Here is a 57671-nt window from a genome sequence, read left to right as displayed (position 1 = left end):
CTTCATCGGCGACCGCATCGCGCACATAGGGCGCGATGCGCAGAGCCAGCGGCGCTGCCGACCACCGTGGAAGCGACGCGAGTATGCAGAGCAACCCCATGCCGAGTGTTCCGCCGCCGAGCACGGCGACAGCGATCGCGGACATCGGGTTCACCCGAACCACCGCCCCGGCTCGGGGAGCCGACCGATACGGATCATCAAGCGATAGGCGATCACCGACACGGCAGCTCCCGCGCAGATCACCAGCATCCCTTCACCGGTGCCGTAGGCGGCCGCGCCCTCAGGGCGCAGCACCAGCAGGCCGAGGATCACCCACGGCGCGACGGCACCGAGCACGGCAGCGCCTCGGATCCATGACTGTCTGGCTTCGACCTCGCCGCGCAGCACGGCGTCTGCGCGCACCGACGACGACAGCGCGCGGAGGACGCCTGTGAGCTCGGTGCCGCCGACCTGTCGCGCCATACGGAGCGTCTCGATGATCCGATCGGCGATGGGATCAGCCAACGCCGCCTTCAGCCGGTCGAGGCTCGTCTCGAAGCGGCCGGTGGCGCGCAGGTCTCTGGCGAACACGGCGAAGGCCGGCCGCATCATCGTCGGCGATGACTCAGCGAGACTCGCGACGGCGTCCGGCAGTGACAATCCGACACGGATGGATGCGATCAGCAGGTCACAGACGTCGGGCCAGAGCTGGCGACGAAGTCTGCGCAGCCGGAGCCGTCGGGAACGCACGAAGACGATCGGCACGACGGCCGCGGTCGCGCCTGCCAAGCCCGCGAGGACCGGGATGGCTGTGAAGAGCCAGGCAGAGGAAGCGGCGGCGAGCGCGACCGTCAGCATCACCAGCAGGAGCGTGCGCGGGCTGACAGACGCCATGCCGCCCTCTTCGAGAAGGCGAGTCAGACGGCCGCGGTGCCGGACCCTTCCTCCATCTTGAGGCGGAGGCCAGAGCCACGGCGATGCGCACAGCAGCAGACCTGCGGCGAGCATCGCACCGAGCAGGACCGTCACAGAGTGCCTCCGCGACGCCACGCCGTCTGTTCAGTGGACGCCTCGTCGCCGCGAATGTACACGGTTCGCGTGATGATCCGGCCGTCGACCACCGCGCCCGTCGGCGCGATGACCTCGTGCACCCGTCGCACTCCGGTGTCGTCACGCACGCAGTGCACCACGAGATCAACCGCGCCGGCGAGGGCCGGCGCGATGAACGATCGATCGATGTTCCGTCCCGCGAGGAGCGGCAGAAGCGTGAGCTTGTCGAGCGCCTCGGCCGCGGAGTTCGCGTGCACGGTCGCAGCACCCGGCACCCCCGTGTTGAGTGCGAGGACGAGATCGAGCGCCTCCGCATCTCTGACTTCGCCGACGACGAGGCGATCGGGTCGCATCCTCAGCGCCTCCTTCACGAGCCTGCGCAGCGTGATCTCCCCCGTTCCCTCCAGACTCGCCTGACGCCCCTGCAAGGACACGACATCCGGCCCCTGCACCGCGAGCTCGAAGGTCTCCTCGACGGTGATGATCCGCTGACGGTCGGCGCACGAGTCGAGCAGCGCACCGAGGAAGGTGGTCTTGCCTGCGTGGGTGGCACCGGACACGACGACGCTCCTGCCCGCGCGCATCGCGTCACGCAGCATCGCGGCCAGGTCCGGAGTCAGCGCCCCGTGGTCGACGAGCGCCTCGAGGCTTCGATACCGGGGCAGGAACTTGCGGATGTTGACGGACCACGATCCGCGGACGACATCCGCGATCGCGACATGCAGTCTCGACCCATCGGGAAGAGACGCATCCACGAACGGCTGACTGATGTCGACACGGCGCCCTGTCGACTGCAGCATCCGCTCGATGAGATTGCGCAACGACGATTCCGTGAGACGCATCTCGATCCGCTCGGCGACCCCTCCGCGTGCGACGTGGATGCTCTCGGGGCCGTTGAGCCAGATCTCCTCGATCTCAGGGTCGTCGAGGAGCGACTGCAACGGCCCGAAGCCGCTGACCGCCGCGAGCACGTCACGCACGCATGCTGCTTCGTCGTCGATCACCGCCGCGCCCCGCGCCAGCGCCAGATCGTTGAACTTGCGCACCTCGGCGAGCGTGACCGAGCGCGCTGCCGAGGAGTCGAACGTCGGGTCCGTTCCTTCGGCGCGGAGCCGCTGACGAACGCGCTCGGCGACGAGGACGGAGGGCTGGATCACCCGAGCATCCTCGCAAGGATCGGGTGACACGCGCCGGAGTTATCCACAGCGGCGGCGGTGCTCCTGCGGGCGGATCCCCAGCAACGCACGATCCCCCGATCAGTAGACTTATCCCAGCGCGCGGGAGTGGTGAAATTGGCAGACACGCAGGATTTAGGTTCCTGTGCCCTAGGGCGTGTGGGTTCAAGTCCCACCTTCCGCACCGATCTGTCGCACCCCCTGCGACCGACGACTTGACCGCCGCACAGCGCACGACGACGGGAAATCCATGCATCACGCCGCTCTCATCCCCTGGCTCGACCCCGCCACGATCATCGGCTCGGCCGGCCCCTGGGCGCTTCTCGTGGTGTGCTTCATCGTCTTCGCGGAGACAGGCCTTCTGGTCGGGTTCCTGCTTCCTGGCGACACGCTGCTCGTGATCTCAGGACTCCTGTCGCACCCGATCGCGGGCTCGGAGCACGGGGTGTTCGGCATCAACGTGTGGATCGTCGCGCTGCTCATCGGGCTCTCGGCGTTCGTCGGCGGTGAGGTCGGCTACCTCATCGGCCACAAGGGCGGACCCGCAGTCTTCGAACGCAAGGAATCGGGCCTGTTCAGCAAGAAGAACGTCGAGCGGACGAACGCCTTCTTCGAGCGTTTCGGCGGCATCACCGTCATCCTCGCCCGCTTCGTGCCGATCGTTCGCACCTTCGCCCCGGTCGCCGCCGGCGTGGGTCATATGCCGTGGCGCCGCTACACGCTGTACAACCTCATCGGTGCGATCCTCTGGGGCTTCGGTCTGACGATGTTCGGGTACGCCATCGGCTTCATCCCGCCGGTCGCGCACTTCGTCGAGAGCTACATCGACCTGATCCTGCTCGCTGCCGTCGGCGGCACGGCACTCATCACGCTCTGGCACTACCTGTCCGAGCGTCACAAGGCGAAGAAGGAAGCCGCGGCCGGCGAGGGTGAGACAGACGCCACCGAGGCCGAAGGGCTCGCCCTCGACCCCGAGGTCTTCGACCGTGCTCCGGACTTCGACGGAGACGGCAAGCACTGATCTCGGTGCAGAAGAAGGCGGGCTGTCTCAGCCCGCCTTCTTCTTGCTCGGGCTCTTCTTCGTGCTCGCCTTGTCGCCGGTCGACTCCGACCGAGCGGCCTTGGTGCGAGCCACACTGGCGCGCAGCGCCTCCATCAGGTCGATGACCTCACCGCTCTTGGCATCGCCCTCGGCCTCGCCGAAGGTGTCCGAGACATCGAACGTGTCGCCCGCCTCGATCTTCGCATCGATCAGAGTGCGCAACTCCTTCTGGTACTCGTCGACGAACGACTCAGGATCGAAGTCAGCCGAATAGCTGTCTACGAGGGATGCCGAGAGCTCGAGCTCCTTCTTCGAAATCCTCACATCCTCGTCGAGCACCGGGAACGCCGCCTCACGCACCTCGTCGGCCCACAGCAGCGTCTGCAGCACGAGCACCTTGCCACGCACACGGAGTGCGGCCAGTCGGGTCTTCTGTCGCAGCGTGAAGCGCACGATCGCCGTGCGGTCGGTCTGTTCGAGCGTCTTGCGCAGCAGCACGTACGCCTTCGGTGACTTGGAGTCCGGTTCGAGGTAGTACGGCTTGTCGAGGGTCAGCAGATCGACCTGGTCGGAGGGCACGAACTCGACGACGTCAATCTCGCGGCTCTTCTCCGCCGGCAGCGCCGCCAGATCGTCCTTCGTGAGCACGACCGTCTGCCCTTCCTCGACGTAGGCGCGATCGATGTCGGCGTAGGCGACGGTCTCGCCGCACACCTCACAGGTGCGCTGGTACCGGATCCGGCCGCCGTCCTTCTCGTGCACCTGGTGCAGCGGCACATCATGGTCCTCGGTGGCGGAATACACCTTGACGGGCACGTTCACGAGGCCGAAGGTGAGCGCACCTTTCCAGATCGTTCTCATGACCCCAGTGAACACCAGCCGCGCGGCTCACGGCCAGTACCTTGACTACGCTGGCGTCATGGTCGCAGAGGCGCAGAACGTGCAGATCGATGGCCGCCGGCTGCGCATCACCAACCTCGACAAGGTCGTCTACCCCGAGACCGGCACCACAAAGGGCGAGATCATCGCCTACTACACGGCGATCGCGCCGCACCTCCTCCCTCTGCTCGCGGGCCGCCCCGTGACCCGCAAGCGCTGGGTGGAAGGGGTGGGGACCGCGGATGCTCCCGCCGACGCGTTCTTCACGAAGCAGCTCGAGCCGGGAGCTCCGGAATGGATCCCCCGACAGCCGATCCGGCACTCGGACGGCCCCAAGGAGTATCCCCTCGTCCAGGACGTTCCCACGCTGGTCTGGCTCGCGCAGGTCGCCGCGATCGAGCTGCACGTGCCGCAGTGGCGCTTCGCCTCCGACGGCATGCCGGGAAAGCCGGATCGGCTCGTCCTGGATCTCGACCCGGGCCCGGGGGTCGGGCTCGCCCAGTGCGCCGAGGTCGCACGGATCGCACGCAGCCTGCTCAGCGACATCGGACTCGATCCGGTGCCCGTGACCAGCGGAAGCAAAGGGATCCACCTCTACGCCGCCCTCCCCGGGCAGCAGACGAGCGCAGAGATATCCGCGGTCGTGAAGGAGATCGCCCGTCTGATCGAGACCGAGCATCCGGATCTCGCCACGAGCACGATGGCCAAGGCCGCGCGCGGCGGCAAGGTCTTTCTCGACTGGAGCCAGAACAACGGCAAGAAGACGACGATCTCGCCGTACTCGATGCGTGGTCGCGCGCACCCCTGGGTGGCGGCTCCGCGCACCTGGGACGAACTCGACGACCCCGACCTCGCGCAGCTCGACTTCGCGACGGTGCTCGAGCGTGCGGGTTCCGGGCAGGACCCCATCGCTCCGCTTCTCGCCGCCCAGGAGGGCCCCCGGACACCACCTCTGCGCCGGGCCCCCGCGTCGACGCACACGGCGCGAACTCGCATGCGAGCCGCCACCGCCCGCGGACGACCGGTGCGGCACCGCTGGCCTCGTCGTCTCCCCCTCCGTCTCCCCCATGCTGGCCGAGAACGGCACGCCCGCGATCGCCCGCACTCTGAGCTCGCCGTCGTGGGTGGAGGTGAAGTGGGACGGCATCAGGGCCATCGGAACCTGGGCGGACGGACGGATGCTGCTGCATGCCCGCAGCGGCACCGACATCACGGCCCGCTACCCCGAGCTGACTGCCGACGGCGCGCCGTTCCTGCCCGTGTCCGATGCGATCATCGATGGCGAGATCGTCGCCTTCGATGCGCAGGCCAGGCCGAGCTTCTCGATGCTGCAGAACCGCATGCACCTGACCCGGCCCCGCGAGATCGAACGCGAGGTCGTGCGCACGCCCATCGTCTACATGGCTTTCGATCTGCTCCGACTGAACGGTCACGACCTCAGCACCATGGCGCTGTCGGAGCGACGGACCCTCCTCGAGGAGGTCGTCGCCGACCTCGATGCGCCGGTGCAGGTCCCACCCGTGTTCGACGATCTCGACGCCGCTCTCGCGGCGAGCGACGAGTTCGGCCTCGAGGGCGTCGTCGTCAAGGATCCGTCCTCGCGGTACCGTCCGGGCCAGCGCTCACCGGCCTGGCTGAAGATCAAGCACACCCGCATGCAGGAGGTCGTGATCGTCGGTATCCGCCCCGGCAAGGGCGACCGGGAGGGCACGTTCGGCTCCCTGCTGCTCGCGGTCCCCGAGTCCGGACGGCTGCGCTATGTCGGTCGCGTCGGCACGGGATTCACCGACCGGATGCTGCGCGACCTGCTGAGCCGGCTCGCTCCCCTGCGCACCGACTCCGCGCCCCTCGAGGACGTGCCCGCGCTCGATGCGTCGGATGCGCTCTGGGTCCGACCTGAGCTCGTCGGCGAGGTCGAGTTCGCGAACTGGACCCCGGACGGCGTTCTGCGTCACTCCCGTTGGCGGGGCCTCCGGCCGGATAAGACTCCCGACGAGGTGATCGTCGAGTCCTGACCGTCAGGCGTGGTGCGGTTGGCAGTCGGACTGCTCCGCGGGCTCGATCTGGAAGGTCGAGTGAGCGACGTCGAAGTGGTGCGACAGACACGACTGGAGGTCGCTCAGCAGCTTCGCCGAACGTCCATCGGCGAGGAGAGCCGGGTCGACGCTGACGTGCGCACTGAACACCGGAGCACCGCGAGTGAGCTGCCAGACGTGCACGTCATGCACGCCGACGACTCCGTCGTAGTCGAGGAGGTGCTGTCGGATCTCGCTGACCGCAGTGCCCTGGGGCGCTGATTCGGAGAGCACCGAGAACACCTCGCGGAGCAGCGCGATGGCTCGCGGGATGATGAGCACGGCGATCATGATCGACGCGAGCGCGTCGGCGGGCATCCATCCGATCGTGACGATCACGATCGCTGCGATGATCACCATCGCCGACCCGATCAGGTCGCCCATCACCTCGAGGTAGGCGCCGCGGACGTTCATGCTGGTGCGCTGCGCGCGGCTCAGCAGCCACATCGAGATGGCGTTCGCGACAAGACCCACGACGGCGACGATGAGCATCAGCCCGCCGACCACCTCGGTCTCCCCCGGGTTGATCAGACGACCGATGGCCTCCACCCCCACCCACCCGGCGAGGAGGATCAGGATGATCGCGTTGATGAGCGCCCCGAACACCTCGGCGCGCTGGTATCCGAACGTGCGGCGGTCGTCGGCAGGTCGGGCGGCGACGGCCGCCGCGATGAGCGCGATCACCAGAGCCGAGGCGTCTGTGAACATGTGAGCCGCATCCGCCAGCAGCGCGAGAGAACCGGTCAGCAGTGCACCCACGATCTGCACGACCATGATCGTCGCGGTCAGTGTCAGCGAGATCGCCAGAAGACGGCGATGGTTCGCGGAGCGGATGCCGCCCGCGGCGGGCGCATGATCGTGCATGTCTCCAGGCTAGACCGGCTCGCACACCCGCCGGCGGGTCCCAGCCCAGTCGGGAATGGTGATGATTCTCAGTAACCGCGGGGCCGTCAGCGCTGGCGAGAGTACTCGAGCACGACGCACCCGTTGTCGAACGAGCGCACCTGGTCGAGACGGAACTGGGTCGGGGCGAAGGGGTGGCTCGCCATCGGGATGCCGGACCCCGCGATCGTCGGGTACTTCTTGACGATGAGGCGATCGATCTCGTCGAGGAGCACCCCGGCGAGCCCGGCCCCACCCGCGAGGTAGATGCCGAGGCCGGGTTCCGCCTTGAGCGCGCGGACCCGCGCGACAGGATCGGTGCGCACGATCTCGACGTTGGCTTCGCCCGGATCGTCCAGCGAGCGACTGAACACGACGGTCCGCAACTGCGAGTACGGGTCTGTGATGCCGACCTGCAGTGCCGGTTCGTAGGTCCGACGCCCCATCACGACGGTGTCGAAGCGGGTGACCGCTGCGCTTGCGCCGCCCCGCGCCGCGCGCACATGCGCAGGCTGGATGTCGGGGAGTTCCGTGCCGAGAGCGTCGGCGAACGCAGCGGTCACGGGGAAGAAATCGACCTCGTCGTCCGGGCCGGCGATGAATCCGTCGAGCGTGACGCCGACGTAGTAGGTGAGTTCTCGCATGTCGTCAGAGTAACCACTACGCATGAAGTACGTCAACCGTAGTGAATACCGCCGACTCAGAGAGCGGCGAGCAACGGCAGCAGTTCCGCGAAGGCGCGCGCACGGTGCGACTGCGCCTGCTTCTCGCCGGCAGTGAAATCGCCGACCGTGCGCTCCGCCCCCTCGGGCTGTCCGTCCGGGACGAAGATGGGGTCGTAACCGAATCCGCCGCCTCCGGATGCTTCGCGCGCGAGACGTCCCGGCCAGTTCCCGACGACCACGTGCTCGGCTCCGTCCGGAGTCACGAGCGCGATCGTCGAGTTGAAGTGAGCAGCGCGGTGAGGATCCGCGATGTCGCGCAGCTGGTCGAGCAGCAGCTCGAGGTTCGCCGCGGCATCCTTCTTCTGCCCCGCCCAATAGGCCGAGAAGACACCGGGCGACCCGCCCAGCACGTCGACGCAGATGCCGGAGTCGTCGGCGAGCGCCGCGAGTCCCGTGTGCGCCGACGCGGCGCGAGCCTTGATCAGCGCGTTCTCCGCGAACGTGACGCCGTCCTCGACGGGCTCCGGTCCGTCATACGCGATGATCTCGAGATCAGGACGAGCGGATGCCACGATCTGTTGGAACTCCGCGACCTTGTGCGGATTGTGCGTGGCGAGGACGACCTTCATCAGCCCGCGAGCGCCTTCAGCTGGTGATCCTTCAGGTCGGCGCAGCCCGCGACGCCCAGGTCGAGCAGGGCGTCGAGCTCGCGCTTGTCGAACGGCGCTCCTTCAGCCGTGCCCTGCACCTCGACGAAGAGCCCGCGGCCCGTGACCACGATGTTCATGTCGGTCTCGGCGCGGACGTCCTCGACATATGCCAGGTCCAGCATGGGCTCGCCGTCGATGATCCCGACCGAGATCGCAGCCACGGAGTCGAGCAACGGCGTCGCGTTCTTGCCGATGAACTTCTTCTCGCGTCCCCACTCGATCGCATCTGCGAGGGCGACGTACGCTCCGGTGATCGCGGCGGTGCGGGTGCCTCCGTCGGCCTGCAGCACGTCGCAGTCGATCACGATCGTGTTCTCACCCAGCGCCTTGGTGTCGACCACTGCGCGCAGAGCACGGCCGATCAGCCGCGAGATCTCGTGCGTGCGCCCGCCGATGCGCCCCTTGACGCTCTCCCGGTCGTTGCGGCTGTTGGTCGCACGGGGCAGCATCGAGTACTCCGCCGTCACCCACCCCTTGCCCTTGCCGGTCAGCCAGCGAGGAACGCCATTCGTGAATGATGCCGTGCACAGCACCTTGGTTCCGCCGAAGCTGATCAGAGCCGAGCCCTCGGCGTGGCTGCTCCACCCGCGCTCGATCGTGATCTCGCGGAGCTGGTCGGTGGAACGGCCGTCGGCGCGGACGATGCTGGTCATGGGATTCCTTCGGTGGAGGCGGATGAAGCGGATGCTGCGGTCGGGCTACTGTCCGGGGACAGGCTCCGGAAGCGTGATGACACCGGTCTGCACGAGCTGCACGTCGCGCACCTCCCGGCCCATCAGGCGGTTGGCGAGGGCGGTGAACTCGGTCGTCGAGTCCCCCGTCGCCTCGTAGACGTACGTGGCCGTGGCGTCGGGAGACGCGAGAAGATCGCCTCGCACGAGCTGGCGATAGACATCCCCGGCGGTCTCGTCATCACTCGAGACGAGGGTCACCCCCTCCCCCATCACGTAGCTGATCGCGCCACGCAGGAAGGGGTAATGGGTGCAGCCGAGAACGAGTGTGTCGACATCCGCCTCGCGGAGCGGCGCGAGGTACTCCTCGGCGGTGGCGAGCACTTCAGGCGTGCCGGTGATGCCCCCCTCGACGAACTCGACGAAACGCGGGCACGCCGCGGTGAAGACCTCGAGCCGTTCGTTCACCTCGAGCATGTCCTGGTAGGCGCGGGAGCCGATCGTCCCCACGGTGCCGATGACCCCGACGCGGCCGTTGCGAGTCGTCGACACGGCTCGTCGCACCGCCGGGCCGATCACCTCGACGACCGGAATGTCGTAGCGCTCTCTGGCGTCGCGCAGCATGGCCGCCGATGCCGTGTTGCAGGCGATCACGAGCATCTTGACGCCCTGGTCGACCAGGGAATCGAGTACTTCGAGGCTGTAGCGCCGCACGTCCGCGATCGACTTGGGGCCATAGGGCGAGTGAGCCGTGTCGCCGATGTAGACGAACGATTCCCGGGGCAGCTGGGCTCGGATGGCCCGGGCCACCGTGAGTCCGCCGACACCGGAGTCGAAGATTCCGATCGGGGCGTCGTTCATGACTACCCAGCCTACCCGCGTGCGGCGCGCGTCACGCTCAGCGACCCGGACGGCTCCCCTCACTAAGCTGAGCGGATGACGACGTCCACGGCGCTTCTGACCGATCGTTACGAACTGACCATGCTCGCCGCCGCACTGCGCGACGGCACCGCATCACGGCCGAGCGTGTTCGAACTGTTCTCACGCAGGTTGTCGGGAGGACGACGTTTCGGAGTCGTCGCCGGTACCGGTCGGCTCCTCACGCTGCTGCGACAGTTCCGCTTCGAGGATGACGAACTGCGATTCCTGCGTGACAACCAGGTGGTGGATGCCGAGTCCCTGACGTACCTCGAGAACTACCGCTTCACCGGCTCCATCCGTGGCTACCGCGAGGGCGAGCTGTACTTCCCCGGCTCCCCCATCCTCACGGTCGAGGGCAGCTTCGCCGACGCTGTCGTGCTCGAGACCCTGGCTCTCAGCGTGCTCAACCACGACTCCGCCGTCGCCACCGCCGCCTCCCGCATGAGCATCGCGGCGGGCGAGCGTCCGCTGGCCGAGATGGGCTCTCGGCGTGCCGCAGAGCAGTCCGCCGTCGCAGCCGCGCGAGCGGCCTACATCGCCGGTTTCCGGGCCACGAGCAATCTCGAGGCCGGACGACGCTGGGGTATCCCCACCATGGGCACGGCCGCGCACTCCTGGACCCTGCTGCACGAGACCGAAGAGGAGGCGTTCCGCTCGCAGATCGACTCTCTGGGAACCGACACCACCCTGCTCGTCGACACCTACGACATCCGCGCCGGGGTCGAGACGGCCATCCGCGTCGCAGGTACGGGACTCGGCGGCGTGCGGATCGACTCGGGTGACCTGCCGATCGTCGCCGCCGAGGTGCGGGCGCAGCTCGACGAGCTTGGTGCGACCGGGACACGCATCACGGTCACGAGCGATCTCGACGAGTATGCGATCGCCGCGCTGGCCGCGTCGCCCGTCGACGCTTACGGCGTGGGCACGTCGGTGGTCACGGGATCCGGATACCCCACCGCGAGCATGGTCTACAAGCTCGTGGCGCGACAGGACTCGGACGGCGCATGGATCGGCGTCGCGAAGGCGTCGACCGACAAGGCATCTCACGGCGGGCGCAAAGCAGCGTTCCGCACCCTCGTCGACGGGGTGGCGGAGGCAGAGACCGTCGTCGTCTCCGACGGATTCGAGGAACTCGACACCCCGGCCGAGCATTCGGACGGGCGGGCGCTGCAGACGACCTTCGTCGAGAACGGCGAGATCGACGACTCGTTCGAAGGACCCGAAGGAACGGCCTCTGCCCGAGCGCACCATCTGCGGGTGCGGGAGGAGCTTCCGGTCAGAGCGCTCGCCCTGAGCAAGTCCGACCCGGCGATCCCCACCGTCTACGTCGACGCGAGCTGACGCGGCCGAGGCGGTTCAGTTCAGCCGACCATCGATTCGTAGATCTCCTTGCACGTGGGGCAGATCGGGAACTTCTCCGGATCACGGCCCGGCGTCCACTTCTTGCCGCACAGCGCACGCACCGGCTTACCGGTGATCGCCGATTCGAGGATCTTGTCCTTCTTGACGTAATGGGAGAAGCGCTCGTGGTCGCCCGGCTCGACATTCTCCTCGCGGAGGAGTTCTTCCAGTTCGCGATCAAGCGTTGCCACGCCGCCCTGATCGGGGCTGTCCAGCGGAGTACTCATGCCGAGAGTCTAGCCTCGGACGCACCCGGTTGGGCGGTCGTCACGCGGTCTCGACGAACTCCATCAGTCGCTCGCCCTCATGCTCGAAGATCCGCCCGCCGACGCCGACACCGATCGCGAAGAGCGCCACCCCTGTCGCGAGTCCGGCCCAGAACGTCGCGGGGGCGAACTGCGATCCCTCGAGCATCGTGAGCACGAGCAGCCAGATGGTCGGCACGCTCACGAGGATCGCTCCGAGGAACGCCGCAGCAGGACCGTACGCGCCACGCGACGTCGGCCGCTGAGGCTGCTGGAACGGGCTGTCTCCGGGACGCGACACGGCGTACGGTGCGATCACAGAGACGATGCTCGAGAAGCCGAGCGCCGACAGCAGCAGGCTGGCCCCGAGGCCGGTGAGGGGCAGAAGGAGACGCCAGTCATCGATCCAGAGCATCGTGAGAGGCACAGCGATCGCGAGCACGGGAACGGCCACGAGCATCACCGGGACGAGTCGGCCCAGACGATCGGGGATGCCGCGCACGCCGCTCGCCACGTGCGTCCACAGTGCGGTGGAGTCGTAGGCGACATCGTTGTGTGGCAGCCAGCCGAAGAACAGGGCCATCACCGGAACGGGCACGAGAGCGGCGATCTCGAGCGGCACGCCCGCGACGAGCAGTGGCAGGACGGACAGCACGCCGGCGATCGGGACCACGATGAGATTCATGATGTAGCGGCGGTCACGCAGCCAGTAGACGAGGCTGCGAGACGCGATCGCACCGAAGGCGTTCGACGGAAGCAGGCCGAACCAGCCGAGACCGGAGCGCTCGCGAGAGGCCACAGGACGCTCGGTCGTGGTGAGCAGTCTGCGAACCAGCCACGACCACACCGCCCAGAGCACCACCGCGGTGAGGAGTGCCACGATCCCGCTGATCCAGTTGCCGGCATCGTCATCCGTCGCGAACGAGAACAGGAACCTCGACGATGCGGCGAAAGGGGTGAACCCGATCGTCGCCGTCAGCGCCCCCACTGCGGCGGGGACCTGCCCGTCCCACTTGAGCGAGGCGAGGAACACGGCCACGGGGAATGCGATCACGATCACGGCCAGCGCGAAGAGGGCGGTGAGCTCGCGCGATCGACGCTCCGGCAGCAGCAGCGCGTTCACCGCCATGCCGATACGCGCCGCAAGCACCGTCGAGAACAGGCAGACGACGCTCATCAGCACCGCGATGAACCACGGCGCTCCGAGCCTGATCGCCACGATGCACACGCTGATGTTCACAGCGATGAGAGCCAGGCTGGGAACGCTGACCAGTGAGGCGAGCGCGAGGATCCATGGCATCTGCCGCTCGTCGACCCCGAACACGGCGAATCTGCGGGGATCGAGCTGATCCACGGCACCCACGAGGATGGGACCCACCAGGAATCCCAGGAGCAGTGCCGCGCTGCCGAGGACGATGACCGTGCGCGCGACAGCGACGGGTGCGTCGTCGAGGCTGAGGATCGCCGCGCAGACCACACCCGTGAGAATCGCCACGACGGCGAGCATGACGAGCGTCCGCACCCGACGTTCGCCGCGGAGCGATCCGATCAGGAGCGCGGCTCTCAGTCGGAGAACGTGTGCAGCCACTCGAGCCCCTCCACCTCGCCGATGCCACCGGACAGCTCGACGAACCGCGCTTCGAGCGTCTGGCCTGCGCGGACCTCGTCGATGGTGCCCTCGGCGAGCACTTCTCCCCCGACGATGATCGCGACGCGCGAGCAGACCCGCTCGACGAGATCCATCCCGTGGCTCGAGAGCACCACCGTTCCGCCGTGCGCGACATAGGCGCGCAGAATGTCGAGGATGACCGCGGAGGACACCGGATCGACGGCCTCGAACGGCTCATCGAGCACCAGGACCCTCGGCGAGTGGATCATGGCACCCGCGAGCATGATCTTCTTGGTCATACCGGCCGAATAGTCGGAGACGACGCGATTGAGCGCCTCTCCGAGATCGAACGCGCGCGCGAGATCGGCGACGCGCTTCTCGATGACCGCCGAGGCGAGCCCCCGCAGGAGCCCGTAGTAGTAGAGCAGCTGCCGCCCGGTGAGTCGATCGAACGTGCGGAGCCGGTCGGGCAGCACACCCATCATGCGTTTCGCGGCAAGAGGCTTCGCCGACTGATCGATGCCGCAGATCACGATGTCGCCTGCATCGGCGCGCAGCAGCCCGGCGACGATCGACAGGGTCGTCGTCTTGCCGGCGCCGTTGGGACCGACGATGCCGTAGAACGAACCTGCAGGCACCGTCAGGTCGATGCCGTTGACCGCAGTGTGATCCCCGAAGTTCTTGACGAGGCCTCGAATGCGGATGGCCTCCGCACCGGAGGCCGCCTCGACTCCGGTGACAGCCTCCTCGGTCGCGTCCGCATCGGACACCGGCTCGGAGATCTCGGATGTCGTGCTCTCGTCGGCGGATGCCGTTTCTGCAGACGCGGTGGCGTCGGCGACGTCCGCCGTCGCGTCGTCGACCGGCGTGGCGTCGTCGACCGGCGTCGCGTCGACAACCGGTGCGGCGTCGTTCATAGGGGTCTCCTCCGCCGGAGCGGGCAGATCTGTCTTCGCCCCCTCGGCTGCAGCCTCAGGCTCGTCTCCCTGAACGTGGGCAGGAGCCGGCATCTCGATCTCGATCGCCGCTTCGCTCTCGACCTGAGCGTCCGCCTCTGCCTCGGCCTCGGCCTTGGCCTTGGCCGCAGCAGCCTTCGCGGCAGCTGTCTTCGCCGCAGCGGCCTTCGCGGCCGCGGCCTTGGCCGCCGTGGTCTTCGCCGCGGAAGTGCGTGCTGCGGACTTCGCCGACGCGCTCTTCTCCACCGCAGCCTTGGCGGCGACCGTCTTCGCCGCGGCCGCCCTGGCGGCCGGAGTGGATCCCTGCGCGGCTGAGGTCTTCGCAGCAGCGGTCTTGGCCGCAGCCGTCTTCGCGGCTGTGGTCCTCGCAGCGGTGGTCTTGGCAGCAGCGGATCGCGCCGATGACGTCTTCGCCCCAGCCGCGCGGGCGGTCGTGTCGCGGGTCGCGTTCTTGGCGGCAGTCGTGCGAGCGGCGGTGGTCTTCTTCGATGCCGCCGATCGCGGAGCGCCGCTCTCGGTGGTCCGGTCGATCTTCAGCGCCGGTTCGGCGACCACCTCGACGGTGACCGCGGCCTTGTCCGCCGCAGCTTTGGAGGGAACGCGCGCTCCACCCGTCTTCTTGGCAGGCGTCGTGCGAGCGGAAGTCTTCTTCGGGGCGGCGGGCGTGGCGTCGACCGCCTGAGCAGCGGGATCGTCGGGGGAAGAAGCAGTCACCGTCCTACGGTATCAACGGGGGCAGGATTTCTTCGGGTCACCGCAACATTTCGCCGACCTGGTGAGCCCGTTGGACATTTCACTCCGGATCTGGACGAATCTGAGTGTTGGGTGTGTACTGGATCACGAATTGGCCACAGCGATGTCAACCCCCGCGGGTTCTCAGGCGGGATCGCTAGCATGGCTCTCGGCACGACGAAGTGTCCGGTCGGTGAACCGACCATGAACACATACTTCATTTAGGAGCACTCGTGACTCTTCAGACCGTCATCCTCGCAGCAGGCATGGGCTCACGCCTCGGCCGCGCGCTGCCGAAGCCGCTCACGGAGTTGAGCGACGGCCGCACGATCATGCGCCAGCAGCACGACAACATCCGCGCCGCCTTCGGATCGGACGCCCGCATCACCGCCGTCGTCGGGTACCGCGCAGAGACCATCATCGAGGCGTTCCCGAACGTCAATTACGTGCACAACGAGCGCTACGACGAGACCAACACGTCGAAGAGCCTGTTGCGCGCTCTCGGCGCCACCGGCAAGTCGGGCGTGCTCTGGATGAACGGCGACGTGGTGTTCGACCCGATGATCCTGGGCCGCGCTGCGGCGTACATCGAGCGCGACCAGTCCTTCGTCACGGTGAACACCTCCAAAGTCAGCGACGAGGAGGTGAAGTACACGGTCACGGCCGAGGGCTTCATCAACGAGCTGTCGAAGACCGTCAAGGGCGGTCTCGGTGAGGCTGTGGGCATCAACTACATCTCCTCCGCAGACAAGAAGGCGTTCATGCGCCAGCTGCAGCGCGTCGAAGACCAGGACTACTTCGAGCGCGGCCTCGAGCTCGCGATCGCCGAAGACGGCCTGCTCCTCGAGCCGATGGACGTCTCCGATCTCTACGCGGTCGAGGTCGACTTCGCCGAGGACCTCGAGCGGGCGAACCTGTTCGTCTGATCGCCTTCCACGAAAGCCCGGCCCCGTCAAGGGAGCCGGGCTTTCGGCTTTTTCGCGGCCTGGCTTCCTAGGATCGATCCATGGCCCCCAAGGTGCACAAGATCCACTCCCTCCCCGACGACGCCGCGTGGGACAGGGGGTGCCGCCCGTCGGCTCGGCCGAGCATCCGCTGATGGTCCGCGGGCTGGACCGCGTTCTCGCGATCCAGCGCCCGCTCGTGCTGGCGCACATCCGCAGCATCCGCCTGCGCAACCCGCACGCTTCGCCCGAGCAGATCATCCGCATCCTCGAGCGGCGCTATCTCGCGGCGGTGACCACGGGCGGCGCGGCGGTCGGAGCCACCGCCGTCGTGCCGGGGATCGGCACCGGCATCACGCTCGCCCTCTCCGGAGTCGAGACGGTGGGCTTCGTCGAATCGACGGCGCTCTTCGCGCAGTCCGTCGCAGAGGTCCATGGCATCGCGGTGTCGAACCCCGACCGGGCCCGCGCGCTGGTGATGACCCTCATGCTCGGCAAGGAGGGCGTGGCCCTCGTCGGACAGCTGGCGGGCGAGGCCACCGGCCGCGGCGGCTCGAGGTCGTCGTACTGGGGCGAGATGGTGACGAAGTCGTTGCCGCGCGCTGCCGTCGGCCCCCTCGTGGATCGACTGAAGAGCATGTTCGTGAAGCAGTTCGCGGCGAAGGGCGGTGCCTCGTTCATCGGGAAGGCACTGCCGTTCGGCGTCGGCGCGGCCGTCGGAGGCGCGGGCAACCACATTCTCGGACGCCGCGTGCTGACGACGTCGCACCACGCATTCGGAGCGGCACCTCTGGACATGCCGCTCGAGCTGGAGCCCGTCGCCGGCGCGGAGAAGATGGAGCTGCGAATGCTGCACGGTGCCCAGTTCGTCGGGGGCGCCGTGGCCGGAGCGGCCGGATCGGCGGTCCGCGGCGTCGGCTGGGCGGGACGGAAGATCGCGTCGGTCGGACGTGGCCGCAACAAGGACGTCGGCGAGATCGAGCAGGCCGGCACCCACGACCTGCCGGGCACGCTCGGTGCCGAACACCGCGAGTGACGGCCGCCCTCGGGACACGCGGGGTTCACGAGAGCCGCCAAAGGATCTGACGACCCGTTGTAGCGAGCATCCAACGGACGGGGCCACCGCGACGATAGGGTGGAATCCGTGACGGACAAGCCCGAACTCTCGACCACCGCCGGCAGAATCGCAGACCTCCGCGCTCGCTACAACGAAGCCGTTGTCGACGCCGAGAAGGTCGCGCAGGAGAAGCAGCACGCCAAGGGCAAGATGACCGCCCGCGAGCGCATCGAACTGCTCGTCGACCCCGGAAGCTTCGTCGAGTTCGACGAGTACGTGCGCCATCGCACCACCGCGTTCGGCATGGATCGCAACCGGCCCTACGGCGATTCCGTCGTGACGGGTGTGGGCACGATCCACGGCCGCACGGTCGCGGTGTACTCGCAGGACTTCACCACGTTCGGCGGATCTCTCGGCGAGGTCTCCGGCGACAAGATCATCAAGATCATGGAGTTTGCGCTGTCGGGCGGTATGCCGATCATCGGCATCCTCGACTCCGGCGGAGCCCGGATCCAGGAGGGCGTGCTCGCCCTCAGCAAGTACGGCGAGATCTTCCGCCTGAACACTCGGTCGTCGGGGGTCATCCCGCAGATCTCGATCATCATGGGCCCGGCCGCCGGTGGAGCCGTCTACGGCCCCGCTCTGACGGACTTCGTGATCATGGTCGACAAGACCAGCCAGATGTTCGTGACCGGCCCGGACGTCATCAAGACGGTCACCGGCGAGGACGTCGGCATGGAGGAGCTCGGAGGAGCCCTCACGCACAACACTCGCTCGGGTGTCGCCCACTATCTCGCCGAGGACGAGGACGACGCGATCGACTACGCCCGCACGCTCCTCGGCTTCCTCCCCGACAACAACATGGCGGAGATCCCCGGGTACGAGAGCGGCTTCGAGTGGGAGACCACGGATGCCGATCGCTCTCTGAACACGATCATCCCCGACTCCCCCAATCAGCCGTACGACATCCACACGGTCATCGAGCATGTCGTCGACGCGGGGGACTTCATCGAGGTCCAGCCGCTTTTCGCGCCGAACATCGTGATCGGCTTCGGCCGGGTCGAAGGGCGCTCGGTCGGGATCATCGCCAACCAGCCGTCCCAGATGGCCGGAACGCTCAACATCGAGGCGGGCGAGAAGGCCAGCCGATTCGTGCGGTTCTGCGACGCGTTCTCGATCCCTATCGTCACGCTCGTCGACGTGCCCGGGTATCTCCCCGGTACCGATCAGGAATGGACCGGCGTGATCCGCCGCGGCGCCAAGCTCATCTACGCCTACGCGGAAGCGACCGTGCCGCTGGTCACGGTCATCCTGCGCAAGGCCTACGGCGGCGCCTACATCGTGATGGGATCGAAGCAGCTGGGCGCCGATGTCAACCTCGCCTGGCCGACGGCGGAGATCGCCGTGATGGGCGGCCAGGGTGCGGTCAACATCCTCTACCGCGGCGAGATCAAGCGTGCCGAAGAGGCCGGCGAGGACGTCGCCGCCGTGCGCACGCGGCTCGCGAACGAGTACACCTACAGCGTGACCTCGCCGTTCCTCGCCGCCGAACGCGGCGAGATCGACGGCATCATCGAACCGGCGAACACCCGAGTCTCGATCGCCAAGGCGCTCCGAGCCCTCCGCGGGAAGCGCGCCGAGCTGCCCCCCAAGAAGCACGGGAACATCCCGCTGTGACCGAGCCCGCGACGTCGGACGAGCGCCAGCTCCCGACGATGGAGATCACCCGAGGCGCTGCGACCGAGGAGGAGCTCGCCGCTCTCATTGCCGTGGTGAGCGACGCCTACTCGCAGGAGGCGGCGGATGCCGTGGCCGAGGAGCCTCGCGTGTCGGCGTGGGCCCGCACCCAGCGACCGCTGCGACGCGCACTGCGACGAGACATCCCGTGGGGCCGCTTCGCACGCTGACGCCCTCGTATCGGAGAGTCTGCGAGACCCGGAGCCCCCCAGCTACCGGGCCACGCAGACGACCCTCCGATTGATGCGGGGCCGTCGCCCCTGGCACCTGTAAACCCCAGACGGCGCATCTCTTCGATAATACATCGACTGGAGTAATCACTGAGGGCGCTCCAACCGATATACCGGTATGCGAATTGATGGCGCCGTTCAATCCTCGAGGTAGAGGTCGGATGCTCGAGGCGTGAGCACCGCGTCGAGCACGACGCAGGCGGCCCCCACGGCACCGACATCCTCTCCCACCACCGCGCTGTCGACGCGCAAGGCCCGAACCGACCTCGTCGCACTGCGACGGTTCAGCTGCTCTGGGATCTCGCGCAGATAGACCTCGGACAGAGGGGCGCAGAACGGCCCGCCGAGCACCACACGATCGACATCGAGGATGTTCGTGAGCACCGAGATCAGCACTGCGAGATGTTCGGCAGAACGACGCAGAACGCCCAGCGCGCGGATCTCGCCCCCGGAAGCGAGCTCGCACAGGCGGGCGAACCGCTCCTCCACCCCGCGCGCACCTCGATCGTCCGGCTCATCGCGGAACACCCCGGCCGCCTCCGCCTGCTCGACGATCGCCTGCGGGGTGCATACCACTTCGACGCATCCTCGCGAGCCGCACGCGCAAGGCGGCCCGTCTGGGTCGACCATGATGTGGCCGATCTCGCCGAAGTTGTGGGTGCTGCCTGTGACCACGACCCCCTCACGCGCTGCGGCGGCTCCGAGCCCCGTGCCGAGGTAGACGAACAGGAACGAGTCCTCGGCTGTCGCGGAGCCGGTCCACAGCTCCCCCACTGCGGCGGCAGTGGTGTCCTTCTCCAGCGTGACCTCGAAGCCCGTCGCTTCTGCGAGAACGGAACGCAGCGGCACCCGATGCCATCCGTCGAGCTTCGGGGGGTCCACCACCGTGCCCTTCGCCGCGTCGAGCGGCCCGGGGGCAGCGACGCCGACCCCGGCGACGAGTGCGCGATCGATGCCGGCCTCGTCGACGAGGCCATCGATCGTCTGCGCCATCGTCTCGACGATGCGGTGCGGGTCCCGGTCCTGCGTGCGCACGACGCGTCGTGCGATCACCGCACCGGACATGTTCAGCAGCACGAAGGTGATCACCGACGGGTCGAGATGCACCCCCACCGAGAAACGACTCTCCGCGACCAGGCGCAGCGTGACTCGCGGCTTGCCGGGCCCGTTGATGGTCCGCCCTGCTTCGGTGATCAGCCCCTCGTCGAGAAGGCGACGGGTGATGTTCGTGATCGTCTGCGCCGAGAGGCCGGTCGCATCGACGAGCTCGATCCGGCTGAGTCCCTCTCCGGACCGGCGGATGGCCTCGAGGATGACGGACTGGTTGAAGTCACCCATGCGGGGGAGATTGGTTCCGCGACGCATTCCCATGCCTCATCATCTCGCACCGGCGTCGATTCCGTGTCCCCCAAAATACCTACAGACAACGACTTGACTAACCATGAGACTGAGTAAGACGCTTCGCGTTCGGCTGGTCTCTCTGTCCCAGGGTAGATAGACGCAGACCGGCCACCAGCGGACGGTTTTCGGGTAACTGGTCCGCATGGCGAGGGGCTGGCGGATTCGCCGCCCCTCGCCCACTCTGTCTGACCTCGACTCTGACCCCCTCCCCCGGCCAGAGCCGAGGACAGGGGCCTCACTGGCGTGGAGCGTCTCTCGGGATCTCGTGCCACACGTCGACGGCATCGTCATCGCTCTGCCCGCCGGCGCCGGCCCGGCCGACCACCGTCACGGCCGTGTGAGCATCCCTGGCCGCTCGGATGATCCACCGCTCCGCATCCGCATCGCGCAGCACCCGGGCGAGCTCGTCGCGGATCATCGCGCGTCGTCCCTCATCGACGTCGTCCAGGCCGCCCTCGTCGAAGACGGTGACGACGGCACCGCGGCGACGCGCGTCCTCGATCGCATCCCGCACCGCATCGTTGAGCAGATCGGCTCCCCGGAGCTCGTCGCGCAGGCGACCTTCCGCCAGACGCGCCTGCAGACGCTCCTCCTCGCTCAGCGCGCCACGCGATGCGACGGTGCGACTGAGCACCGGCCCCGCGACCGCCAGCGCGAACTGCGTGCGCAGACGACGTTCCTTCTGGCGCACCTGCTGGGTCGCGTGCCAGGCGGACACCGCCTGCTGGATGCCGGCGAGGCGCTCGGTGTCGCGGACGGCTCTGTCCCAGAAGATCACCAGGAGGTGAGCGATCGCGACCCACACGAGCGAGCCCACCAGGCCGAGGGACAGCGCCACGAAGACACCCAGATACACCGACGATGTGGCGACGAGGACGAGCACCACCAGCCAGCCGATCACGAAGCGGCGCCGGACGATGCACACCACGCCCATCAGACCGAGCGCACCGATGTACCAGGTGGCGAACGGCGCCGTGCGTGTCAGCGGATCGAGTGACAGCGTCACGAGAATAGGAATGAGGACGCTCGAGACCAGCGTCAGCAGCGCCGCCCAGAGCGGCATCCGCACCGAGATCGCCGAGTCCCAGAGGATCGCGACGTTGACGACGACGAGGTACAGCGCGATCGCCGCGACCATCAGCAACGGCGCGGAGGGCTGCTCGATCCACCACACCCCTCTCGCGGCGAAGTACATCGCGAAGCCCACCGCGAGTGACGTCGCGACACTGCGCACCGTGCGATTCATGGCCGCTCCCAGCCCAGCGTCACGGTGGTGCCGCACTCTCTCGAATCGATCTCGGCGGTGCCCGCCACCCCGGCCATCCGTGCGAAGATCGACGCTCTGATCCCGAGGCGGTCGGCGCCGATGGCCCCGATATCGAATCCTGGGCCGGTGTCCGAGATCGTCACCGTGATCCCCTCGTCACCGCGGCCCTCGACGAGGATGTGCAGCCCGCGCCCACCCGCATGGGTGACCGCGTTGCCGAGCGCCTGTCTGGCGGCGAGCACGAGTGCTCTCGCCGCGCGCCCGGGGATCAGTCCGATCCCTCCCCGTTCCTCGACGATCGCATCCGCCCCGAGCTCGGACAGCGCGCGACGGAGCTCGACGACGATCTGAGCGGCGCCCACCGGTTCGTCGCTGCCCTCCTGGGCCACCGCGGCCTCGGTGTTCGCCAGGCGGGTGAGAGCCTCCCGGGCCATCCCCACGGCGAGGTCCTGCGCCCGATCGCCTTCGGCCCGTTCCGCCGCGATCAGCGCTGCGAGGACGCTGTCGTGCATGAGCGCCGACATCGCCGCACGCTCCTCCTCGGCTGCGGCGGCTGCCGCGGCCCCCGCGTACGACGCGACGGCTCGGGCCCGGGCCTCATCGACACCCGCGGCGACCGAGCGGAACATCCATCCCAACGCGATGATGACGCATCCGAGGATCAGGGTGAACGACACGTCGAACGCCGTCGTCACCCAGAAGTCTCGCGAGAAATCGCCTTCGACGAGGCGGACATAGCCGTAGACGAACGGCAGGCACACCGCCCAGACGAACTGCAGCCACAGAGGGAAGGCGAGCATCGCAGCCACGACGCCCACGTTGACGAGGAAGAAGATCCACGGCTGGTCGGCGGCTCTGCCCACAGGGTCGACCAGACTCGGCCAGGCGGCGAGCGCGAGTGTGTACACGATGGCGAACGCGCCGGACGCGGTCCTGACGCCACGTCCGATGACGCACGCGACGAGCATGACGATCAGCGGCACGAAGACCACGAGCAGCATCGTGATGCGCGCGGCATCCGATCCCGTCGTCGTGACCCCCGCGATCAGTGCCTGTGCGCCGAGAACACCCGATCCGATCGCGACGACCGTGGCGAGGATGCGCTCCATGCGTTTGCCGGTGAAGCGCTCGAACTCGGTCTCCACGCTGCCGGGCGAAGGGATCTTGCTCCATGCCTCCCGGATGCTGAGCGGGTCAGCGGCCACTCGGCGCCCCGTCTGCGGCGACGATCCCATCCTCCATCGCTCGCCGCAGAAGGTCGACCTTCGTCGGGGCCGGTCGCCCGACCTCCACGTACTTGACCCGGATCCGGGTGATGTTCTCCTTGGCGGTCGAGTACGCGACGCCGAGGCGCTCGGCCACGGCCTTCAGCGGCAGGCCGGTCGCATACAGCCGGAGCACCTCCCGCTCGCGTGTCGACAGCTGGGCGTCCGCGAAGTCGCGATCCCCGTCGACAGCGCTCGCCCACTCGACGTTGTTGAGGGCTTCGCCCTGCGCGACAGTGCGGATGGCGTCGAGCACGTCGTCCAGCGCAGAGGATTTGCTCACGACGCCGGCTGCACCGGCAGCGAGCGCCTCGCGCACAGCCGCCGGTCGATCGGCGACGCTGTGGATCACGACGCTCGCGCCGTCGGCGACGAGAGACCGGACGTTCTCGGTCACCGTGGTGCCGTCTCCCAGGGTGAGGTCGAGCACCACCACGTCGGCAGGCTGCGACGACGTCGTCGACCTCCACTCGAGATAGGACACGACCGTGCTCCCGGAGAAGACGACGGTCTGCTCTCCGTCACGAGCGCACGCCGCCTCGAGACCGAGGCGGACGGATTCGTGATCGTCGATGAGTGCGACCCTGCTCATCCGCCCAGCCTACTGAGTACTCAGCCCCCGCAGATCACGATCACCGGGTGAGCAGCGCGACGACCTCGAAGTGATGCGAGTGCGGGAACAGGTCGAAGCCGCGCAGCGTCCCCACGTTCCACCCGTGGTCGCGGAAGGTTCCGAGGTCCCGCGCCAACGCCACAGGGTCGCACGCGACGTAGGCGATCGCCTCGGGGGCGAGAGAGTTCAGTGCATCGACCACCGCGCGTCCGGCACCGGCACGCGGCGGATCGAGTACGACCGCTCCTGCTCGCGTGTCGGAGGGGAGACCGGCGAGATAGCGGTCGACCCGTGCTGTGACGGCATTCACGGCGAGGGGCGCGAGGTTCTGCTGCGCGTGAGTCGTCGCCCGCCTGCTGGACTCGACGGTGACGATGTCGGTGCCACCGAGGTCTGCGAGCGATGCGGCGAAGAGCCCGACTCCTCCGTAGAGGTCGAAGTGCGTCGCCTCCGGATCGACGTGCCCGTCGAGGATGCCGTAGACGGCGCCGTCGAGCACCGATGCGGCTCGCGGGTGCACCTGCCAGAATCCACCGGCGTCGACCTGGAACCGGCGATCGCCCACCTGCTCGTAGACGACTTCGGGCGCCGGGCGGCGGTGCTGCCCCCTGGCCGGTCGCTCGTCGAGGCGATCTCGTCGGATGACCCGCACCTGGCCGTCGCCCGGTTCGACCAGGTCGACGCTGCCCGCCTCGCCACCCGCGAGACGGAGGGCCGCCTGTGCGACCGCCGGACGCGCGAGCGGGTGGGAGCTGACCGGGATCACCCGGTGGCTGCGAGCGGCGTAGGGTCCGACGCGCCCCTGGTCGTCGACGTGCAGGGTCACCCGGGAGCGCCAGCCGGTTCCGTCGGTCGAGTCCACGGCCTCGATCTCGGGAGCCTCGAGACCGGGTCCGGCGAAACGATCGAGCGCCTCGGTGAGCACCTGACGCTTGAGCACGCGCTGATGCGCGAGATCGATGTGCCCCAGGTCGGCGCCCCCCGGCCGGTTCTCGGGCGCGCGGGAGACGTCGGCCTCCGCCCAGATGTGCGGGCGACGATGCGGCGAGGCGTCCAGGACCTCGACAGTCTCGGCACGCCAGAAGCTCTTGGACTCACCCGTGGAGTCCTCGGTGAGCCGCGCGCGGACCCGCTCACCGGGGATGGCGTCGGAGACGAAGACGACCCGGCCTTCGTGTCGGGCGATGAACGTGCCGCCGTGCGCGATGCCGGTGATGTCCAGATCGAGCAGGACTGGGGAGGAAGTCATCCTTCGAGGATACGGTGGTGAACATGCGCGTCTGCCTGGCCTCCACCTCGCCCGCCCGCCTCATGCTGCTGCGTCAGGCGGGTATCGAGCCTCTGACCCAGTCGCCGGGAGTGGATGAGGATGCGGTCGCCGCCGCTGCCGCGGCCGAACGGGGCGCGGAGCTGACTCCGGCGGACCTCGTGCTCCTGCTCGCTCGGGCGAAGGCGGCGGACGTCGCGCAGCGCCTCTCTGCGGACGGCGAGTTCGACGGCATCGTGATCGGCGGAGACTCGATGTTCGAACTCGGCGGGCGCGTGTACGGCAAGCCCTACACGCCCGAGGAGGCGACCAGACGCTGGCAGGAGATGCGCGGGGCCACCGGCATCCTGCACTCGGGGCACTCGGTCTTCCGTGTCTCGCCGGGCACCGACCCGGTCGAGGCCACCGCCACGGCCGAGGCTTCGGTGACCTTCGCCGATGACGTCACGGATGCCGAGATCGCCGCCTACGTCGCCTCGGGTGAGCCCCTGCTCGTCGCCGGTGCGTTCACGGTCGACAGTCTGGGCGGCGCCTTCATCACCCGCGTCGACGGCGACCCGTCGACGGTGGTCGGGATGTCGCTGTCGACCGTGCGCCGCCTCGCCGCCGATCTCGGCGTCACGTGGACCGACCTCTGGTCGTAGAGTCTCGTCGACGTTTCCGCCTCTTTCTTGTGGAGAGTCGTCAAAGCGAACGGGAGCCTTCTCGCTAGGCTGGCAAGCATGCCTGATATCGCCAAGGTGCTCATCGCCAACCGCGGCGAGATCGCCGTCCGCATCATCCGTGCCGCTCGCGACTCGGGGATCGCCTCCGTCGCCGTGTACGCCGACCAGGACCGCGACGCTCTGCACACCCGCCTCGCCGACGAGGCCTATGCCCTCGGCGGCGCCACGAGCGCCGAGACCTACCTGCAGATCGAGAAGATCCTCTCGGTCGCCCGCCGCGCCGGCGCCGACGCCGTGCACCCCGGATACGGCTTCCTCGCCGAGAACGCCGAATTCGCCCGCGCCGTCATCGGTGCGGGGATGACCTGGATCGGGCCTTCCCCGACGCCATCGAGGCGCTCGGCGACAAGGTCACCGCCCGCCACGTCGCCGAGAAGGTCGGCGCGCCGCTCGCTCCCGGAACGCCGGGACCCGTCTCCGGGGCCGACGAGGTCGTCGCCTTCGCGAAGGAGTTCGGTCTGCCGATCGCGATCAAAGCCGCGTACGGCGGCGGCGGTCGCGGCCTGAAGGTCGCCCGCGAGCTCGACGAGGTCGCGGAGCTCTTCGAATCCGCCACCCGCGAGGCGGTCACCGCCTTCGGCCGCGGCGAATGCTTCGTCGAGAAGTACCTCGACAAGCCGCGACACGTCGAGACCCAGTGCCTGGCGGATGCCGAGGGCAACGTCGTCGTCATCTCGACGCGCGACTGCTCGCTGCAGCGCCGCCACCAGAAGCTCGTCGAGGAGGCGCCCGCGCCGTTCCTCACGGACGAGCAGAACGACCTGCTCTACTCCGCATCGAAGGCCATCCTCAAGGAGGTCGGCTACGTGGGCGCAGGCACCTGCGAGTTCCTGATCGGCGCCGACGGCACCGTCTCGTTCCTCGAGGTCAACACCCGTCTGCAGGTCGAGCACCCCGTCTCCGAGGAGGTCACCGGCATCGACCTGGTGCGCGAGCAGTTCCGCATCGCCGCCGGCGGCACGATCGACTACGACGACCCGAAGCCGACCGGACACTCGATCGAGTTCCGCATCAACGGCGAGGACCCCGGTCGAGGGTTCCTCCCGCAGCCGGGTCCGATCCACGTCTTCAAGACCTTCGGCGGACCCGGCATCCGCCTCGACTCCGGCGTCACCGCGGGCGACTCGGTCTCGGGCGCCTTCGACTCGCTGCTCGCGAAGATCATCGTCACCGGCAAGGACCGCGCCGAGGCCCTGGAGCGCTCGCGCCGCGCCCTCGAGGAGTTCGAGGTCGCAGGTCTGCCCACCGTGCTCCCGTTCCACCGCAAGGTCGTGAACGACCCCGCGTTCACCGCGGAGAACGGCGAGTTCGGCATCTTCACCCGCTGGATCGAGACCGAGTTCGAGAACGACATCCCCGCCTGGGACGGCGAGCTCGAGTCGCCCTCCGCCGGCGAGAACCGGCACACCGTCGTGGTCGAGGTCGGCGGCAAGCGCCTCGAGGTCAGCCTTCCCGATCGCGTCGCGGTGGCGGCCGGCACGGCAGGACGACCGGCCGCGGTTCCGCCGTCCCGCCGCAGCCACGCGACCTCGGTCAGCGCCGGCGCATCGGGAGACGCCGTCAAGTCGCCGATGCAGGCCACCGTCGTCAAGGTCGCCGTCGAAGAGGGGCAGCAGGTCGTCAAGGGCGATCTGGTCGTCGTCCTCGAGGCGATGAAGATGGAGCAGCCGCTGCAGGCTCACAAGGACGGCACGATCGGCAACATCGGCGCCGTCGCCGGTGCGACGGTCTCGGCCGGACACCAGCTGCTCACGATCAGCTGACCACCCTCGCACACGAGAAAGGCGCCCCGCTGCTGCGGGGCGCCTTTCTCGTCTGATCCGCGGCGGATCTAGGAGATGTTCGCGTTGACGAGGTGCATCGCCCTGCTCGCGTCGGTGATGCTGCTCGACAGCGACGGGTATGCCGCGAAGACGCGAGAGACCTGGTCGACCGTCAGACGACGCTCCACGGCGACCGCGATCGGGTAGATCAGCTCGGAGGCCTTGGGCGCGACGATCACGCCGCCGATCACGGTGCCGGATCCCTTGCGTGCGATCAGCTTCACGAAACCGTCCTTGATGCCCATCATCTTGGCCCGAGGGTTCGCGGCGAGGGGCAGCTTGTAGACGAGGCCGTCCGCGACGCCGTCTTCGACGTCCTTCTCGGAATAGCCGACCGTGGCGATCTCGGGCGCCGTGAAGATGTTGGAGGTGATCTTGATCAGCTCCAGAGGGATCACGATGTCGCCCAGCGCGTGGAACACGGCCGTGCGGCCCTGCATAGACGCGACGGAGGCGAGCGGGAAGAAGTTCGTGCAGTCGCCGACGGCGTAGACGTTGGGCACAGAGGTGCGCGCGACGCGGTTGACCCGCACGTGCCCGGTCTCGTCGAGCTCGACTCCCGCGTCTTCGAGACCGATGCCAGCGGTGTTCGGGATCGAGCCGACCGCCATGAGGCAGTGACTCCCCTCGACCGTGCGGCCGTCGGAGAGCGTCGCACGCACGCCGTCCTCGGTGACCTCGACCTTCTCGGCGCGGGCCTTGGAGAGCACCGTCATCCCCCCGCGCTTGAAGACCTTCTCGAGCACGTGCGCGGCATCCTGGTCCTCACCCGGCAGCACCTGCTCGCGGCTGGAGATCAGCGTGACCTTGGCGCCGAGGTTCATGTAGGCGGACGCGAACTCGGCGCCCGTCACACCGGAGCCGACCACGATCAGGTGCTCGGGAAGCGCCTTCATGTCGTACAGCTGCGTCCACGTGAGGATCCGCTTGCCGTCGGGCTTGGCCGAATCCAGCTCGCGCGGCGACGCGCCCACCGCCACGATGATCGTGTCGGCCTCGACGCGGTCGAAGTCGGTGCCCTTCTGCCCGGTCGAGACCACGATCGCCGTCGGTCCCTCCAGACGGCCGTGGCCGGACAGGATGCGCACGCCGGCCTCGAGCAGCGTCGTGCGCATGTCCTCGGACTGCTGGCCCGCGAGCGCGATCAGACGTTTGTTCACCGCGGCGAGGTTGATGGCGATCTCGGGCTTGAGCGGCTTGCCGTGCTCGCCCTTGGCGTAGAACTGCACTCCGAGGTCGGAGGCCTCCGAGATCGCGACCGCGGCATCCGCCGTGGCGATCAGGCTCTTCGAGGGGACGACATCGGTGAGCACTGCCGCTCCGCCCACGCCCACACGCTCGACCAGGGTCACCTCGGCTCCGAGCTGAGCGGCCGCGAGGGCCGCCTCATAACCGCCGGGACCGCCGCCGAGGACGGCGACGCGCTGTGTGCGCTCAAAAGGGGTGGAAGACATGATCTCCATTCTTCCGCAATCCTGGCCCCGGAGCCTGCACCTTCCTAGAGTGGATCCATGTCTGAAACACACAGCAACCCCCTCGACGACCCGAATGCGAACCCGTTCGAGGTCGCAGCCGACGCAGCCGCCGACATCGCGCGCCTGACCGGAGTCGAGAAGCACGACATCGCCCTGACCCTCGGCAGCGGCTGGGGCAAGGCCGCCGACATCATCGGCGAGACCACGGCGACCATCCCCGCCACCGAGGTCACCGGCTTCTCGAAGCCCGCTCTCGAGGGCCACGTGGGCACCCTGCGCAGCATCCGCACTCCCGATGGCAAGAACGTCCTCGTCATCGGTGCTCGCACCCACTACTACGAGGGCCACGGCGTGCGCCGTGTCGTGCACTCGGTGCGCACCGCCGCGGCCACGGGCGCCAAGATCATGGTGCTGACGAACGGCGCCGGCGGAGTGCGCGAGACGTGGACTCCCGGCCAGCCCGTGCTGATCAGCGACCACATCAACCTCACGGCCGACTCCCCTCTCGAGGGCGCGACGTTCATCGACCTGACCGACCTCTATTCGACGCGTCTGCGCGACATCGCCCGGAGCGTCGACCCCACGCTCGACGAGGGCGTGTACACGCAGTTCCGCGGCCCGCACTACGAGACGCCGGCCGAGGTGCAGATGGCCAAGCACATCGGCGGACACATCGTGGGAATGTCGACAGCGCTTGAGGCGATCGCCGCTCGCGAGGCCGGTATGGAGATCCTCGGGTTCTCGCTCATCACCAACCTCGCCGCCGGCATCCAGAAGACACCGCTCAGCCACGCTGAGGTCATCGAGGCCGGTCGAGAGGCCGAACCGGTCATCTCGGCGCTGCTGGCCCGAGTGGTCGAGGCGCTGTGAACGACGAGCGTCTCGCGCAGGCGCGCGCGTGGATGAGACAGGACCCCGATCACGAGACCCGCGACGAGCTGGCCGTGGTCATCACGCGGGCAGCCGATGGCGACGAGTCGGCCGCCGCCGACCTCGATGATCGCTTCAGCACCCGACTCGCGTTCGGCACCGCCGGTCTCCGCGGAGCCCTGGGGGCCGGCAGCAACCGCATGAACCGCGTGCTCGTCGCGCAGGCGGCCGCCGGGTTCGCCTCATACCTGCGCGAGAAGTCGCACGGCCGCACGCCGACCGTGGTGATCGGCTATGACGGACGCCGCAACTCCCGCGTGTTCGCGACCGACTCCGCCGAGCTGTTCGCCGGAGCAGGGCTGCGCGCGATCCTGCTGCCGAGACTGCTGCCCACGCCCGTGCTCGCGTTCGCGGTGCGTCACCTGGGCGCGGATGCCGGTGTCATGGTGACCGCGTCGCACAACCCGCCGAACGACAACGGATACAAGGTCTATCTGGGCGGCACCGATCAGGGCTCGCAGATCGTCGCACCCGCCGATGCCGAGATCGCCGCGCACATCCAGCGGGTCGCCGATGCGGACGACGTCACGTCGTCGCCTCGCTCCACCGACTATGAGACGGCCGGCGAAGCCGTGGTCGACGCGTACGTCGCCGCGACAGCGGCGGTCGCTCCCGCACCAGCGGGCGCGTCCGACCTGCGCTGGGTCTACACCGCTATGCACGGGGTCGGCTGGGAGACGCTGTCGAAGATCGTCGCGGCCGCCGGATACCCTCAGCCGATGGTCGTCGGAGAGCAGCTCGAACCCGACGCGACGTTCCGCACCGTGTCGTTCCCCAACCCGGAGGAGCCGGGGGCGATGGACCTGTCCTTCGCCCGGGCCCGCCGCGTGCAGGCGGACTTCATCATCGCCAATGATCCGGATGCCGACCGACTCGCCGTGGCGATCCCGGACGCGTCGTCGGAGGGCGGATGGCGGCGACTCACCGGCAACGAGGTCGGGCTCCTCCTGGGCGCTCGCGCCGCCAGGGCCGCCGAGGGCACGCCGGGTGCATCGCTCGCGTGCTCCCTGGTCTCATCGCCCGGCCTCAGTGCCGTCGCCGCCCATCACGGGCTCGACTTCCACGAGACGCTCACGGGCTTCAAATGGATCTCCCGCGCCCCCGGCATCGTCTTCGGCTTCGAGGAGGCACTCGGCTACCTCGTGAATCCCGAGACCGTGCGCGACAAGGACGGCATCTCGGCGACCGTCGCGATCCTCGGACTCGCCGCCGAGGCGCACGAGCGCGGACGCTCTCTCGCCGACCTGCTGTCCGAGCTCGGTGACACGTACGGTCACTTCGCCAGCGGTCAGGTGTCGGTCCGCGTGCAGGACCTCTCGGTCATCGGCACCGTGATGCTCTCGCTGCGCACGCTGCCGCCGACGCACTTCGGCAGCCACGCGATCGCCTCCGCGGAGGATCTGCTGCACGCCGACGCAGGGCAGCCCTCGGGCGACGTGCTGCGGTATCGACTCACGGACGGCTCGCGCATCATCGTCCGTCCGAGCGGCACCGAGCCGAAGCTCAAGGTCTACATCGACGCGGCCGCGGACTCCGCAGAGCGCGCCACCGCGACCGTCGCCGAGCTCGAGGCCGCGGTGCGCCTGCTCCTGGAAGAACGCTCGTAGGCCGCATGCCGAGAAGACATGTCGTGATCAGCGCGCACAACGGAGTGCACGCGCGCCCCGTCGCCGAGCTCGTGCGGCTCGTGCAGGCGCATTCGCACGCGGTGACCCTGCGGACGTCGTCGGGCGCGGTCGTGGACCTCAGCAGCGTTCTCGCGCTGATGGACCTCGCACTCGCGCCCGGCGATGCCGTGGTGCTCGAGACGGCGGACTCGGCCGGCGCCGACGCCGTGCTCGACACCCTCGCCGGCGTCCTCGACCCTCAGGGCTGACCCGGCCGTCACCCGTCGATGACGGCGACGAGCTCGTCGAGGAACGCCTCGAAGGTGGTGCCCCGGCGGAGGATTCGCTGCACGCTCTCCCGTTCGCTGAACACCTCGACGAGCTGCTCGAACACCGTCTGGAACGCGGCGCGGTCGCTCTCGCTGAAGGCGGCGAGAGCGACCACCTGCACGCGGCCCTCACCCCACGCTGCCGACCCGTCCGTCACGCCGATCGCGATCGCGGTGCGCGTGGCGGTCATCTGGAGCGCGTGCGGCACCGCGAGCGCGTCTGTGAACGCCGTCGACGACATCCGTTCGCGGAGGATGGTGTTCTCGACGTAGTCGTGGCCGATCAGCCCCGCATCCACGAGGAGACCGCCCAGTCGCCGGATGATCGCCTCCTCCCCCGCATCGGGCAGCGGATAGACGAAGGCGTCGGCATCGAAGTATCGTGCGAGCTCGCCACGGAGCCTGGTGAGGCGTCGGCCCCGCCGGACGCGTGCCGCGGCCTGCTGGATCCGGTCGACATCGGCATCCGTGAGGAACGGCTGGATGCGGACGAAGCGATCGCCGGCAGCGCCCGGCTCGATCGTGCTGAGCACCAGGTCGGTGTCGAACGACGCCCAGTCCGGGTCGACCTTGGTGATGACGCTGGTCACCTCGATCGCGGACCCGAGCGAGCGGTCGACGCTCGATCGGAGCAGCTCGTGCAGCTCGTAATACCCGGGGCACACGATGGTCGCGGTGAGGATCGACTCGGCCTTGCGGCTGCGCTCGAGTCGTCCGCCGACGTGCATCGCGATGTAGGCGATCTCGTCGTCGTGGATCGGCGTGCCGAGGCGATCGTGCAGTCCGCTGGCGATCGAGACCGCGACCTCGAAGATCATCGGATACGAGGTCTTGAGCGAGCGGGTGAGCGGATTGCGGGTCAGCGCGCTCTCCTCGGCGCGACGCATCAGGTTCTGCACGTGCAGGGCGAGGCGCAGCACGAAGGTCTCGTCGACCAGGTCGACCTGGAAATCCTCCGCCGCCCTCGCGATCTCCGCACGCACGGCCGCCTCGACACCCGGGTCCACGCCGCTGCGGGCGACATCGCCCGCAGCGTCCTCCCCCGGAGCCACGATGCGCGTGAGGACGAGGGACGCGAGATGCCCGCTGTCCCCGTCGCCCAGCGCGACCGAGAAGTGCTGCTGGGCGAGCCGGGCGATCACAGCCCCGACCCGCGGGATCTCCTCCCGCGCACCGGCAGGACCGGCTTCGAGCGCGTGGCCGGCCGCAACCCTCTCGGCGGCGATCGCGATGTGCAGAAGGACATCGGAGATCGCGAGCTCGTTGACGTAGTAGCCCTGTTCTCCGAGTTCGCGCACGAGCTCGGACTTGAAAGGCCCGACGGCGTCGGCGGCGATGACTCCTCCGGCGAGCGCTCGGCGGAACGTCTCGGGGTGGAACGACGCGGCATCCATCTCGTCATGTGCGAGTCGCGACAGCAGACGACGCTGTGCCGCCTCGTTGCCTCGCAGTCGCACGATCTCGCGGTCTCTCTCGAGTGCGAGATCGGTGCCGTCGAGCAGTGTGCGGACGCGGGCGAGGTCCGCCTCGAGAGTGGCTTCGCTCACATGGAGCGCACTGGCCGTGGCGAAGACGTCGACCCCGTCCGGCACATCGAGCAGGGTGCGGACGAGACCGTGCAGTCGGTCACGCGGGGCGGAGTCGCCGCTCTGCCGCGCGCGCAGTGCGTCGCGAGCCCCCGACCCGGCACGGTATCCCGCCGGGCCCGATTCGACGGCATCCGCTCCACCGGTTCTCGCGTTCAGCGCGGCGACGTACGAGCGGATGCTGCGCGGGGTGACCCCGAGCTGATCGGCGAGACTGGCGGCCGTCACCCACTCGCCCTGACGGAGCAGGGACGACAGGAGCTGATCCTGACGCTGTCGCGACATGATGCTCCCTCCTCCGTGCCGACCGCACTGTCCTGACGTGACTTCCATGATGTCAGCAAGCGGGGAGCGGTGCTCCGAAACCGAGGTTCCGCAGGGGCGGAAAGGAACCTGTTGGCGAGCACACCCCCCTTGTTCCCAGACTGTTCTCAGGAAAGGTGAGCATCGATGAAGATCCTCGTGGTGTGCGGCGCTGGCGCGTCGAGCACGTTCGTCGCGCAACGACTCCGCCGGGCGGCTTCCGAAGCCGGCCTCGACTGGGACGCCGCAGCCGGCATGGAGCAGTCCGTCGCCGGCAGCGACCACGACCTCATCCTCATCGGCCCTCATCTCGCCGATCGCCTCGAGGCGATCCGCCAGGCGGCGCCCGCTCAGGTGGCCGTGCTCCCCGACGACGTCTTCGCCGATCGGGACGGCACCCGCACGCTGGCACTCGCACAGTCGATCGTCTCCAGCGCCAGGAACACCCCGAAAGGAACATCATGACCGTCTCTCGCACCGTCCGCATCGGCTCATCCCATGGACTCCACGCCCGTCCGGCGAAGCTGTTCGCACAGGCGGCGAAGGACTCGGGGATTCCCGTGACCATCGCGAAGGACTCGGGGAAGGCGGTCAACGCGGCCAGCATCCTCGGCGTGATCGCGCTGGCGATCGAGCACGGCGACTACGTCACGCTGACGGCCGACGGCGACAGCGCGGAAGGCGTGCTCGACACGCTCACCGAGCTGCTCACGACCGACCATGATCAGGACGCCGGAGTATGAGCGAACTGCGTGGAGTCGGCATCGGTCTCGGAGTCGCCCAGGGCGTCGTCGTCCGGATGACCGAGGCGCTGCCCGCCCCGGAGAACACCCCCAGCGGTCAGGGAGCCGACACGGAGCGCACACGTGTCCGCGAGGCCGTGACGGCCGTCGCACAGGAGCTGACGGCCCGCGGCGAGGCCGCCGGCGGCTCGGCCCAGGAGGTGCTCGAGGCGCAGGCGATGATCGCCGAGGACCCGACGCTGCAGGACGAGGTCGACGCACGCATCGACGACGGCGCGACGGCCGAATGGGCCGTGCATGACGCGTTCGCCGGTTTCCGGGCGACGCTCGAGGCCGTCGGGGGCTACCTCGGCGAGCGCGCCGCCGATCTCGACGACATCGCGCAGCGGGTGCTCGCCCGACTTCGCGGCGTGGATGCGCCAGGGGTCCCCGACCCCGGGCATCCCTTCGTCCTCGTCGCTCGCGACCTCGCCCCGGCCGACACCGCGCTGCTGAACCTCGATCAGGTGCTCGCCCTCGTCACCTTCGACGGCGGACCCACCTCGCACACCGCGATCCTCGCCCGCGAGAAGGGCATCGTCGCGATCGTCGGAGCGGCATCAGCCTCGGAGCTCGCGACCGGCAGCCCGGTCATCGTCGACGCCGCAGCCGGAATCGTCACCGTCGATCCGACCGACGACGAGAAGGCGCGCGCCGAGCAGCGCGCCGCCGCCCGCCGCTCGGCGGATGCCGCACCACTCACTCCCGGCGCCCTCGCCGACGGCACGCCGATCCCGCTGCTGGCGAACCTGGGGAAGCCTGCAGACGCATCCGATGCCGTCGAACGCGGGGCCGAGGGCGTCGGGCTGTTCCGCACCGAGTTCCTGTTCCTCTCGTCGGCGCAGGCGCCGACGGTGCAGCAGCAGCGAGAGTCCTATCGGGAGCTGCTCGCGGCCTTCCCCGGCAAGAAGGTCGTCGTGAGGATGCTGGATGCCGGCGCCGACAAGCCGCTGGCGTTCCTCAACGACGCGCACGAGGAGAACCCGGCCCTGGGCCTGCGGGGGCTGCGTGCTCTGCGGGCGAGCGAGGACATCCTGCGCGAGCAGCTGACGGCCCTCGCCGAAGCGGATGCCGCGACCGAGGCGGACCTCTGGGTCATGGCGCCGATGGTGGCGACCGTCGAGGAGACGCAGTACTTCACCTCGCTCGCCCGGGAGTACGGCCTGAAGACCGCCGGTGTCATGGTCGAGATTCCGTCCAGCGCGCTGCTCGCCGACCGGATCCTCGCGCACGCCGACTTCGCCTCGATCGGCACGAACGACCTCACGCAGTACACGATGGCCGCCGACCGTCTGCTCGGCTCCGTCGCGGCGTTCCAGGATCCGTGGCACCCCGCCGTGCTCCGTCTCATCCGTGAGGTCGGCACGGCAGGTGCCCGGCTCGGCAAGCCGGTCGGGATCTGCGGTGAGGCCGCCGCCGATCCGATGCTCGCCGTCGTGCTCGTCGGGCTCGGCGCGACGAGCCTCTCCATGGCGCCGTCCGCCCTGGCGGACGTGCGTCACACCCTGTCGCAGCACACTCTCGACGAAGCCCGCAACTTCGCCGAACTCGCACTGGCGGCGGACGACGCCGCCGGTGCTCGCCTCGCCGTGGCTGACGCCGCGGCACCCCTCCCCTCACCAGAAAGAGACGACATCATGACGACGACGTCACCCGCCGCCACGAAGGCAGGCGGCCTCCGAACGGGCGTGCAGCGCTTCGGCACGTTCCTCTCGGGCATGATCATGCCCAACATCGCCGCGTTCATCGCGTGGGGATTCATCACGATGCTCTTCATCCCGGCCGGATTCTTCGGGTCCGAGAGCCCGTTCGGCTGGCACTGGGCTGGTGTCGCCGAGACCATCGGCGGCGGCGGCGATTCCGCAGTGGTCGGCTGGCAGGGCGCCATGACCGCGGTGGCCGAAGGCGCCGACGGCAACATCTTCGCGTACGTGGGCCTCGTCGGACCGATGGTCACGTACCTGCTGCCGCTCCTCATCGCCAACACCGCGGGCCGCATGGTCTACGGCGAGCGCGGTGGAGTCGTCGCGACGATCGCGACGATGGGTGTCATCGTCGGCACCAACATCCCGATGTTCCTCGGCGCGATGATCATGGGGCCGCTCGCGGCCTGGATCACCAAGCAGATGGACCGGATGTGGGACGGCAAGATCCGCCCCGGCTTCGAGATGCTGGTGAACAACTTCTCGGCCGGCATCCTGGGCATGATCCTCGCGATCGTGGGATTCTTCGCCTTCGGTCCCGTGATGCTCGGCATCAGCGCGGTTCTCGGCGGTGCCGTCGACTGGCTGGTCGCGCTGAACCTGCTGCCCCTCGTGTCGATCATCGTGGAGCCCGCGAAGGTGCTGTTCCTGAACAACGCCATCAACCACGGCGTGTTCACTCCGCTCGGCATCGAGCAGGCGGCCGAGACCGGCAAGTCGATCCTCTTCCTGATCGAGGCGAACCCCGGTCCGGGCCTCGGTCTGCTGCTCGCGTTCTCGTTCTTCGGCGTCGGTGCGGCCAAGGCGTCTGCGCCCGGAGCGGCGATCATCCAGTTCTTCGGCGGCATCCACGAGATCTACTTCCCGTACGCGCTGAGCAAGCCGACCACCATCCTCGCCCTGATCGCGGGTGGCGCGGCCGGTGTCACGACCAACATGGTGCTCGGAGGCGGCCTGGCGTTCCCGGCAGCCCCCGGCAGCATCATCGCCGTGACCGCGGCCGCCGTCGGCCCCGGCGTCCCGAACCTGCTCGTGGTCTACCTCTCGGTGATCATCGCCGCGGTCGTCACGTTCCTCATCACCGGCGTCATCCTGCGGGCCTCCCGCAAGCGCGACCTCGAGGCCGAGGGCGACAGCTTCGGCGACGCGATCGCACAGACCGAGGCGAACAAGGGCAAGTCCTCCGCCGCGATGGACGCCCTTCGCGCCTCGTCGGGTACGGGAGCTGCCGGAGCAGCCGCTGCGGCTGGCACGGGCGTCGCCACGGACCGTCGCATCGAGAACATCGTGTTCGCCTGCGACGCCGGAATGGGCTCATCGGCCATGGGCGCGAGCGTGCTGCGCAACAAGTTCAAGAAGGCAGGGGTCGAGGGCGTCACCGTCACGAACCAGGCCATCGCGAACCTCGACGGCAGCGCCGACCTGGTCATCACCCAGCAGCAGCTGACCGACCGGGCGAAGGCGCAGTCGCCGAACTCGGTGCACGTGTCCGTCGACAACTTCATGAACTCTCCGAAGTACGAAGAGGTCGTCGAGATGGTGCGCGAACAGCGCGACACCGACGCGTGACAGACCAGGCGGGGCGGGTGCTGCGGCATCCGCCCCGCCTCCACATACTCAGAAAGAAGGAATCACCATGAGCGTTCTCACCCTCGATCAGGTCCGCATCCACTCCGGAAGCAGCACGCAGGAGGAAGCCCTCCAGGAGGCGACCGACATCCTCGTCGCGGCAGGCGCCGTCACCCCCGCCTATGTCGACGCGATGCGTCAGCGCGAGCAGACGGTCTCGACCTACATGGGCAACGGTCTGGCGATTCCGCACGGCACGAACGACGCCAAGGATGCGATCCTCGGATCCGCGCTGTCTGTCGTCCGCTACGACGGCGGAGTCGACTGGGACGGGGAGGCCGCGACGTTCGTCGTCGGCATCGCCGGCCGTGGCGACGGGCACCTCGAGATCCTCTCGCAGATCGCGATCCTGTTCTCCGATGAGGACGACGTCGCGAAGCTCAACGCGGCGCAGACGCCCGACGAGCTGTACGCCCTGCTCTCGACGGTGAACGACTGATGAAGGCCGTGCACTTCGGCGCGGGCAACATCGGCCGCGGATTCGTGGGGCTGCTCCTGCACGAGGGCGGATACGAGGTCGTGTTCTCCGATGTCGCCGACGCTCTCGTCGACGCCATCAACGCCGTCGATTCGTACACGGTGCACGAGGCCGGACCCGGCGGCACCGACCACGTGGTGACCGGCTTCCGGGCGGTCAACAGCAGGACCGATCCGGATGCCGTGGCCGACGAGGTCGCGACCGCCGATGTGGTCACGACGGCGGTCGGACCGACCGTGCTGCGCTTCGTCGCCCCCACGATCGTCGCGGGCCTCGCCCTGCGCCCTGCCGGAGCCGCTCCCCTGCAGGTCATGGCCTGCGAGAACGCGATCGGGGCGACGGACACCCTCCGGGCGGAGATCGAGAAGGCGGCGGGCGCGGACGCCGAGGAGCTGCTGTCGCGTGCGGTGTTCGCGAACACCGCCGTCGACCGCATCGTCCCCGGTCAGCCCGCAGACGGCGGCGTCGACGTCACGGTCGAGCCGTACTTCGAGTGGGCGATCGAATCCCAAACCTTCGGCGGCGCGCTGCCGAACATTCCCGGCGCTCATTTCGTCGACGATCTCGCCCCGTACATCGAGCGCAAGCTCTTCACGGTGAACACCGGCCACGCCGCCACGGCCTACTTCGGCGCACGGGCCGGCATCGAGCGCATCTCCGACGCCCTGGCCGACCCCGACATCGTCGCACGCGTCTCGGCCGCTCTCGAGGAGACCTCCGCGGTGCTGGTCGCCGAACACGGGCTCGACCCGGCCGAACTGGCCGCGTACCGAGCGACGATCCTCGAGCGGTTCCGCAATCCGGCGCTCGTCGACACCGTGCAGCGGGTCGGCCGTCAGCCGTTGCGCAAGATCTCCCGACACGAGCGCTTCATCGGACCGGCGGCGATGGCTGCCGAGAGAGGGCTCTCCACGATCGCGCTGGTCGGCGCCGTCACCGCAGCCCTCGAGTTCGAGGATCCCGATGACGAGCAGGCGGTCGAGCTGCAGCAGCTCCTGCACACGGAGGATGCGCTGGCGTTCACCTCGTCCGCAACGGGGCTCGACCCCGAGCATCCGCTGTTCCCGGCGGTCCGCGACGCAGTCGTCTCCCGTCAGACAGCACTGAACGCCTCCTGACGACGTCGCACGCCGTGTTCTGCGCCCTCTGCCGATACGATCGGCGGAGGGCGCAGTGGCGAGCACAGCGAGGTGCGGGAGCAGCATGAACAGATACGCCGTCATCGGTGCAGGTCCGTCGGGCCTCGCCGCCGCTCGGGCGCTGACGAAGCGCGGTGTCGGGATCGACGGGTACGAGGCCTCGACCGGCGTGGGCGGTCTGTGGGACATCGACAACCCCCGCAGCACGATGTACGAGTCCGCGCATCTGATCTCCTCGCGCACGACGACCGAGTTCGCCGAGTACCCCATGCGTTCGACCGTCGACTACCCCGACCATCGGACGCTGCGACAGTACTTCGAGGACTACGCCGAGCACTTCGGTCTCACCGGGCTCTTCCGGTTCGAGACGACCGTCACGCGGCTCGAGCCGCGGGACGACGGCTGGGATCTCACGAGCTCGGGGCCCGACGGCGAAGAGACCCGGTGGTACGCCGGCGTCGTGCTCGCGAACGGCACGCTCGCCGAACCGAACGTGCCGACCTTCGCCGGAGAATTCAGCGGCGAGCTCATGCACACGAGCGAGTACAGGTCGGCCGCACAGCTCACCGGCCGGCGTGTGCTGCTGATCGGAGCGGGGAACTCGGGGTGCGACATCGCGGTGGATGCCGTGCACCACGCCTCCTCGGTCGACATGAGCGTCCGCCGCGGCTATTACTTCGTCCCGCGCTATCTGTTCGGCAGGCCGAGCGACACCCTGAATCAGGGCCGTCCCCTGCCCGCGCGCGTCAAGCAGGCGGTCGACAGCCGGGTGCTCCGGGCGTTCACCGGCGACCCTGCGCGCTTCGGCTTCCCGAAGCCCGACTACCGCATCTACGAGGCTCATCCGATCGTCAACACGATGATCCTCAATCACCTGGGGCAGGGGGACCTGCGTATCCGCCCCGATGTGGAGCGCCTCGACGGCACGACCGTGCGCTTCCGGGACGGGACGTCCGACGACTACGATCTGCTCCTGCTCGCGACCGGATACCGGCTCGACTACCCGTTCGTCGACCCACAGCACCTGCACTGGAGCGGCGCGGCACCACGGCTGTTCCTCCACGTCTTCCCCGCATCGTTCAACGGTCTCTTCGTGATGGGCATGATCGAGGCGTCCGGCATCGGCTGGCAGGGGCGGTACGAGCAGGCGGAGCTGCTGGCCGCATACCTGGACGCGGCGGAGAACGATCCGCCTCGGGCGGTGCGATTCCGCGATCGGGTGACCTCCGAGCCGTGGCCCGATCTGACCGGCGGCTACCGATACCTGCGCCTCGACCGCATGGCCTACTACGTGAACAAGGACGCATATCGGGGTGCGGTGCGACGCGAGCGGTCGGCGCTCGAGCGGCCGCACCCCGAGCACGCTCACATCCGCACCCCGTAACGTGGAGCACGTGCAGAAGAAGCGTGGTCGTCGTGTCCTGAAAGTGATCCTCTGGGGAGTCGTCGGCGTCCTCGTGATCGGCATCGTCGGCATACTCGCCTGGAGCCAGATCGGCGTCATGTCGGCCGAGAAGGATCCGCTCGCCAGCGTCGGGGACAACTCCGCCATCCATGTCGAGGACACCGAGCAGGGGATCGTGCTCACCCCGGCCGACGGCGAATCAGACCTCGGCCTGGTGTTCGTGCCCGGTGCGAAGGTCGATCCGTGGGCGTACGCACCGATCCTGCAGAGCCTCGCCGAAGAGGGCGTCACGGTGGTGATCACCCGCCCGTGGCTGAACCTCGCGTTCTTCGATCTGCGCGGTCTCGACTCCTTCACCTCTGCGGCCCCCGACATCGATGACTGGGCGGTCGGCGGACACTCGCTGGGCGGCGTGCGCGCGTGCCAGCTCGCCGCGGATGCCGAGGCACTCGTGCTGTTCGGCTCCTACTGCGCGACGGACGTGTCGGACACCGATCTCGCCGTTCTCAGCATCTCGGGCAGCGAGGACGGACTGTCGACGCCCGAGAAGATCGCCGACGCTCGTGACCTGCTGCCGGCCGACGCCGAGATGGTCGAGATCGAGGGAGCGTCGCACGCGTCGTTCGGCGACTACGGGCCCCAGGCCGGTGACGGCGAGCCGACGATCTCGAGCGACGAGATGCACGCACAGGTCTCTGAGATCCTCGATGCCTTCATGGCGGACGTCGCCGCGCGCTGAGCAGCGTCGACTGCTCCGCTCAGCCGATGACGGGGTCGAGCAGCGGATGCAGGTGCCGTGTGCCCAGCACGGATGCCGCCGCGCGTGAGCCCGCAGCGAGGGCGTCCGGAACGCAGGCCCCCGAGAGCCGGGCATCGAGGACGCCGGCCAGGAACGCGTCGCCCGCGCCATTGGTGTCGACGACATCGACCGGCACGGCTGCGACACGGTGTTCGGTGCCGTCTGCGTCGATCGCGACCGCCCCGTCGGCGCCCAGGGTGCACACGGCGAGCGAGGCGCCGCCAGCGACGCATGACCGGAGGAAGCGCACCGGATCGGCCAGACGGTCGGCGTTGCAGAACACGGCCTGCGCTGCAGCGAGGAAGGGCCGGTGGAACTCGGATTCGCCGTCGTAGTCGTGCACGTCGACCCAGATCGGGCGCCCGGTCGCGACGGCCGCGGGGAGGAGTCGCAGCGGCTCGGCCGCGAGGTCGAGCACGATCACCTCAGCGCCGCTCATCGCGGTGTGCAGAGCTGAGTCATCTCTCCCGTCCGTCGCCGAGGGGGACGCGAGATACAGCGAGACTCGCTTGCCCTCGCGGGTCATGAGGTTCAGATGGCGCTCGGTGGCGTCGCCCGTTCCCCACCGCGCACGCACACCGGCATGTGCGAGCGCGTCGCGCACCCGGTGTCCCGGTTCATCCGCCGCGGTGAGGGCGTACAGCAGAGCGGAGCGCCCGAGCGAGGCGAGCGTGAGGGCCTTCCCCGCGCTCGTGCCGCCGACGGTCTCCCAGGTCTCCTCGGCGAACTGCATGTGCGGCACCGGCTCAGGCAATCGATCGAGCACGACGATCGAGTTCCACGATGCCGGTCCGGCTATGAAGACGGTGGCGGTCATGAGTACATCCTGCCGTCCGAGACCCCGGTTCAGCCGATCCGCTTGATGAGCGAGTCCAACCCCATGCCGTAGTCGATCCGCACGACGGGCAGGGCGAGCTTGTCCGTGCCGATCTCGACATACCCGGGCTCGATGGTCCGCGCCATCTCGAACCCGGCCTGAGCGACGCCCTGCTTCGACGTGTCGTCGAAGTGACCGAACGGATACGCGATCACCTCGCGCACCCCGAGCACGTCGGCGGATGCGTTCAGATCGGCGGCGATCTCGTCCGCCGTCCAGTTCACCATCCGGCCCTTGCCGTTGTCGCCGGCCTGATGCATGTCGTGCGTGTGAGATCTGCGAAGGACGTACATCGACGGCGCGGGGTCCTGGCGGTCGGCGGTGATCATGAACGAGGTCGACAGCAGCCTGTGCGCATCGATCACCGGAACCGCGAGGTCGAACCAACTCTGGTCGGCGTCGTCGTCGGTGATGATCACCGAACGAGCAGGCAGCGACAGTCGACCGTCGATGAACGCGCTGAGCTCATCCCAGGTCGGCAGGTAGAAGCCCGTCGTCCCGATGTGGTTCATCTGCGCCTCGAAGTCGCCGATGTACGCGTAGTTGCCGCGGAGCCAGCCGGTCTCGCCCTCGGGGTTCGAGGTGAACTGGTGGTACATCAGGATCGGGACCTGCACGTCCGCCGCGGCATTCGCCTCGGGCGTCGTCCACGCCGCGAAGAGCTCGATCTGCTGATCGACGCACACGACGGGGTCGGCTCCGTTGATCCGCGCGGCGACCGTGCCCCCGGCGGCATCCGCTGCGGTCGAGTACCAGCCGGCGAACACCCGACCGTCCTGCGCCGGTATCGGAAGCGCCACGTACAGTGCATCCTGCCGCTGCAGCATCGGATCCTGCGGCGCACCGTCGCCGATGAAGCTCACCGCGCACGCGAGCGGGTCGCCGGCATCCGCGACGAGCTGCTGCGCGGGTGTCAGCGGACGCTCGATGGCGTCGCCGCCCGCTCGCGGCACGAGCACCTCGGGCACTCGGGTCGACCATGAGAAGGCCGCGACTGCAGCGCCGACGACGATGACGACGGCGCTGACGATCACTGCGACGCCGATACGGCGTCGCTTCCCCCGGAAGCCATGATCTAGATGTCGAATCCGTCGGCGATCATCTCGACAAGCTCCTCGCGCTCCTCGACGGGCAGAAAGGCTCCGGCCGCCGCGTTGAACTGGAAGGTCTCGAGATCGTCGAGATCGTACTCGAACGCCTCGACCAGGAGCGACAGCTCCCGGGTGAGCGAGGTCGCGCTCATGGTGCGGTTGTCGACGTTGACCGTCACGGCGAAGCCGAGCTGGTAGAGCAGGTCGAAGGGATGGTCGGCGAGCGTGTTGCCCCACGACGCGATCGCGCCGGTCTGCAGATTCGACGACGGGGACAGCTCGAGCGGGATCTCTCGGTCTCGCACCCAGCGGGCGAGGTCGCCGAACTGGACCTGCACCTCGTCGCCCTCCTGCGTGATGACCTGCAGGTCCTCGGCGATGCGCACGCCGTGGCCGAGTCGCAGCGCTCGCCCGTCGATGAGCGCCGAGCGGATCGAGTCCGGCCCGGCAGCCTCCCCCGCGTGGACGGTCACGGGGAAGAAGTTCTCCGCGAGGTAGTCGAAGGCGGCGCGATGGTTCGACGCCGGGAATCCGTCCTCGGGACCGGCGATGTCGAAGCCGACGACCCCTCGTCCGCGGAAGCCGACGGCGAGCTCGGCGATCTCGCGCGAGCGGTCTGTGTGGCGCATGGCGGTGATCAGCTGACCGACGCGGATGCTGTGGCCGTCGCGATCCGCGGCGTCCTCACCCTCCTCGATCCCCTGCTGCACAGCCTCGACGGTCTGCTCGAGGGTGAGCCCACGCGTGAGATGCTGCTCGGGCGCCCAGCGCACCTCGCCGTAGATCACGCCGTCGTGCGCGAGATCCTGCACGAACTCGCGAGCGACACGGGTCAGGCCCTCCTGCGTCTGCATCACAGCCGTGGTCAGATCGAAGGTCTTGAGGTACTCCACCAGCGACCCCGAGTCGCCCTGCTTCGCGATCCACCTGCCGAGAGCGGCCGGCTTCGATTCGGGAACCTCGAGCCCGATCACATCCGCCAGCTCGATGATCGTCGAGGGTCGCACCGCGCCGTCGAGATGGTCGTGCAGCGACACCTTGGGAAGGCTGCGCAGGGATGCCCCCTGGATGGTGACATCGCCGTTCGCGTCGATCGACATGGGGATTCCTCTCGGTCGCGGATTCGCTCTGTTCAGGCTAGCGGTCGGCGGATCAGGCCGTGATGCGCTCCCGCACGATCGGCCCTGCGGCCGGAGCCTCGTCGCCGATCGCCCAGGACCCCTCGAGCGCCTCGAGAGCGCGGGGGAACCGAGCCTCGTCGGCTGCCGAGAGCGTGAACAAGGGCTGTCCGGCCGCTACTCGATCACCGGGCTTGGCGTGCAGGTCGATCCCGGCCTCGAAGATCACCGGGTCCTCAGCCCGCGCGCGCCCCGCACCGAGACGCCACGCCGCGATGCCGAACGGCAGCGCGTCCATCTGCGACACCACGCCGTCGCGGGGAGCCGTGACCACATGGGTCTCGCGGGCCGTGGGCAGCGGTGCGTCGGGGTCGCCGTCCTGAGCGCGGATCATGGCCTTCCACCCGTCCATCGCGCGTCCGTCGTCGAGAGCGGCCTCCACGTCGGCATCCGGCTGTCCTGCGAGCGAGAGCATCTCGCGCGCCAGGGCGATCGTCAGTTCGCGGACGTCGGCGGGTCCTCCTCCGGCGAGCACCTCGACGGACTCGCGAACCTCGTTCGCGTTGCCGATCGCGCGACCGAGCGGCACGTTCATGTCCGTGAGGAGGGCGGTGGTGGCGACGCCGGAGTCCGTGCCGAGTGCGACCATGGTGCGCGCGAGCTCGCGTGCCCGGTCGATGTCCTGCATGAACGCACCGGAGCCGAACTTCACGTCGAGCACGAGAGCGTCGGTGCCTTCGGCGATCTTCTTCGACATGATGCTCGAGGCGATCAGCGGGATCGCCTCGACGGTGCCGGTGACGTCGCGCAGCGCGTAGAGCTTCTTGTCGGCGGGCGCGAGGCCTGAGCCTGCCGCGCAGATCACGGCACCCACATCGCCCTGCATCTGGGCGAACATCTCCTCGTTGCTGAGCGCGGCGCGCCAGCCGGGGATCGACTCGAGCTTGTCGAGCGTTCCGCCGGTGTGGCCGAGACCGCGACCGGAGAGCTGCGGGACCGCCACCCCGAAGACCGCGACGAGCGGAGCGAGCGGAAGAGTGATCTTGTCGCCGACGCCGCCCGTGGAGTGCTTGTCGACCGTCTTCTTGCCGAGGGTCGCGAAGCTCATCCGCTCCCCCGACGCGATCATCGCGTCGGTCAGCACGCGGATCTCGTCGCGCTCCATGCCGCGCTGGAAGATCGCCATCGCGAACGACGCCATCTGTGCGTCCGAGACGTAGCCGCGGGTGTAGGCGTCGACCATCCAGCGCAGCGCCTTCTCGGGCACCGCACCGCCGTCGCGCTTGGCACGGATCACATCGACGGCGTCGAAGGGCTCAACGCTCATCGGGCGTCCTCCAGGTCTCGGGGGCCGAAGGCGTCCGGCAGTACTTCGTCGATGGTCCGGATGCCGGAGACGGTCTCCAGCAGCATTCCGGGCATCGCGTGTTCGTAGAGCAGCTGACGGCAACGGCCGCACGGCATGATGGTCTGCCCGTCGTTGTTGACGCACACGAAGGCGACGAGCTGGCCGCCGCCCGACATGTGCAGGTCGCCCACCAGCGCGCACTCGGCGCACAGCGTCACCCCGTACGAGGCGTTCTCGACGTTGCAGCCGGCCACGATGCGGCCGTCTCCGACGAGCGCGGCGGCTCCGACCCGGTAGCGGGAGTACGGCGCATAGGCCTTGGTCATCGCGTCGGTCGCGACCTGACGGAGCTCGTCCCAGTCGATGTCTGTCATGTCTCTCCTAGGACTTGATGTACGGCTTGCCGCTGGCTGCCGGACCGCGGATCTGACCGGCGAAACCGGCGACCGCGAGCAGCGTCACGACATACGGGAGCATCAGCATGAACTCGCCGGGGATGGGTGTCTTGAGGATCGACAGCAGGTTCTGCAGGTTCGTGGCGAAGCCGAACAGCAGCGCCGCGAGCGTCGCGCGGATCGGATCCCACCGGCCGAAGATCACCGCGGCGAGGGCGATGAAGCCGAGGCCGGCCGTCATGTCCTTGCCGAACTGCGGCACCGAGACCAGCGTGAAGTACGCTCCACCGATTCCGGCGATCGCGCCCGCGAGCAGCACATTCCAGAACCGGGTCGCATTGACCTTGATGCCGACCGTGTCTGCGGCCTGCGGGTGCTCGCCGACCGCACGGACGCGGAGTCCCCACTTCGTGCGGTAGAGCCCCCAGGCGACGATCGCGACGGTGATGAACATCAGGTACACGATGAAGGTCTGGTTGAAGAGCACCGGGCCGATGATGGGGATGTCGCTCAGCAGCGGGATCTCGATGCGGCTGAAGCGCACCGGCGTGTTGAGGGCGGCCTCGTTCGGCGCGAGCAGTGCGCCGTAGAGGAATCCGGTGAGGCCGCTGACGAGCACGTTGAGCACGACTCCGACGATGACCTGCTCGACGAGGTACTTGATCGCGAATGCGGCCAGCACCGCGGCGACGAGCACGCCGCCCAGCATCGCTCCGAGGAGTCCGATGAACGGGCTGCCCGTGACGCTCGAGAGCAGAGCGGCCGCGAACGCTCCGAGCAGGAGCTGACCCTCGATCGCGACGTTGACCACACCCGCGCGCTCGCCGATGACGCCGCCGAGCGCACCGAACACGAGCGGGACGGAGAGCGAGACGGCTCCGAAGAGCAGGCTGCTGACGGGCACGAGTCCGCCCGCGCCCGCCCAGACGAGGAACCCGAAGACGGCGAGCACGCTGAACGCGATCACCAGCCAGATCGACGGCTTGCGATACGACCATGCCCGAAGGAACGCGAGCACCGACAGCAGCGCGAGGATCACGATCACGACCCAGCTGGTCGGCCCGGTCGGCAGAGCGATATCGGGCAGTGCGAACGGCGAGGACGGGTCGTTCAGCCGGAAGCTGCTGGTGCCGCTGCGAGGCACGAGCAGGAAGAGGAGCGCCAGCAGCACCGTGGCTGCGGCGAGGACGATCGGCGCCTTCAGGTGCCGCTCGCGCACGGTGGCGAGCTGCACGGTTCCGTCGGCGGCTTCGCTCTGGACGAGGGAGGTCATGCGGTCACCGCCTTCTTCGCGGCTTTGGCTCTCGCCTTGGCCGCCTTCTCCGCGTCGGTCTTGGGAAGGAAGAACACCGTGCGCAGCAGCGGCGGCGCGGCGATGAACAGCACGACGAGCGACTGCACGACGAGCACGATGTCGACCGGGATGTCCTGAGCCTGCATCGAGAACGAGCCTGCCTTCAGTGCGCCGAACAGGATGCCGGCCGCGAACGTGCCCCAGGCGCGACTGCGGCCGAGCAGTGCGACCGTGATGGCGTCGAAGCCGATGCCGGCGTCGATCGTCTCGGTGATGCCGGTCGTGACGGCGCCCTGCACCTGGTTCATGCCCGCGAGACCGGCGAGACCACCGGCGAGGAGCATGGCGTAGACGTAGACGCGCTGGACGCTGATGCCTGCCGCACGCGCGGCGTGCGGATTCTCGCCCACGGCGCGCATCCGCATGCCGAGGGAGGAGCGCTCGATCAGCCACCAGACGAACAGGGTCGCGATGATGACGATCACGAATCCGAGGTCGAGCAGAGGGAACTGCGGGCCGAGGAGCGAGGGGAACTGCGCGCTCTCAGGAGTGGCATAGCCGAGCGCCTGGTTCGTTCCGGGCTTCTGGAGCAGTCCGGGGGTGCGGATCATCCACAGCAGCAGGTAGTACGCCACATAGTTGAGCATGATCGTGAGGATGACCTCGTGGGCGCCCGTGCGTGCCTTCAGCAGACCGGCGATCGCCCCCCACAGCGCACCACCGGCGATGCCGGCGATCAGCGTCACGGGGATGTGCAGCCAGAACGGCAGGTCGAGCTGGAACGTGAGGAGTCCTGCCGCGGCGACGCCGATCAGCATCTGGCCGCGGGCACCGATGTTGAACAGACCGACGCGGAACGCGAGGGCGACACCGAGACCGGCGGCGATCAGCGGCGCGGCGAATCCGAGAGTATTGGTCAGCGGACGGATCTGAGCGGCGAAGTCCGCACCTCGTGCGTTGAAGATCGCTCCGCGGAACAGCGCCTCATAGCCGTTGTAGACGGCGTTCCATGCGGCGGCGATCGTGTCGGTCGGACGCGAGAAGAAGTACCCGGAGGCCTCGATCACGTCTTCGTTGGTGAAGGCGATGAGGATGCCGCCGACCACCAGCGCGAGGAAGATCGCGAGGATCGTCGTGACGGCGCTGCCGCGGAGCATCTCCTTGAGGATCACGTTGCCGCGAGGCGGCGGCGGGACGTCACCCGTGTCGCGCTGCGTCGTGGTCGTGTTCAGCGAGAGCTGGTCGCCGGACACGTCGCCCGCCGGTCCACTCCCGTGTGGCGTGATACCGCTCATGCGGCCACCTCTCCCTCGGCGGCGCCCGCCATCATCAGTCCCAGCGTCTCGCGCGGGGTGTCGCCGGGAACGATCCCGACGATGGTGCCTCTGTACATGACCGCGATGCGGTCGGCGAGAGCCGCGACCTCATCGAGCTCGGTCGAGACGACGACCACGGGGATCCCCGCATCCCTGGTCTCGATGATCCGCTTGTGGATGAACTCGATGGAGCCGACATCGACTCCGCGGGTCGGCTGCGCAGCCACGAGCAGCTTCAGCTCGCGACTCATCTCGCGGGCGATCACGACCTTCTGCTGGTTTCCGCCCGAGAGCGTGCCGGCCGGCGTGTGCGGTCCCTGGGTCCGGATGTCGTACTCGCTGATCCGCGCCCGGGCGAAGTCGTCGAGCGCGGCACGGCGGATGGTTCCACCACGGCTGAAGTCGGCGTCGCCCGTGCGATCGAGGATCAGGTTCTCCGCCACCGAGAACCCGGCCACGAGCCCGTCCTCCGTGCGGTCCTCCGGGACGAAGCCGACACCGGCGTCGAGGATGCCCCGCACGCTCTTGCCGACCAGTTCCGCGCCGCCGAGGGTGATCGATCCCTCGACCCTCGCCGCGAGGCCGACGATGGCCTCGACCAGCTCGGTCTGACCGTTGCCCTGCACGCCGGCGATCGCGAGCACCTCGCCGGGTCGCACGGAGAAGTCGACGCCGTCGACGACGATCGCTCCCGCGGCGGTGAGCACCCGGAGCCCCGAGACCTCGAGGCCGCCTTCGCCGAGCCGTGGCGGATCCTTGTGCACCGTCAGCTCGACGGCGCGTCCGACCATGAGGGAGGCGAGCTCCGCGTTGGTCGCGGACGGCGACGCCTCGCCGACGATCTTGCCGAGGCGGACGATCGTGATGGTGTCGGCGACCTCGCGCACCTCGCGGAGCTTGTGGGTGATGAAGACGATGGCCGTGCCCTCGTCGCGGAGCTGACGCATGATGCCCATCAGCTCGTCGGTCTCCTGCGGCGTGAGCACGGCGGTGGGCTCGTCGAAGACCAGGACCTTCGCGTCGCGCGAGAGCGCCTTGATGATCTCGACCCGCTGCTGCACGCCGACGGGCAGATCGCCCACGATCGCGTCGGGGTCGATGTCGAAGCCGAAGCGGGCGGCGACGGCGCGGACGTGCTCACGCGCCTTCGTGATGTCGAGGGTGCCGAGTCCCTTGGTCTGCTCGTGGCCGAGCATCACGTTCTCGGCGACCGTGAAGACGGGGACGAGCATGAAGTGCTGGTGCACCATTCCGATGCCGGCGTTCATGGCGTCGCCGGGGCCTCGGAACCGCTGGACGACGTCGTCCAGGAGGATCTCGCCCTCGTCGGCCTGGTAGAGGCCGTAGAGCACGTTCATCAGGGTGGACTTGCCTGCGCCGTTCTCACCGAGCAGCGCATGGATCTGACCCGGTTCGACCACCAGGTCGATGTGGTCGTTGGCCACCAGGGTTCCGAACCGCTTGGTGATACCGCGAAGTTCGAGCTTCATATCTGCACCTTATCCAGAAGTGTCATCCAGAGGAGTCCGAAGAATCTCCGGCGCATCGCACGGGGATCACCCGGATGCACCGTGAACAGTCGTCATGGTCCGTCCACGGCGCGGGGCGAGTGGCCACGTGCACCACTCGCCCCGCGCTGGAACTCGATGAATTACGGGGAGTTCGGGGACTCCACCGTGATGTCGCCGGCGATGATCTGCTCCTGCAGAGCCGAGATCTCGTCGAGCAGTCCGTCGGGCAGGTCACCCTCGAAGGAACCGAAGCCCGAGAGCTTCACACCCTCGTTCTCGAGCGTGCCGACGTAGGGAGCCGGGTCGAAGTCGCCCTCGGACGCGGCGATCGTCGCATCCTCGACCGCGACGTCGATGGCCTTCATGATCGAGAAGAGAGTGACGTCCGCCACGCTCTCATCGGCGACGGCGAGGTCGCTGTCGACACCGACGAGGAGCGTGTCCTTGCCGCTGTCCGCGATAGCGGCCGCCGCGCTCTGGTAGATCGGTCCGCCGACGGGAAGGATGACGTCGACGCCCTGGTCGAGCACGCCCTGAGCGGTCTGCTTGGCCGTGTCGTTGGCGTCGAAGCCACCGGTGAACGAGCCCTTCTGCGTGGCGGTGTCCCAGCCGAAGACCTCGACGGCGCCCGACTTGTCCTCGTTGTACTTCTCGACACCGAGCTGGAAGCCGTCCATGAACACGGCGACCGACGGGATCTGCATCCCGCCGAAGGTGCCGACCTTGTTCACGCCGGACTCAGCCGACCAGCCGGCAGCGGCGTATCCGCCGAGGTAGGCGGCCTGAGCGGTGTCGAAGACGAGGGGCTTGATGTTCGGGGCATCGGTGGTGCCGTCGAAGTCGTTGTCCGCGTAGTCGTCGATGATCGCGTAGTTGATCTCGGGGTTCGCCAGCGCCGACTCGACGGTCGCGGCCGACAGCTTGAAGCCGACGGCGACGATGAGCGAGCAGCCTTCCGAGACGGCGGTCTCGAGGTTGGGCGCGTAGTCGTTGTCGTTGGCCGACTCGAACTCGAGCGGCTTGACGCCGAGCTCGTCAGCGGCACGATCCATGCCCTCCTTGGCGGACTGGTTGAACGACTTGTCGTTCCAGCCGCCCGCGTCCGAGACGAGGCAGGGAAGGAAGTCGGACTCAGCCTCGCCGCCGCCGGTGCCGCCCGATTCGGTCGGAGCCTGGCCGCAGCCGGCGAGTGCGAAGACGACGCCAGCGGCGATGGTTGCGCCGAGCAGCTTCTTGGTGGTGGAGATGGTCAACTCATGCCTCCTGAACGGTGCCGCGGCCCTCGCGGATCGCTCAAAGTTACCTAGTGTTTCGACTTTTGTGCACGTGCGAGGGCGAGGCGCTGACGAATGGTTACAAACCTGAAACCAAGACAGCCGATGAGCGGCGACCCCTGCTCATCAGAGCACGTCGCCCCGTCCGGTCAGCTTCAGGGACTCCACCACGCCCTTCACGCGCTGCGCGTGCTGCACCGTCGTCACGAGCAGAGCGTCAGGTGTGTCGACCACGACGATGTCCTGCACGCCCACGAGGCTGATCACCCTCGATGTCTGACTGACCAGGATGCCGCTGGCCGCGTCGGAGAGCACCCTGGCGTTCGGGCCGAGCACGGCCAGATCGTTCTTGCGCCCGTTCGTGATGAGCTTGGTGAGGGAGGCGAAGTCCCCGACGTCGTCCCAGTCGAAGTGTCCAGGTACGACTGCGAGGCGTCCGCGACGTGCCGCCGGCTCGGCCACCGCATAGTCGATCGCGATCTTCTTCAGTCCCGGCCAGATGCGATCGACCGCAGACCCCCGACGATCGCGATCGTCCCAGGCTTCGGCGAGTTCGATCAGGCCGGCGTGGAGTTCCGGCTCGTTGGCCGCGAGTTCGTCGAGGAGGACGCTCGCCTTCGCGATGAACATGCCCGCATTCCAGAGGTAGCCGCGATCCGCGATGTACGCCTGAGCCGTGGCGAGGTCGGGCTTCTCCACGAAGCTCTCGACGAGGGCTGCCTCGCGCGCGCCGTCGACGACCAGCTCCGGCCCCTTCTTGATGTAGCCGAAGCCGACGGCCGGCTCGGTCGGCGAGATGCCGATCGTGCAGATGTACCCCTCGCGCGCGACCTCCACGGCGTCGCGCACGGCGAACTCGAACACCCGCGTGCCGCGGATCACATGGTCGGCGCTGAAGGATCCGATGATGACGTCGGGATCACGGCGGTGCAGGATCGCCGCGGCGAGGCCGATCGCAGCGGCGGACTCCCGCGGCTCGGACTCGAGGAAGACGTTCAGATCCGGTATTCCGGGCAGTTCGGCCTCTACCGCGGCCCGGTGAGCCCGGCCGGTGACGACGGCGATGCGATCGGCGCCGGCCAGTGGCTCGAGCCGGTCCCAGGTGTCCCGGAGCAGCGAGTGCCCCGAGCCGGTCAGGTCGTGCAGGAATTTCGGCGCGTCCGCGCGGGACAGAGGCCACAGCCTGCTGCCGATGCCGCCGGCGGGAATGACGGCGTAGAAGTCCTCGATAGGTTCGCTCACAGAGTCAGGGTATCCCGACGAAACCTCTCGACATCGAGACACTTAGGCTCGCCTTCGTCGCCCGCACCCGTCACACGGGAATAGGATGGTGTCCGATCGGCCGTGCCTGACGACAGCAGGCTCACGCTTGGAAGACGCATCGCACGCGACCGAGTCACATCGATCCAGGGAGGACGACCGTGTCCACAAGCGCTCGCTTGACACCGTCGATTTCGGAAACCACTTCCAAGACGCCGCGCGGCACCCTCTACCGGGGTCGCGAGGGCATGTGGTCGTGGGTGCTTCACCGCATCACCGGAGTCGCCATCTTCTTCTTCCTGTTGGTGCATGTGCTCGACACTGCACTCATCAGGGTGTCGCCCGAGGCCTACAACGCGGTCATCGGAACCTACAAGAACCCGATCATGGCCCTCGGCGAGGTCGTGCTGGTCGCAGGCATCGTGTTCCACGCGATGAACGGCCTCCGCATCATCGCCGTCGACTTCTGGTCGAAGGGCGCGAAGTACCAGCGTCAGCTGTTCTGGGGCGTGCTCCTCGTCTGGGGCATCATCATGGCCGGCTTCGTGCCGCGTCACCTGATGCTCGCGTTCGCCGGCTTCGGAGGAGGACACTGATGGCCGCTCAGACCGTCGCCGCGCCCATCCGCCGTCAGCGCGGCTTCAACCTCGAGAAGTGGGGCTGGGTGTTCATGCGCGCCTCGGGCGTCGTGCTCGTCGTGCTGATCTTCGGCCACCTCTTCATCAACCTGATGGTCGGCGAGGGCATCCATGCCCTCGACTTCGCGTTCATCGCGGGCAAGTTCGCCACGCCGTTCTGGCAGTGGTGGGACGTCCTGATGCTGTGGCTGGCACTGATCCACGGCGCCAACGGCATGCGCACGATTGTCAACGACTACGTGACGAACAACACCGCTCGCAAGGCGCTGACCTGGGCCCTCGGCCTGGCCGCGGCGCTGCTCATCATCCTCGGCACCCTGGTCGTCTTCACCTTCGACCCGTGCCTCGGCGTGACCGAGTCGAGCACACTGTGGGAACAGTGCCAGACGCTGGGCAAGTAGAAGAGAAGGCATACGAGAAGTGACTACCGAGACCCAGGATTCCGTCGTGCGCGACGGCGTGCATTACCACCAGTTCGACATCGTCATCGTGGGCGCCGGCGGCGCCGGCATGCGAGCGGCCATCGAGGCCGGCTCCGGCGCGAAGACCGCGGTCATCTCCAAGCTTTACCCCACTCGCTCGCACACGGGTGCGGCGCAGGGCGGCATGGCGGCGGCGCTGGCCAACGTCGAGGAGGACAGCTGGGAGTGGCACACCTTCGACACGGTCAAGGGCGGCGACTACCTCGTCGACCAGGATGCGGCGGAGATCCTCGCCAAGGAGGCGATCGACGCGGTCATCGACCTCGAGAACATGGGTCTCCCCTTCAACCGCACGCCCGAGGGCAAGATCGATCAGCGTCGATTCGGCGGCCACACCGCCGAGCACGGCAAGACCCCGGTACGCCGGGCCTGCTACGCCGCTGACCGCACCGGCCACATGATCCTGCAGACGCTCTTCCAGAACTGCGTCAAGCTCGGCATCAACTTCTTCAACGAGTTCTACGTGCTCGATCTGCTCACGGTGAAGGATGCCGACGGCAAGACCCAGGTCTCAGGCGTCGTCGCCTACGACCTCTCGACGGGCGAGCTGCACGTGTTCCAGGCCAAGGCCGTGATCTTCGCGACCGGCGGCTTCGGCAAGATCTTCAAGACGACCTCCAACGCCCACACCCTGACGGGTGACGGAGTCGGCATCGTCTGGCGCAAGGGCCTCCCCCTCGAGGACCTCGAGTTCTTCCAGTTCCACCCGACAGGTCTCGCCGGCCTCGGCATCCTCCTCACCGAGGGAGCGCGAGGCGAGGGCGCGATCCTGCGCAACGCATCGGGCGAGCGCTTCATGGAGCGCTACGCTCCGACCATCAAGGACCTCGCGCCTCGTGACATCGTCGCGCGCTGCATGGTCCAGGAGGTCGCGGAGGGCCGCGGTGCCGGCCCGCACAAGGACTACGTGCTGCTCGACTGCACCCACCTCGGCGCAGAGGTCCTCGAGACCAAGCTGCCCGACATCACCGAGTTCGCACGCACGTACCTCGGCGTCGACCCGGTCGTGGAGCCGGTTCCGGTCATGCCGACCGCGCACTACGCGATGGGCGGCATCCCCACCAACAACGCCGCCGAGGTGCTCGCCGACAACACCACCGTCGTGCCCGGCCTCTACGCGGCCGGCGAATGCGCGTGCGTCTCGGTGCACGGCGCCAACCGGCTCGGAACCAACTCGCTGCTCGACATCAACGTGTTCGGCAAGCGCGCAGGACGCAACGCGGTGGAGTACGTCAAGACCGCCGAGTTCGTGCCGCTGCCCGAGAACCCCGCGGCATTCGTCTCCGACATGCTCGAGGGCCTGCGCAACAACCAGGGCACCGAGCGCATCGCCGTCCTGCGCAAGGCGCTCCAGGACGAGATGGACAAGGGCGCGCAGGTGTTCCGCACGCACGACTCGCTCGAGCACGTCCTCGGCGTGATCGCCGAGCTGCGCGATCGCTACAAGAACGTGCACGTCGACGACAAGGGCAAGCGGTTCAACACCGACCTGCTCGAGGCTGTCGAGCTCGGCTTCCTCCTCGACATCGCGGAGGTCGTCGTCTACGCGGCCCAGAACCGTGAGGAGAGCCGTGGCGGCCACATGCGCGACGACTTCCCCACGCGTGACGACGAGAAGTACATGCAGCACACGATGGCCTACCTGACGGGTGACCCGCACTCCTCCACTCCGAGCGATCACATCAAGCTCGACTGGAAGCCGGTCGTCTTCACGAAGAACGAGCAGGGCGAGTTGAACTACCCGCCGATGGAGAGGAAGTACTGAGCATGTCGAACGCCATCGCCGAAGCTCCCGCGGACACGACGGAGGAGACGGGCATCCAGTCCTTCATCGTCACGTTCAACATCCGCCGGTTCGATCCCGAGATCGACTCCGAGCCGCACTGGGTCGACTACGACGTGGAGCTCTACTCCACGGACCGCGTCCTCGACGCACTGCACAAGATCAAGTGGGAGGTCGACGGGTCGCTGACGTTCCGGCGCTCGTGCGCCCACGGCATCTGCGGCTCCGACGCCATGCGCATCAACGGCCGTAACCGCCTCGCCTGCAAGACGCTGATCAAGGATCTCGACATCTCGAAGCCGATCTACGTCGAGGCGATCAAGGGTCTGCCTCTCGAGAAGGACCTCGTCGTCGACATGGAGCCTTTCTTCGCGTCGTACCGCGAGGTGCAGCCGTTCCTCGTCGCGAACTCGGTGCCCGAGAAGGGCAAGGAGCGCGTCCAGAGCATCGCCGATCGCGAGATCTTCGATGACACCACCAAGTGCATCCTGTGCGCCGCATGCACCTCGTCGTGCCCCGTCTTCTGGACCGACGGACAGTACTTCGGACCGGCGGCGATCGTGAACGCGCACCGGTTCATCTTCGACTCCCGCGATGACAATGCGGCGGTCCGTCTCGACATCCTCAACGACAAGGAGGGCGTCTGGCGCTGCCGCACGACCTTCAACTGCTCCGAGGCGTGCCCCCGCGGCATCGAGGTCACGAAGGCCATCGCCGAGGTCAAGCAGGCGGTCCTGCGCGGTCGTCCCTGACCCCGTCGCCGACCTGAGAACGGGCGGGCACCCTGATGGGTGCCCGCCCGTTCTCGTCGCTTGGATAGGGTGAGGACGTGTCCGAACACCACGCCGCCCCCGAGCCCCGTCGCCTGGACGCGGCCGTGGAGAGGGCGACCGCTCTGACCCAGCGCACTCTGGGCCTGTTCCCCGTGCGTGTCTGGCGTCATTTCCTGCAGCACAACGGATTCCTTCTCGCTGCCGGGGTGAGCTATCAGGCCCTCTTCGCGATCTTCGCGGCTGTGTACCTCGCCTTCGCCATCATCGGCATCTGGCTCGGTGGCAGCACGGAGGCGGTCGACGGTCTGATCGTCATCATCAACAGCTACGTTCCCAATCTGATCCTCGATCAGGGCGGGGTGTTCACCCCGGATCAGGTGAAGGAGATCGCCGCGAGCACGGCCAGCCTCCTGGGAGTGACAGGTCTCATCGCCCTCGGCACGGTGATCTGGACCGCGATCGGGTGGGTGACCTTCTCACGTCGCGCCACGAGGGACATCTTCGGCCTCCCTCCGGACACTCGCAGTTACGTGATCCTCAAGGCTCGGGATCTTCTCGCCGCGCTGATCTTCGGCGTCTCGCTCATCGTGGGGTCGATCCTCAGCTCCGCCAGCGCGGCGATGCTGAGCTGGCTCCTGAGCCTCCTCGGCTGGGACTCGGGATCCGACGGGCTGAACCTCAGCATCCGCATCGGCACGGTCATCGTGTCGTTCGTCCTGATGTCCTCCGCTCTGGCCGCGATGGTGCGCTTCCTCACGGGGACGACGCTCCATTGGCGCACGATCTGGCCCGGCGCGATCCTCGGCGGCGCCGCGATGACGGTGCTGCAGTACGGTGCAGGGTTCCTCCTGAGCTACACGCCCTCCAACCCGCTTCTGGCCACGTTCGCGATCTTCATCGGCCTGCTGCTGTGGTTCCGGGTGAACGGGGTGGTGATGCTCGTGGCATCGTCATGGATCGCCGTCGCCGCCCAGGACCAGGATCTGCCGCTGCTGGCTCAGTCGGAGGCCGAGCGTCGGATCGTC

50 protein-coding genes, 1 tRNA gene and 3 pseudogenes (2 of these 54 cut by a window edge) are annotated in these 57671 nt (G+C 68.2%); 25 read left to right on the top strand and 29 right to left on the bottom strand.

The window, feature by feature from the left end:
• The 3 genes in view from ACZZZQ_RS14055 to ACZZZQ_RS14045 are tightly spaced (at most 5 nt apart) and all read right to left on the bottom strand, a layout consistent with a single transcriptional unit that may run on beyond the window.
• Nucleotides 1-145, bottom strand: partial view of a type II secretion system F family protein gene (locus ACZZZQ_RS14055; RefSeq protein WP_463507791.1) — the 5' portion only. Its footprint begins 785 nt before the window's first position; 145 of the gene's 930 nt are visible here — the first part of the coding sequence; the start codon lies at nucleotides 143-145; its stop codon lies off the left edge, out of view.
• A 5-nt stretch (nucleotides 146-150) separates the two neighbouring features.
• Nucleotides 151-1008 (bottom strand): type II secretion system F family protein, encoded by an 858-nt coding sequence (locus tag ACZZZQ_RS14050; protein WP_463507790.1) that lies wholly within the window; start codon nucleotides 1006-1008, stop codon nucleotides 151-153.
• On the bottom strand, nucleotides 1005-2186 hold the full coding sequence (locus ACZZZQ_RS14045; protein ID WP_463507789.1) for a CpaF family protein: 1182 nt from the start codon (nucleotides 2184-2186) through the stop codon (nucleotides 1005-1007). The genes ACZZZQ_RS14050 and ACZZZQ_RS14045 overlap by 4 nt, the downstream gene beginning before the upstream one ends.
• 120 nt (nucleotides 2187-2306) lie before the next feature.
• On the opposite strand from ACZZZQ_RS14045, the gene ACZZZQ_RS14040 reads away from it, so the two are divergent.
• Together ACZZZQ_RS14040 and ACZZZQ_RS14035 are read left to right on the top strand one after the other, a co-directional pair.
• A tRNA-Leu gene (locus tag ACZZZQ_RS14040) sits at nucleotides 2307-2388 on the top strand.
• A 66-nt stretch (nucleotides 2389-2454) separates the two neighbouring features.
• Nucleotides 2455-3225 carry a DedA family protein gene (locus ACZZZQ_RS14035; protein ID WP_053096952.1) on the top strand — a complete coding sequence of 257 codons (771 nt, stop codon included), beginning with the start codon at nucleotides 2455-2457 and terminating at the stop codon, nucleotides 3223-3225.
• Between the two features lie 27 nt (nucleotides 3226-3252).
• On the opposite strand, the gene ku is transcribed toward ACZZZQ_RS14035, so the two are convergent.
• Complete coding sequence (ku, locus tag ACZZZQ_RS14030; RefSeq protein ID WP_053096954.1) at nucleotides 3253-4107, bottom strand: non-homologous end joining protein Ku; 855 nt, start codon at nucleotides 4105-4107, stop codon at nucleotides 3253-3255.
• A gap of 58 nt (nucleotides 4108-4165) precedes the next feature.
• On the opposite strand from ku, the pseudogene ligD reads away from it, so the two are divergent.
• Nucleotides 4166-6140 (top strand): annotated as a pseudogene (gene ligD / locus ACZZZQ_RS14025) (non-homologous end-joining DNA ligase).
• 3 nt (nucleotides 6141-6143) lie between these two features.
• Here ligD and ACZZZQ_RS14020 read toward each other — a convergent pair.
• From ACZZZQ_RS14020 to murI, 5 genes are all read right to left on the bottom strand, one after another.
• Nucleotides 6144-7064 carry a cation diffusion facilitator family transporter gene (locus tag ACZZZQ_RS14020; RefSeq protein ID WP_463507788.1) on the bottom strand — a complete coding sequence of 307 codons (921 nt, stop codon included), beginning with the start codon at nucleotides 7062-7064 and terminating at the stop codon, nucleotides 6144-6146.
• Nucleotides 7065-7150: 86 nt separating this feature from the next.
• Nucleotides 7151-7726: a dihydrofolate reductase family protein gene (locus ACZZZQ_RS14015; RefSeq protein WP_285364260.1), complete on the bottom strand. Its 576-nt coding sequence runs from the start codon at nucleotides 7724-7726 to the stop codon at nucleotides 7151-7153.
• A 56-nt stretch (nucleotides 7727-7782) separates the two neighbouring features.
• On the bottom strand, nucleotides 7783-8376 hold the full coding sequence (rdgB, locus tag ACZZZQ_RS14010; protein ID WP_053096959.1) for an RdgB/HAM1 family non-canonical purine NTP pyrophosphatase: 594 nt from the start codon (nucleotides 8374-8376) through the stop codon (nucleotides 7783-7785).
• On the bottom strand, nucleotides 8376-9110 hold the full coding sequence (rph, locus tag ACZZZQ_RS14005) for a ribonuclease PH (protein WP_042536503.1): 735 nt from the start codon (nucleotides 9108-9110) through the stop codon (nucleotides 8376-8378). Before rph ends, rdgB begins: the two co-directional genes overlap by 1 nt.
• Before the next feature lie 45 nt (nucleotides 9111-9155).
• The gene (murI, locus tag ACZZZQ_RS14000) at nucleotides 9156-9989 is read right to left on the bottom strand and encodes a glutamate racemase (protein WP_463507787.1); all 834 of its coding nucleotides are present in this window, start codon (nucleotides 9987-9989) and stop codon (nucleotides 9156-9158) included.
• 75 nt (nucleotides 9990-10064) lie between these two features.
• Between murI and ACZZZQ_RS13995 the strand changes: the two genes are divergently transcribed.
• Complete coding sequence (locus ACZZZQ_RS13995) at nucleotides 10065-11390, top strand: nicotinate phosphoribosyltransferase (protein ID WP_285364258.1); 1326 nt, start codon at nucleotides 10065-10067, stop codon at nucleotides 11388-11390.
• A 20-nt stretch (nucleotides 11391-11410) separates the two neighbouring features.
• Here the strand turns inward: ACZZZQ_RS13995 and ACZZZQ_RS13990 are convergent, their stop codons facing one another.
• From ACZZZQ_RS13990 to ACZZZQ_RS13980, 3 genes are read right to left on the bottom strand one after another with little or no spacing between them, the layout of a single operon-like run.
• Nucleotides 11411-11677, bottom strand: a complete 267-nt coding sequence (locus ACZZZQ_RS13990; RefSeq protein ID WP_053096965.1) for a DUF3039 domain-containing protein — start codon at nucleotides 11675-11677, stop codon at nucleotides 11411-11413.
• 40 nt (nucleotides 11678-11717) lie between these two features.
• A complete protein-coding gene (locus ACZZZQ_RS13985) occupies nucleotides 11718-13283 on the bottom strand; it encodes a hypothetical protein (protein ID WP_394194772.1) in 1566 nt (521 codons plus the stop codon).
• Entirely contained in the window at nucleotides 13259-14974 is a 1716-nt protein-coding gene (locus ACZZZQ_RS13980) for an ABC transporter ATP-binding protein (RefSeq protein WP_463507786.1), read from the bottom strand. The genes ACZZZQ_RS13985 and ACZZZQ_RS13980 overlap by 25 nt, the downstream gene beginning before the upstream one ends.
• A gap of 251 nt (nucleotides 14975-15225) precedes the next feature.
• On the opposite strand from ACZZZQ_RS13980, the gene ACZZZQ_RS13975 reads away from it, so the two are divergent.
• The 4 genes and pseudogenes from ACZZZQ_RS13975 to ACZZZQ_RS13960 all read left to right on the top strand — a co-directional run bounded on the left by ACZZZQ_RS13975 (nucleotide 15226) and on the right by ACZZZQ_RS13960 (nucleotide 18900).
• Nucleotides 15226-15918, top strand: a complete 693-nt coding sequence (locus tag ACZZZQ_RS13975; protein WP_053096968.1) for a phosphocholine cytidylyltransferase family protein — start codon at nucleotides 15226-15228, stop codon at nucleotides 15916-15918.
• Between the two features lie 80 nt (nucleotides 15919-15998).
• A pseudogene (locus ACZZZQ_RS13970) lies at nucleotides 15999-16972 on the top strand (hypothetical protein).
• 108 nt (nucleotides 16973-17080) lie between these two features.
• Nucleotides 17081-18670, top strand: coding sequence for an acyl-CoA carboxylase subunit beta (locus ACZZZQ_RS13965; protein ID WP_463507785.1), 1590 nt, complete (start codon nucleotides 17081-17083; stop codon nucleotides 18668-18670).
• Complete coding sequence (locus ACZZZQ_RS13960) at nucleotides 18667-18900, top strand: acyl-CoA carboxylase subunit epsilon (RefSeq protein WP_463507784.1); 234 nt, start codon at nucleotides 18667-18669, stop codon at nucleotides 18898-18900. Before ACZZZQ_RS13965 ends, ACZZZQ_RS13960 begins: the two co-directional genes overlap by 4 nt.
• A 198-nt stretch (nucleotides 18901-19098) precedes the next feature.
• On the opposite strand, the gene ACZZZQ_RS13955 is transcribed toward ACZZZQ_RS13960, so the two are convergent.
• The 5 genes from ACZZZQ_RS13955 to ACZZZQ_RS13935 all read right to left on the bottom strand — a co-directional run bounded on the left by ACZZZQ_RS13955 (nucleotide 19099) and on the right by ACZZZQ_RS13935 (nucleotide 24755).
• On the bottom strand, nucleotides 19099-20298 hold the full coding sequence (locus tag ACZZZQ_RS13955) for an ROK family transcriptional regulator (protein ID WP_463507783.1): 1200 nt from the start codon (nucleotides 20296-20298) through the stop codon (nucleotides 19099-19101).
• Between the two features lie 298 nt (nucleotides 20299-20596).
• A complete protein-coding gene (locus tag ACZZZQ_RS13950) occupies nucleotides 20597-21607 on the bottom strand; it encodes a hypothetical protein (protein WP_053096976.1) in 1011 nt (336 codons plus the stop codon).
• Nucleotides 21604-22833, bottom strand: a complete 1230-nt coding sequence (locus tag ACZZZQ_RS13945; RefSeq protein ID WP_400342063.1) for a sensor histidine kinase — start codon at nucleotides 22831-22833, stop codon at nucleotides 21604-21606. Before ACZZZQ_RS13945 ends, ACZZZQ_RS13950 begins: the two co-directional genes overlap by 4 nt.
• Entirely contained in the window at nucleotides 22823-23485 is a 663-nt protein-coding gene (locus tag ACZZZQ_RS13940) for a response regulator transcription factor (protein WP_053096978.1), read from the bottom strand. Before ACZZZQ_RS13940 ends, ACZZZQ_RS13945 begins: the two co-directional genes overlap by 11 nt.
• A 40-nt stretch (nucleotides 23486-23525) precedes the next feature.
• Nucleotides 23526-24755 carry a class I SAM-dependent RNA methyltransferase gene (locus tag ACZZZQ_RS13935; protein WP_320489910.1) on the bottom strand — a complete coding sequence of 410 codons (1230 nt, stop codon included), beginning with the start codon at nucleotides 24753-24755 and terminating at the stop codon, nucleotides 23526-23528.
• 23 nt (nucleotides 24756-24778) lie between these two features.
• Between ACZZZQ_RS13935 and ACZZZQ_RS13930 the strand changes: the two genes are divergently transcribed.
• Entirely contained in the window at nucleotides 24779-25417 is a 639-nt protein-coding gene (locus ACZZZQ_RS13930; RefSeq protein WP_053099183.1) for a Maf family protein, read from the top strand.
• 78 nt (nucleotides 25418-25495) lie between these two features.
• Nucleotides 25496-27261: pseudogene (locus ACZZZQ_RS13925) on the top strand (acetyl/propionyl/methylcrotonyl-CoA carboxylase subunit alpha).
• Nucleotides 27262-27329: 68 nt separating this feature from the next.
• Here the strand turns inward: ACZZZQ_RS13925 and ACZZZQ_RS13920 are convergent.
• Complete coding sequence (locus ACZZZQ_RS13920; protein WP_171821928.1) at nucleotides 27330-28784, bottom strand: NAD(P)H-quinone dehydrogenase; 1455 nt, start codon at nucleotides 28782-28784, stop codon at nucleotides 27330-27332.
• 48 nt (nucleotides 28785-28832) lie between these two features.
• On the opposite strand from ACZZZQ_RS13920, the gene ACZZZQ_RS13915 reads away from it, so the two are divergent.
• The 3 genes from ACZZZQ_RS13915 to ACZZZQ_RS13905 are packed head-to-tail and all read left to right on the top strand — an operon-like array spanning nucleotide 28833 to nucleotide 31602.
• A complete protein-coding gene (locus ACZZZQ_RS13915; protein ID WP_053096984.1) occupies nucleotides 28833-29666 on the top strand; it encodes a purine-nucleoside phosphorylase in 834 nt (277 codons plus the stop codon).
• Nucleotides 29663-31333 (top strand): phospho-sugar mutase, encoded by a 1671-nt coding sequence (locus ACZZZQ_RS13910; protein WP_463507782.1) that lies wholly within the window; start codon nucleotides 29663-29665, stop codon nucleotides 31331-31333. The genes ACZZZQ_RS13915 and ACZZZQ_RS13910 overlap by 4 nt, the downstream gene beginning before the upstream one ends.
• A gap of 5 nt (nucleotides 31334-31338) precedes the next feature.
• Nucleotides 31339-31602, top strand: a complete 264-nt coding sequence (locus tag ACZZZQ_RS13905) for an HPr family phosphocarrier protein (protein ID WP_082297852.1) — start codon at nucleotides 31339-31341, stop codon at nucleotides 31600-31602.
• 8 nt (nucleotides 31603-31610) lie between these two features.
• Here ACZZZQ_RS13905 and ACZZZQ_RS13900 read toward each other — a convergent pair whose 3' ends face one another.
• A complete protein-coding gene (locus tag ACZZZQ_RS13900) occupies nucleotides 31611-33533 on the bottom strand; it encodes a BglG family transcription antiterminator (protein ID WP_463507781.1) in 1923 nt (640 codons plus the stop codon).
• A gap of 165 nt (nucleotides 33534-33698) precedes the next feature.
• On the opposite strand from ACZZZQ_RS13900, the gene ACZZZQ_RS13895 reads away from it, so the two are divergent.
• From ACZZZQ_RS13895 to ACZZZQ_RS13865, 7 genes are all read left to right on the top strand, one after another.
• Nucleotides 33699-34016 carry a PTS sugar transporter subunit IIB gene (locus ACZZZQ_RS13895; RefSeq protein WP_053096993.1) on the top strand — a complete coding sequence of 106 codons (318 nt, stop codon included), beginning with the start codon at nucleotides 33699-33701 and terminating at the stop codon, nucleotides 34014-34016.
• Nucleotides 34013-34294, top strand: coding sequence for an HPr family phosphocarrier protein (locus tag ACZZZQ_RS13890; RefSeq protein WP_053096995.1), 282 nt, complete (start codon nucleotides 34013-34015; stop codon nucleotides 34292-34294). The genes ACZZZQ_RS13895 and ACZZZQ_RS13890 overlap by 4 nt, the downstream gene beginning before the upstream one ends.
• On the top strand, nucleotides 34291-37605 hold the full coding sequence (gene ptsP / locus ACZZZQ_RS13885) for a phosphoenolpyruvate--protein phosphotransferase (protein ID WP_463507780.1): 3315 nt from the start codon (nucleotides 34291-34293) through the stop codon (nucleotides 37603-37605). The genes ACZZZQ_RS13890 and ptsP overlap by 4 nt, the downstream gene beginning before the upstream one ends.
• Nucleotides 37606-37672: 67 nt before the next feature.
• The gene (locus ACZZZQ_RS13880) at nucleotides 37673-38104 is read left to right on the top strand and encodes a PTS sugar transporter subunit IIA (protein ID WP_463507779.1); all 432 of its coding nucleotides are present in this window, start codon (nucleotides 37673-37675) and stop codon (nucleotides 38102-38104) included.
• A complete protein-coding gene (locus tag ACZZZQ_RS13875) occupies nucleotides 38104-39261 on the top strand; it encodes a mannitol-1-phosphate 5-dehydrogenase (protein WP_463507778.1) in 1158 nt (385 codons plus the stop codon). The genes ACZZZQ_RS13880 and ACZZZQ_RS13875 overlap by 1 nt, the downstream gene beginning before the upstream one ends.
• 85 nt (nucleotides 39262-39346) lie before the next feature.
• Nucleotides 39347-40666, top strand: coding sequence for a flavin-containing monooxygenase (locus ACZZZQ_RS13870; RefSeq protein ID WP_463507777.1), 1320 nt, complete (start codon nucleotides 39347-39349; stop codon nucleotides 40664-40666).
• 10 nt (nucleotides 40667-40676) lie between these two features.
• Entirely contained in the window at nucleotides 40677-41426 is a 750-nt protein-coding gene (locus tag ACZZZQ_RS13865) for an alpha/beta hydrolase (protein WP_463507776.1), read from the top strand.
• Nucleotides 41427-41445: 19 nt separating this feature from the next.
• Here the strand turns inward: ACZZZQ_RS13865 and ACZZZQ_RS13860 are convergent, their stop codons facing one another.
• The 10 genes from ACZZZQ_RS13860 to ACZZZQ_RS13815 form a co-directional block, all read right to left on the bottom strand.
• Nucleotides 41446-42303 (bottom strand): carbohydrate kinase family protein, encoded by an 858-nt coding sequence (locus ACZZZQ_RS13860; RefSeq protein ID WP_053097007.1) that lies wholly within the window; start codon nucleotides 42301-42303, stop codon nucleotides 41446-41448.
• A gap of 29 nt (nucleotides 42304-42332) precedes the next feature.
• The gene (locus tag ACZZZQ_RS13855) at nucleotides 42333-43397 is read right to left on the bottom strand and encodes a polysaccharide deacetylase family protein (protein WP_463507775.1); all 1065 of its coding nucleotides are present in this window, start codon (nucleotides 43395-43397) and stop codon (nucleotides 42333-42335) included.
• Between the two features lie 41 nt (nucleotides 43398-43438).
• Entirely contained in the window at nucleotides 43439-44554 is a 1116-nt protein-coding gene (locus ACZZZQ_RS13850) for an adenosine deaminase (RefSeq protein ID WP_056280058.1), read from the bottom strand.
• Between the two features lie 52 nt (nucleotides 44555-44606).
• Nucleotides 44607-45899, bottom strand: coding sequence for a thymidine phosphorylase (locus ACZZZQ_RS13845; RefSeq protein WP_053097013.1), 1293 nt, complete (start codon nucleotides 45897-45899; stop codon nucleotides 44607-44609).
• Nucleotides 45896-46294, bottom strand: coding sequence for a cytidine deaminase (locus tag ACZZZQ_RS13840; RefSeq protein ID WP_042536471.1), 399 nt, complete (start codon nucleotides 46292-46294; stop codon nucleotides 45896-45898). Before ACZZZQ_RS13840 ends, ACZZZQ_RS13845 begins: the two co-directional genes overlap by 4 nt.
• 7 nt (nucleotides 46295-46301) lie before the next feature.
• Nucleotides 46302-47588, bottom strand: a complete 1287-nt coding sequence (locus tag ACZZZQ_RS13835) for an ABC transporter permease (RefSeq protein WP_053097015.1) — start codon at nucleotides 47586-47588, stop codon at nucleotides 46302-46304.
• The gene (locus ACZZZQ_RS13830) at nucleotides 47585-48904 is read right to left on the bottom strand and encodes an ABC transporter permease (protein ID WP_463507774.1); all 1320 of its coding nucleotides are present in this window, start codon (nucleotides 48902-48904) and stop codon (nucleotides 47585-47587) included. The genes ACZZZQ_RS13835 and ACZZZQ_RS13830 overlap by 4 nt, the downstream gene beginning before the upstream one ends.
• Entirely contained in the window at nucleotides 48901-50415 is a 1515-nt protein-coding gene (locus tag ACZZZQ_RS13825; protein ID WP_463507773.1) for an ABC transporter ATP-binding protein, read from the bottom strand. The genes ACZZZQ_RS13830 and ACZZZQ_RS13825 overlap by 4 nt, the downstream gene beginning before the upstream one ends.
• Nucleotides 50416-50576: 161 nt before the next feature.
• Complete coding sequence (locus ACZZZQ_RS13820) at nucleotides 50577-51689, bottom strand: BMP family lipoprotein (protein ID WP_053097021.1); 1113 nt, start codon at nucleotides 51687-51689, stop codon at nucleotides 50577-50579.
• 147 nt (nucleotides 51690-51836) lie between these two features.
• Entirely contained in the window at nucleotides 51837-52952 is a 1116-nt protein-coding gene (locus tag ACZZZQ_RS13815; protein WP_053097023.1) for a mannose-1-phosphate guanylyltransferase, read from the bottom strand.
• A gap of 179 nt (nucleotides 52953-53131) precedes the next feature.
• Here ACZZZQ_RS13815 and sdhC point away from each other — a divergent pair, with 179 nt between their 5' ends.
• The 5 genes from sdhC to ACZZZQ_RS13790 all read left to right on the top strand — a co-directional run.
• Nucleotides 53132-53566 carry a succinate dehydrogenase, cytochrome b556 subunit gene (gene sdhC / locus ACZZZQ_RS13810; RefSeq protein WP_072591539.1) on the top strand — a complete coding sequence of 145 codons (435 nt, stop codon included), beginning with the start codon at nucleotides 53132-53134 and terminating at the stop codon, nucleotides 53564-53566.
• Nucleotides 53566-54009, top strand: coding sequence for a succinate dehydrogenase hydrophobic membrane anchor subunit (locus ACZZZQ_RS13805; RefSeq protein ID WP_053097025.1), 444 nt, complete (start codon nucleotides 53566-53568; stop codon nucleotides 54007-54009). Before sdhC ends, ACZZZQ_RS13805 begins: the two co-directional genes overlap by 1 nt.
• 19 nt (nucleotides 54010-54028) lie before the next feature.
• Nucleotides 54029-55855: a succinate dehydrogenase flavoprotein subunit gene (gene sdhA, locus ACZZZQ_RS13800; protein ID WP_053097027.1), complete on the top strand. Its 1827-nt coding sequence runs from the start codon at nucleotides 54029-54031 to the stop codon at nucleotides 55853-55855.
• Between the two features lie 2 nt (nucleotides 55856-55857).
• Nucleotides 55858-56625, top strand: a complete 768-nt coding sequence (locus ACZZZQ_RS13795; protein ID WP_053097029.1) for a succinate dehydrogenase iron-sulfur subunit — start codon at nucleotides 55858-55860, stop codon at nucleotides 56623-56625.
• Nucleotides 56626-56702: 77 nt separating this feature from the next.
• A protein-coding gene (locus ACZZZQ_RS13790) for a YihY/virulence factor BrkB family protein (RefSeq protein WP_463507772.1) crosses the window boundary here: on the top strand, nucleotides 56703-57671 show its 5' portion. It continues 234 nt past the right edge of the window; only the first 969 of its 1203 coding nucleotides appear in the window; it begins with the start codon at nucleotides 56703-56705; its stop codon lies off the right edge, out of view.

The organism is Microbacterium sp. AC132 (assembly GCF_979258525.1).
Note: the sequence above shows the minus strand (reverse complement) of the source record. Positions and strands in the feature narration are given on the sequence as shown.

Bases quoted from the DNA above. Each gene is read 5' to 3' on its own strand.
- ACZZZQ_RS13930 (WP_053099183.1), top strand. From the start codon at position 24,779: ATGCGCGTCTGCCTGGCCTCCACCTCGCCCGCCCGCCTCATGCTGCTG.
- ACZZZQ_RS13830 (WP_463507774.1), bottom strand. From the start codon at position 48,904: ATGAGCGGTATCACGCCACACGGGAGTGGACCGGCGGGCGACGTGTCC.
- ptsP (WP_463507780.1), top strand. From the start codon at position 34,291: ATGAGCGAACTGCGTGGAGTCGGCATCGGTCTCGGAGTCGCCCAGGGC.
- ACZZZQ_RS13890 (WP_053096995.1), top strand. From the start codon at position 34,013: ATGACCGTCTCTCGCACCGTCCGCATCGGCTCATCCCATGGACTCCAC.
- ACZZZQ_RS13895 (WP_053096993.1), top strand. From the start codon at position 33,699: ATGAAGATCCTCGTGGTGTGCGGCGCTGGCGCGTCGAGCACGTTCGTC.
- murI (WP_463507787.1), bottom strand. From the start codon at position 9,989: ATGAACGACGCCCCGATCGGAATCTTCGACTCCGGTGTCGGCGGACTC.
- rdgB (WP_053096959.1), bottom strand. From the start codon at position 8,376: ATGAAGGTCGTCCTCGCCACGCACAATCCGCACAAGGTCGCGGAGTTC.
- ACZZZQ_RS13835 (WP_053097015.1), bottom strand. From the start codon at position 47,588: ATGACCTCCCTCGTCCAGAGCGAAGCCGCCGACGGAACCGTGCAGCTC.
- ACZZZQ_RS13940 (WP_053096978.1), bottom strand. From the start codon at position 23,485: ATGAGCAGGGTCGCACTCATCGACGATCACGAATCCGTCCGCCTCGGT.
- ACZZZQ_RS13880 (WP_463507779.1), top strand. From the start codon at position 37,673: ATGAGCGTTCTCACCCTCGATCAGGTCCGCATCCACTCCGGAAGCAGC.
- ACZZZQ_RS13950 (WP_053096976.1), bottom strand. From the start codon at position 21,607: ATGAATCGCACGGTGCGCAGTGTCGCGACGTCACTCGCGGTGGGCTTC.
- ACZZZQ_RS13920 (WP_171821928.1), bottom strand. From the start codon at position 28,784: ATGGAGATCATGTCTTCCACCCCTTTTGAGCGCACACAGCGCGTCGCC.
- ACZZZQ_RS13795 (WP_053097029.1), top strand. From the start codon at position 55,858: ATGTCGAACGCCATCGCCGAAGCTCCCGCGGACACGACGGAGGAGACG.
- ACZZZQ_RS13845 (WP_053097013.1), bottom strand. From the start codon at position 45,899: ATGAGCGTTGAGCCCTTCGACGCCGTCGATGTGATCCGTGCCAAGCGC.
- ACZZZQ_RS13825 (WP_463507773.1), bottom strand. From the start codon at position 50,415: ATGAAGCTCGAACTTCGCGGTATCACCAAGCGGTTCGGAACCCTGGTG.
- ACZZZQ_RS14015 (WP_285364260.1), bottom strand. From the start codon at position 7,726: ATGCGAGAACTCACCTACTACGTCGGCGTCACGCTCGACGGATTCATC.
- ACZZZQ_RS13905 (WP_082297852.1), top strand. From the start codon at position 31,339: ATGCCGAGAAGACATGTCGTGATCAGCGCGCACAACGGAGTGCACGCG.
- ACZZZQ_RS13840 (WP_042536471.1), bottom strand. From the start codon at position 46,294: ATGACAGACATCGACTGGGACGAGCTCCGTCAGGTCGCGACCGACGCG.
- ACZZZQ_RS13915 (WP_053096984.1), top strand. From the start codon at position 28,833: ATGTCTGAAACACACAGCAACCCCCTCGACGACCCGAATGCGAACCCG.
- ACZZZQ_RS14035 (WP_053096952.1), top strand. From the start codon at position 2,455: ATGCATCACGCCGCTCTCATCCCCTGGCTCGACCCCGCCACGATCATC.
- ACZZZQ_RS13850 (WP_056280058.1), bottom strand. From the start codon at position 44,554: ATGTCGATCGACGCGAACGGCGATGTCACCATCCAGGGGGCATCCCTG.
- ACZZZQ_RS13990 (WP_053096965.1), bottom strand. From the start codon at position 11,677: ATGAGTACTCCGCTGGACAGCCCCGATCAGGGCGGCGTGGCAACGCTT.
- ACZZZQ_RS13875 (WP_463507778.1), top strand. From the start codon at position 38,104: ATGAAGGCCGTGCACTTCGGCGCGGGCAACATCGGCCGCGGATTCGTG.
- ACZZZQ_RS13870 (WP_463507777.1), top strand. From the start codon at position 39,347: ATGAACAGATACGCCGTCATCGGTGCAGGTCCGTCGGGCCTCGCCGCC.
- ACZZZQ_RS13805 (WP_053097025.1), top strand. From the start codon at position 53,566: ATGGCCGCTCAGACCGTCGCCGCGCCCATCCGCCGTCAGCGCGGCTTC.
- ACZZZQ_RS14020 (WP_463507788.1), bottom strand. From the start codon at position 7,064: ATGCACGATCATGCGCCCGCCGCGGGCGGCATCCGCTCCGCGAACCAT.
- ACZZZQ_RS13955 (WP_463507783.1), bottom strand. From the start codon at position 20,298: ATGGGTGACTTCAACCAGTCCGTCATCCTCGAGGCCATCCGCCGGTCC.
- ACZZZQ_RS13935 (WP_320489910.1), bottom strand. From the start codon at position 24,755: ATGACTTCCTCCCCAGTCCTGCTCGATCTGGACATCACCGGCATCGCG.
- ACZZZQ_RS13900 (WP_463507781.1), bottom strand. From the start codon at position 33,533: ATGTCGCGACAGCGTCAGGATCAGCTCCTGTCGTCCCTGCTCCGTCAG.
- ku (WP_053096954.1), bottom strand. From the start codon at position 4,107: ATGAGAACGATCTGGAAAGGTGCGCTCACCTTCGGCCTCGTGAACGTG.
- ACZZZQ_RS13860 (WP_053097007.1), bottom strand. From the start codon at position 42,303: ATGACCGCCACCGTCTTCATAGCCGGACCGGCATCGTGGAACTCGATC.
- rph (WP_042536503.1), bottom strand. From the start codon at position 9,110: ATGACCAGCATCGTCCGCGCCGACGGCCGTTCCACCGACCAGCTCCGC.
- ACZZZQ_RS13995 (WP_285364258.1), top strand. From the start codon at position 10,065: ATGACGACGTCCACGGCGCTTCTGACCGATCGTTACGAACTGACCATG.